Raw genomic sequence first — 57,671 nt, forward strand, 5'->3', positions numbered from 1 at the left:
CTGGTCCCAGAGCAACAAATGCTTCTAGTCCCACCTTCCAAAAACTTACTTGAGGTAGTTTGTCTAGAAGATTAACTACAGCTTTCTTGTCAGAGACATCTAATGGAACAATTATTTGATTAGTAGAGAACATTGGTAAAAGGATAAGATTATTGAATTTTATTAAATGTAAAAGTTGGTTTCATAAAAATCTATTGCTAAAAATTGTTGTTTATACGTAAAACAACGTATAGAAGCATAACAAAATTAACAATGATCTAATATATTATCTTTAATTTGGTTCTTATTAGTATATTTCTCTTATGTAGATATATTTTTTTATAAACGTAACCAAAATGTAGGCAATATTCCTGATCTGTGATACGAATCAATAGTATTTGCTTAGTTTCAACTATGGTTGAGGTATTTCACATTTCTAATGATCGATATTTTTCTATATAGTTATTTTATGATTTATGATAATCATATAAGAGAACTAGCTTGAGAATTATTTTTTTATAAAATTAATATGCATCATGTATCTATTCATACAGCTAACATCCATAAAGCAATAGCTTTTTATCAGATTCTAGGTTTCACTATTCAGACCCGTTTTGTTATAGGCTACACTTTGGCTTGTTGGATGGAAGGATTGGGAGGAAGGATTGAACTAATTGAAATTCCTGAGCCTAAAAAAAAATTAAACATTTTTTATGATAATAGTCATGTTGGTTATTATCATATATCTTTTGATTTAACTCATCATACTTCAGGGCTTTCTGTATGGCTGAGTAAATTAAAAATCAACTTTTCTAAATATGAATATGCTCAAGAAAACCTTGATGATTCTTCGTTCCCTATTATTTTACTTGAACCTAAAGAACAGGTTATTGGCGATAAACTTTATGAAATAGCTTTTATTCAAGATCAAGATGGACTGCCTTTAGAATTTATTCGAATTTTAAAGAATAATATTTAGTTTAACTACTTCTGATGCATTAAAAATATAGTAAAAATCCTATCAAATGATTTTCTGCTTAAACAAAAAATCATTTGATAGGATTTTGAATGATTTTTAGAGTAAGTAAACTAATACAAAAAGAATAATCCAAACTACATCGACAAAATGCCAATAAATCTCTGCTGCTTCAACACCAAAATGAGATTCACTTGTATAGTGCCCTTCTTTAGAAGAACGCCATAAAACTGCTAATATCATAAAAAGTCCGAAGGATACATGCAGCCCATGAAAACCCGTTAAAACATAAAAACAGCTAGCAAATAAATTTGTAGTTAATCCCATCTCCAAGTGGAAATACTCATACATTTGACCTGCTAGGAATACAAAACCCATTAGAGCTGTTACTCCAAACCAAAGTTTTAATCCAGAAACATCGTTCCTTTTGATAGCTGCTTTCCCTTTATGCATAACGAAACTACTAGAAACTAAGATAAGAGTATTAATTCCTGGTAATAGTAGTTCCAGCTCTGGTGTTCCTGTGGGTGGCCAAATAGGCATTATAGTTTTATAAACTATAAATGCACTAAATAATCCTAGAAAGATAGAACTTTCCGCTATTAAAAATAGGACTAGACCGAATAATCTATGATCATGATGAACATGAGTCGTTTCATGAGATTTTTGAATCGCTGAACCTTGCATAACAAATTAAATATTGAAATAATTTAATGAAAAGTATGAACAAAATAGACTATCTTTTATTGGAAAGATAGAAATACGACTTACTTAGAGTTAGAACTCGTTTCAGTAGGGGTATCTCCAAAAACCTTTTCAAAATCAAATTCTTCAGAATTTAAACCGTAATCGTACGGTCCTGCCCATAGGACAGGTTTTCCATCAAAATTTTCAATTGCGGGAGGAGATGATGTTTGCCACTCTAAAGTATATGCTCTCCAAGGATTTCGGCTAACTTTTTCACCACTAGCTAAACTTAGGAATATATTTATAACGAAAGGTAAGGTTGACAGACCAAGTATATAAGCTCCTATAGTAGCAATTTCATTTAAAGGCTGAAATTGAATATCGTATAATGCAATACGACGATTCATTCCTAATAGTCCTAATTCATGCATAGGCATAAATGATACATTCAAGCCTATGAATAATAAAAGAAAATGAGCTTTTCCAAGAAATTCATTGAACATCCTTCCCGTCATTTTTGGGAACCAATGATAGAAGCCTGCAAATAAACCCATAGATGCTCCTCCAAAAAGAACATAATGGAAATGAGCTACTACAAAATAGGTATCATGAACGTGAATGTCAAAAGGTACTGCAGATAACATTACTCCGGTCAAGCCACCTAACGTAAAAATAGTAAGAAAACCAAATCCAAAAAGGAAAGGAGTATTTAAGTTTATTTTGCCTCCCCAAATTGTTGCACACCAGCCAAATACTTTAATGCCTGTAGGAATAGCGATCAACATTGTAGCGGCCATGAAAAACATCCTTAACCATCCAGGTATACCACTAGTAAACATGTGGTGAGCCCAAACAATCAAACCAAGAAAACTAATTCCTAAACTGGAATAAGCAATAGCTCGATAGCCAAAAATAGGTTTTCTTACATGTACAGGTAAAACATCAGAAATAACTCCAAAAAAGGGCAAAATCATAATGTAAACTGCCGGATGTGAATAGAACCAAAACATATGTTGATAAAGTACCGGATCCCCGCCACCTGCAGGGTTAAAAAAGCTGGTTCCAGCAATCAGATCAAAAGATAAAAGAACCAATGCTGCAGCCAACACAGGAGTAGATAATAAAATCAAAGTCGAAGTTGCTAGCATAGACCAACAAAACAATGGCATGCTATGCAGATCCATTTCTTTGATTCGCATTTTTAATATAGTAGTTAGAAAATTTATAGATCCTAAAATTGAAGAAGTTCCTATTAGAAGAACACTTAAGATCCAAATTTCTTCGCCCCATATTCCACTAACTAAGCTTAAAGGTGGATAAGAAGTCCATCCAGCTTGTGCAGCTCCTCCGTCAACAAAAAAGCTTAATAGTAACAAAATACCTCCTGGTGGTGTTAACCAAAAGGCTAATGCATTAAGCGTAGGAAAAGCCATATCTTCAGTCCCTATCATTAAGGGAATTAGATAATTAGCAAAAGCTGCCCCAGCTGGTACGATCCATAAAAAGATCATAATCGTACCATGCATAGTTAAAACTTGGTTGTACAAGAAGGGAGTTATAAAGTCAGGTTCAGGAGTAGCTAATTCTGTTCTAAGAACCTCTGCAAGAGCTCCACCTATGAAATAAAAAAGAAATGATGTAACTAGGTACTGAATTCCAATAACCTTATGGTCTGTACAAAAGGTAAAGTAATCGGTCCATTTCCTTTGTTGATGTTGTGTTTTGGTTGATTCGATGATGGTTGTCATAGAATTTTAATCAATAAATTAAGCTAAGCTTAGATAAAGGATTACAAATAAAATTCCGAGTTAAGATTTTAATCTTAAGAATCCTGATGAGAATAATTATGAGTTAACTCAGCTACAGTATCTTTTTCTGTATCCATATTCTCAATATAAGAAGTTAGGAATTTTTCATTAGAAGAACTATCGTCAACAGTTAAAGTTTTTTCAAGATATGCTTCTTGAACGGGTTGATTGGATTTTATCCATTCTTCATAAGAATCTTGATCTTCAACATGAAGAACAGACTTCATACCCCCATGGTAAGGACCACACAACTCTGCACAAACAATAGGATAATCCCCTTTAAGAGAAGGAATAAAAGAAATAATACTTTGACGTCCTGGAATAGTATCTTGTTTTAAACGCAGCTGAGGTACCCAAAAAGCATGAAGTACATCTTTAGCAGTCATATTAAGTTGAACTGGCTGATTATTAGGAACATGAAGCTCACCAGAAACAATACCTGTTTCTGGATATGTAAATAGCCAAGCATATTGCATGGCTTGAACATTCACTTGTAAAGCCTCTTTCCCAAATGACTTTCCAATCCCCAAGGCTATTTGATCATCGTTATTATCTATTGCTATTTGTTGAGGAGGAACATTTCTACTATTGACGGGATCTAGTCCTCCAAGCTTGTTATAAGTTTGAAAACTGTAAAAAGCAAGGATGAAAACAATCACCGTAGGAATAGCTGTCCATACTATTTCTAAGGCAACATTTCCTTCTATATGAGGCCCATCGCTAGTGTCTCCTTTTTTACGACGAAATTTGATAAGACTATAAACTAAGGCACCTTCTACTATAAGAAAAAGTCCTGTAGCGATAGTCATCATAAAGTTAAATAATTTATCCACTTCTTTTGCATTTTCAGAAGCGGCTACTGGCATCAATCCATGATTCTGACCATACCAGAGGCTGATTAATGTGATAAGAACACCAGCTATAAGGGTGATAATACTACGTTGGATGTTCACGGCTATTAAATAAATTAGACGATTACCTATTTAATAACATTAAAGCTAAGTCTTAAAAAAAAATTAGTTTTTTATAACAGTTTTATTAAATCTTTTTTTTTCTTTAGGATCTAACTAAGTAATGACCCATATGATTTAGGAAGATACAACTAAAAACAAATGCTAAATTTTTTAGACCTGGAGAAATCATAAGATAGAATCAAGAGGTTAAACTTATATTTAATAATTATAAGAAATTTTAGCAATAGCTAATTTAGCTTAAAATATAAATTAATTACTTTGAAATATTTTTTGTTTATTGACTTTATGATTTAGGATATGGAAACCAAACAAGACAGATTGAACTTAATTACTAACGTTACTGGAGAACCTTATCAACCAGTTAGGCTTTATTACAACATATCTAATAAAGAATCAGTTTTAAATATTTTTCGTAAGTTACAATGCCTAGAATTTCATTCTCCAAGTGATCGTTGGTATTGGTTTTATTCCGAAGAAGCAAAAAAAATAAGATTTGAAAAATCTTACAATAAAATTTCTAAAGAAAATGGCAATATTTCTTTGGGATATTTTATTTTTCTTGATAATGAGAAAATGATTTTGGAAGTTCGTTCTTTCGAACGAGTACTAGCAGCAATAAGTTTTTTTAAAACTAGGCTTAATTGGCGTATTGCAGAACCAGTGAAATTACGCCTAGTCAACAAATTATCTAGTTGTTCAGTTGACGAGAATCCGAAGCCTCCTAGTTCTTTTGCCGATTTTTTTGATCAAGATAATAATGTTGTTGTACACGACCCTGAAGGTTTAACAAAAGAAATAGAACTTATAAGCAGTCAATATGCGACTGAAATAGAGAAGAACGAAGCAATAACTAGCTATATGGAAAATAAATCTAAATATCCTCTATCTGAAATTGAAGAAATTCCCGTTAATATTCATGGTCATGGATTATCAATTTTGGAAATGGCATTAAAAATGAGACAAATTGAAGCTTGGGAGCATTGGGAAGGAAATAAAAGTTTTACTCAGTATGATTTAATCCAAAAAATACTAAAACATGTTCCGGAACATACTTCTTGAAAAATGATAAAAAATTAATGTTTCATTATTATTTTGTTTAATACCAAATTGTAAAAATTATAGTTTATGTATATGAATCAACAGAATAATAATCTTATAAAACTAAATATAGTTGATATAAATAACGATGGAGAGGGAGTAGGCAAGTTCGAAGGAAAAACTATTTTTGTCCCTAATACAGTTACTGGAGATGTTGTTTTAGTACAACTAAATTTTATTAAACAAAAATACGCGTACGGAAAAATAAAAAAAATTATTCACTCTTCTCCCTACAGAATTCGTCCAAGTTGCATTGTTGCAGATAAATGTGGTGGTTGCCAGTGGCAACATATATCTCCTGAATATCAGCTTTATATTAAACAAAATAAAATTATTCAATCTCTACAAAGAATAGGCAGATTTAAAGATGTCTTCGTTTTACCAATTTTGTCATCTTCACAAATATTTGGTTATCGAAACAAAGCTACTTATCCTTTAGGCTACTCAAAATTTGGAAATGTAAATGCAGGATATTATCAGCGTTATAGTCATAAACTAATCAACCTTAACCAATGCCCAATACAGGATTCTCGTTTAAACTCTTTTCTGGCTGAGATTAAAGTAGACATAGAAAAGCAAGGATGGAGTATTTACAATGAGAAAACTTATCAAGGACATCTGCGTCATCTAGCTTTGCGTATTGGTCAAAACAGTGGCGAAGTTTTGCTAACTCTCATTAGTACCACTGGTAATATTACGAAAATTAAAGAACAAGCAAAATTGTGGTTAGAAAGATATCCAAACTTAGTTGGAGTTTTAGTCAATAAAAATTCTGAAAAAAATAATAAAATTTTTGGGAATCAAACTTTTAGTATTGTTGGAAAACCTTTCTTAAAAGAAAGGTTTTTCAACATTGATTTTAAATTAAGACCTGATACTTTTTTTCAAGTTAACGCTCAAAGTGCAGAGACATTATTACATTCTTTATTAGATAACCTAATACTAACTGGCAAAGAAAAAATAGTTGATGCTTACTGTGGAATTGGTACCTTCACCTTGCCTCTCGCGAAAAGAATTAGCCACGCTATTGGAATCGAAATTAGTCATGATTCTATCGAACAAGCCAAAGCTAATGCTGAATTAAATAACATAAACAATGTAGAGTTTTATCAAGGTGCAGTGAAAGATATATTGCCCACATTAAATATTTTTCCTGATATTGTTTTACTAGACCCTCCACGAAAAGGTTGCGATGATAGTGTTATAGAAACATTAAGAGAAATTTGTCCCCCTTTGATAATTTATATAAGTTGTCAGCCTTCAACACTAGCTCGTGATTTGAAGAAGATATGTTATCAGAATTTATATAAAATCTTATGGGTCCAGCCAGTTGACTTTTTTCCCTCAGACATCTCATCTAGAGTCAATTGTAGCAATTAGACGTATAATTTAATATGGTGTTACATTAAACAAAATTAGCTAAATAATATTTCTCATTGATAACAATTTATTATTAGATTTATTGCTCGAAAAATTAGTAAAATGAAGTTAGATAAAGTAAGTAACTATTGAGAGAGAATTACAATTAGTTAAAGGTTAGATTCGTAATATATTATTTAAGAGGTAACAGTACATGGTTGCTATTTCCCTACCATCAATAAAGCGATATAGCCGTACGATGACTTTTACATCAACATTATATTTATTTCCAGTTCTTGATTTGTTGTTAACTGAAGTCCCGGATGAATTGAAACCAGAAATAAGGCTAGGTTTGCAAGAAGCACTTGTTAATGCTGCAAAACATGGAAATAAACTGGATCCATCAAAATCTATTATTGTTCAATTTTTTGTTAACGACAACGATGGATATTCGTGGATCATATCTGATCAAGGAGTAGGATTTACCTCTTGTAATAATCATAAAAATCCTACCAAGAAAAAATTTCCTCCTGATGATTCTGAAAATGGTAGAGGTTTTTATGTACTGAATGAAATTTTTGATCATGTCTATTGGGATCAAAAGAGAACTCAGCTAAAATTGTCTAAACAAGTTAAAAAAGTCAAAATAACGATTTTCTCTTTTTTGACGTTATTTCTAAGTAGCTTCAAGTCGAAAATTTATTAACTTAGCTTCAAAAATATACAACTATTAATATAAATAAACAATATGCAATCTATATTGAAGATTAAATTTTTATAATCCAATGTTTATTAATTAATATTTAAGAATAAATTATCTAAAAATCAATCTTAATTCATTATATTCATACGTTACAATAAAATGATATTAAATTTAAAGATAAATAAAACTAGTTAAGTGGCAAAGATATTAGTAACAGGAGCGGCTGGTTTCATTGGATTTCATTTAAGTCAATATCTCTTAAAAAATAATAATACTATTATTGGTATTGATAACTTAAATTCTTATTATGAAATTTCACTTAAAAAAGCGCGTCTCGATCAACTTAAAACTGAAAAAAAATTTACTTTTTGTCTAGTAGACATAGCTGATCAAAAGCATATTTCTCAAATATTTACTGAACATCAATTTGATTATGTAATTCATTTAGCTGCTCAAGCTGGTGTCCGTTATTCTATAGAAAACCCATATACTTATGTAGATAGTAATTTAACTGGTTTTATTAATATTCTAGAAGGATGTCGTCATGGGAATATTAAGCATTTAGTATATGCATCATCCAGTTCTGTATATGGAGCAAATAAAAAAATTCCTTTTTCCATTTCAGATAATGTCGATCACCCCTTAAGCTTATACGCAGCCACAAAAAAGGCTAATGAATTGATGGCATATACATATAGTCATCTATATAATATTCCTACAACAGGGCTACGTTTTTTCACAGTTTATGGTCCTTGGGGAAGACCAGATATGGCGTACTTTTTATTTACAAAATCAATACTGTCAGGTCAACCTATCAATGTTTTCAATCAAGGCAATATGAAGAGAGATTTCACATATATTGAAGACATTGTTGAAGGAATTGCAAAAGTTATAGATAGGATTCCTATGAGTTCTAAAACTAATGGATTAGAATCGCAAGTACCTCATAAACTTTATAATATTGGTAATAATAAACCAGTCAATCTTGAATACTTTATTGAAGTACTAGAAGAATGCTTAGGATGTAAGGCCGTTAAGAACTACTTGCCAATGCAGCCAGGAGACGTACCGATAACTTATGCAGATATAGATGATTTAGAAAAGGATATAGGATTTAAACCTAATACTGACTTAAGAGTGGGTTTAGAAAAATTTGTAAGTTGGTATCAGGAATATTATATGTAAATAATTAATGGTATTTAAAATATTGATAAATAGTTTTAGAAAAATTTTGAATTAATTCTCTACCAGCAGGATCATCATAATCTCTTTCTACAAAAATTGCTCCAATATAACGTCTCCCTGTAGGCATATCAATGATACCTGCATCTGCGATAATAGTACCAATGTCTCCAGTTTTATGAGCAATACTTGCATTTCTTTCTAATCCTTTTGGCAATAAAGTTTTTGTTTTTGTCTCTCTCATAATATTCAAAAAGCGATCACGCGATCTTAAGCTAATTAGATTTCCTTTTTCTATTTTTAACAAGAGTTTAGCTAAATCTTCAGGACTAGTTCTATTTGTACCATCTAAATCTGGCAAAGAATTATTAATAACTGTTTGCCTCATTCCCCACTTTTTAAAACGTTCATTTAGAAACAATTTTCCACCGATTTGTCTTATTAGTAACTCAGTAGCTGTATTATCACTAATAATAATCATTTTTCTGGCGATTTCCAAAGCAGTGAATTGTTTTCCTGTCTCCATATATTGCATATTCCCTGAACCACCAACAATTATCTCTTTATCCATAGTGATCATTTGATCAAGAGATATATCTCCGGCATCAACCTTTTCAAAAAAAGCTACTAAGATAGGAATTTTAATAGTACTAGCTGCAGCTATGGATTTAGTACCATTAAAATTTACATAGGTATTACTATCTAGGTCAAGAAACCATGCTTTAGGCTCAACATTTGGGTATTTTGTATTAATACTTTCTAATTGCTTTTTAAGATTGATCAACTCTCTTGCAGCAAATTTTTTAGTGTCACTATTAAGGAACTTTTCACGAAAAAGTAAATTATTATTGAAATATGTTGTCGAATAAGAAGAGGTTCTATATTTAGAATTTAAAACAGGAAGTATCACACCTGTAGTTATTACAATACCTACCCCTATAATACTAAAGCGTATAGCGTATATAGCAATTTTGCTTAATTCTTTGAAAGAAATTTTTGTAAGTAATTTACGGTATTTTAAATTATTCATAAAAACTTTTTTAGCTTGTAACTTAATAAAATAATTATATTCGTATTCAGTTAAGTCATTAAATTAAAATCTATAAGTTGTTTAATTTAAGTTAAAAATCTTATATATTTAAGAAACTTATATTAAATAATTTAAAATTTTATAAAGAACTAATTTTCAACTCACATAAGCAAAATTTAAGACTTGTATAGATTAATTACTAGTATGATTTTTAAATTTAACATTAGCAATGTAGCCTAATTATAGCGTCGCTTATTAAAAATAAATGAGTTAAGCGTTAACTAAAAATTACTTAGATCAAAAAATAAAATATATTTAATTATTATATTAAAAACACAAACATTAATTGAATAAATATGATTGAAGCCCATATTGAAAATGGGCCCAATTATTAATTGGTTAATTTTAAATTAAAAACTAAACACAAAAATCTTTACTCACATAACCAACTCTTTAATGTGGGTTCCCAACTAATTAACTCTTGTTCATTAAACCAGAGATTTATTTCCCCTTTAGCAGTTTCAATAGCATCAGAACCGTGAATTAAATTACGGCCCACATTTATACCAAAGTCTCCACGAATAGTTCCTGAATCAGCTTCTAATGGATTCGTGGCTCCAATTATTTTTCTGGAAGATGCGACGACCCCTTCACCTTCCCATACCATCGCCACAACAGGAGAAGAGCATATGAATTGAACTAAGTCTTTAAAAAAAGGACGCTCTTTATGAATACCATAATGCTCCTCTGCTAGTTCTTTATTAACTGACATTAATTTTAATCCTAGCAAAGTGAATCCTTTAAGTTCAAAACGACTTATGATTTCGCTGACTAATTTTCTCTGTACACCATCAGGTTTGATCATAATAAATGTACGTTCCATTCAGTTACTCCTTTAAATCAAATAAAAATAATAATTGTTCCTTAAAATTCTATAGTAATATCTAAATATTTAGGTAGTTTTTATATAAATAATAATTTTTTTAAAATTTCATAATTAATTGAATCTGTTAATTTTATTCGATAGTAACCATATCAAAATACTGTATAAATAAAAAACTATTTTGCACATCATTATATAGTCTTTAAAATTGTAAAATCAGTAACTATAAAGCGAGTTTTTGATTTTTCACAAGAAGAGATGAGTACAATTCAATATTGAGAAGATCTAGTCAAAATATTTAATTTTTAAGTGAATCTATAAAATTAAATATCTCTCTCTTCGCATATATGGTGATAATATTTATAATTCTATCAATTATCTAACAATGCTTAAGTCTTTCAAGTTAAATATAGTTATATTTTTTGGATTATGTGGACTAATTGTGAGCGGGATTACTGGTTGCAGTTATAACAATGTTCCTGCGACTGACAAAAAACTAGAATTTTGGACAATGCAATTAGAACCCAAGTTTACTTCATATATTACTAATCTAATTGAAGAATTTGAAGAAAATCATGAAAATGTAACCATTCATTGGACTGATATTCCTTGGGAGGTAATGGAAAATAAAATCTTAACAGCAGTCCTTTCAAATACTACTCCAGATATAGTTAATCTTAATTCTAGCTTCGCTGCAAAATTAGCTAACCGTAATGTCTGGCTAGATTTTAATCAATATATTCCTCAAAAAATTAAGAAAAGTTATCTTCCAAATATTCAAAATTCTAGTAGTATAGATAATTCTATTTTCGGATTACCATGGTATTTAACTACTCAAATTACTTTATATAATAGAAATTTATTTGAAAAATCTGGTTTAACTAGCCCACCAAAAACTTTTAATGACTTAGTAAATGTTGCAATTAAAATAAAAAAAGAAACTGGAAAATATGCTACTTTTTTTACTTTTGTACCTGGAGATTCTGGAGAAGTTTTAGAGTCCTTAATTAAGATGGGAGTTACATTAATTGATGACGAGGGAAAGGCAGGATTTAATACACCTGAAGGGGTAAAAGCTTTTCAGTACTGGGTTTTTTTGTATAAAGAAGGTTTGCTGCCTCCAGAAGTTTTAACACAAGGACATAGACATGCTCTTGATCTATATCAGTCTGGAGAAATCGCATTAATATCAACGGGTGTAGAGTCATTTTCAATGATTCAAAAGAATGCTCCAACTATTGCAGCAATCTCTGGTTCTGCTCCACAGATTACTGGTAGTACTGGAAAGAAAAATGTTGCGGTCATGAATCTATTTATTCCTCAAAGTACTAAAAAAGTAAAAGAAGCAATAAGATTTGCAGAATTTGTAACTAATACTAATAACCAATTAGTCTTTGCAAGGCAGGCTAATGTTTTGCCTTCAACTATAGATGGGATTAAAGCTTATACATCTGAACAAAAAAAATTACAATCTTCGACTCCTTTGTCTGATGCGATTACTATCAGTGCAAATCAACTAAAAAATACAGAAACATTAATACCTATACAAAAAAATATGAATCAATTGCAGAAAATTATTTATGAGCATTTACAATATGCGATGTTAGGAAAAAAATCTGTTAAGCAGTCTTTGTCTGATGCCGCCGAGGATTGGAATAACTTTATTGTCAAATAAACAATAAGAAATCATGGCAGAAAATAATTAATTTCAGCTTGCGAAATAAACAATTATTTTTTTGCTTAATATTGTACACATATGTCAAATATGGATGATTATCATTTATAATGTGATGTTAATAATGGGGCTATAGCTCAGTTGGATAGAGCAAGCGCCTCCTGAAGTTCGGGCATTCTGATTGGAAACATCAGACATGAATGTGGTCAAATTCAAGGAAACCTAAGTTCTTATTGGGATAAGGCAATCTTGAGCCAAGCTCTAAACCCCTTTTTAGAGAAGGTGCAGAGACTGGTTATCAGCATTTAGGGAAAAGTTTTAATTTAAAAAGCTGATAGCATTACGGCCACCACCTAAGGATAAATACTATCTAGGGTGAAGGGATAGTCCAGAGAGTAAGGAAACTTACACAAATCTGAAGCGCTAGGTCGCTGGTTCGAATCCAGCTAGTCCCGCTAATATATTATAAGTTCATAATCTCACATAGCTGAATATGTAACTTATTATTTTTTATTTATTTCGTAAAATTAAAAAAATAACTTAACTTATTTTAGGATCTACTTATAGAATGACTTGTTTGTACAATAGGCCTTACTTTTGTTTATTAAAAATTAGCTTGTTTTCATTTCTATATTTGACAAATTCTGTTTATGCTCAAGGAAAACAGCGTATTTATAATCCTATCCCATTAGAATATCATTCAGAAATGTATGATCGTCTGTCTGACCAAGATATTCCTACAGGAGAAGGGGGTTTTGCTAAAGACTACTGGGTAAAGCTTGATAAAGGAGATCAGGTAGCAGTTGATCTTATGTCTGATGAATTCGATAGTGTTGTATTGTTACTTGGGTCTGATGGGACAACAATAGCAGAAAATGATGACGGTCCTGATGGTAGTACTAATTCTCTTCTATTTTCTCGTATCACAGAAAGTGGTAGATATATTATTCGTGTTCATGCCTTTGGAGAAACAGGAGGAGGAAACTTTAGATTAAAAGTTACGAGGCTACGTCCTGTTAACCACTAAAATACAAAACTAATACACATAATATTAAAGACTCTGTCCACTCTACTACTGCGCCATAGGTGTCTCCTGTATGGCCTTCAAATTGTTTATTAAAAAAATAACTTATTCCAACAGAGATTATTATGCCAGTTATCATAATAATTATGCCTAATATTTCTTGGTGCGAAGTAAATATCATCCAAAGTATATTTATTATTAACAAATTTATGGTCCCAAACAATAAATCGTTAGGGTAGTTTATATATTGTTTATGAAAAAGGCCTTTTCCAGCTTTTTTTAAGTAAGTATAAAAAGTTATTGAAAAAAGTTGTGCCCATCTGCCCCATGCATAAGTAATCATTAAAATCCATAAACGATAACTATCAATAGCACTTAGAGCAACAACCTTTAACAAAATTACCATTATTCCAGCAATTACTCCAAAAGCTCCAACTGAGCTATCTTGCATTGCCATAAGCTTCTTTTGAGGATCGCTTAATGTTATCCCATCAGCACTATCAATAACCCCATCTAAATGTAATCCTCCAGTTATTAAGATACCCAAAAAAACTATCAAAGTACTTCTTATTAAGATGGGAAATCCGATAAATATTAATAAATAGTCTACTAGTCCTAATATTGTTCCAATTAAAAGACCTACAACAGGAGACCAAGCTGCAATAGATTGAAAACTTTTCTCCCAATTATTTGGTAACGGAATAATAGTATAGAAAGTAATTGATCCTAGTAAAGACTTTAACAAGGTACTAGATAGTTATTAAAGAACATTTGATTTATTTTAAGTCTAAAACTTTAAAATAGATAACTTAAGAATAATATTAATTTTAAATTTAAGGAACTATAAAACGCTTCCAGAATTAATTTATTATTAATAATATTATAGGTAAAGTAAGAAAACTTAAGAAAGTAGTTAAAATAATTGTGCGTGCAACTTGGTTTACTTCTCCTCCAAACTCTGCGCTTAAAACAACTGTATTAATTGCTGTTGGCATTGCACTTTGTAAAATCAAAACCTGTAAATCTAAACCTCTAAGGCCAATAATTTTTCCTACACATAGGGCTATAACAGGAGCTGCTATCAATCGGAGACTTGAGGATAATAACTCTAAATTAGTTATTTTAAATGTAGTACTTCTTAATTCCATCCCTAATATGATGAGAGCAATAGGAATAGAGGACCTACCTAAAATATTTAATACTTCATATAAGTTAAAAGGAAGCTCTATTCGTAATACTCTGAGTGTTATTCCTAATAACATTGCCCATATTAATGGCAATTTTAAAATTACTTGTAGACTATTTTTAAGATTAGTCCCAGCTAGAAGAGCTGGCATAATGACGAAAAGTAATACACTTGAGCCTATCATATATATAACAGCTCTTTCTAACCCAGAAGATCCCAATGCAAATTCTATTAAGGGTAGCCCCATATTCCCATTATTGGGATGCAAAGTAGTAGCTATTAAACTTTTATGGATTGTTGTTGAAATCTCAAAATATTTACTAAATAAGCTAACTAGAATGTATAAAACTAAGGCAATTACGAAAACCCCTAACAGAATTTGCAACATGCTATGGTTAGACATGTTAGTAGTATATAAACTATCAGTAACTAGAGCTGGAAATAGAATATAAATAATTAACTTGGATAAAGTCGTCTTATGAAGTTCTAATTTTTTTCCTGCAGTAGCACCAATAATAACAATACAAATAATAGGTAAAATAGCGGACAAAAGAGCAGTCATTGATAAGATATAGGTTGCATAACATTGACTGACTGTACTAAAAAATAGTCCCAATCAAAGAGCATTGTCACTCAACTAGTGCTCTCTAACTTTTTCAAATAGAGACTAAATTAATTTTAAATAAAAATTATATTGCTTAACATTTATAGTCAAGAGGACTTATAGATATATATTTGTAGATCTATTTTTACCTTTCAGAAACTAACAAAAATAAAATCAGCAATATTTTAAAATTCATCCCATCCACTAACCCCAGAAGACATGACATAACTAGTTACTGTAGACTCAAAAAAGTTCGCCTTAGTATGTCCATCTTTTTTAGTATCAGAAAATCTTTCTAAATGACTGTAAGGACTTTTAGTGAATTCTTCCCCGGTATAAAGTGGTTCTAGTCCTATGGATCGTAGTCGAATGTTAGCCAAGTATTTTGTATATTGTTCCGTACTTGACTCAGTGATACCCAATATATTACTGCCCACTATGTGATTAGTCCATCGACATTCATGATTAACAGCTGTGTCAAACATCTCATAAATTTGTTCAGTAGAGTGAGGAAAAACTTTTCTCGCTTCAGGTATAAGCTTTTGATAAAGTCTCACGTGACTTAACTCATCTCTATTAATCATTTTAAAGATGTCTGCTGATCCTGGCATTAACATTCTAGAAGCTAAATTATAGAAATAAATGAATCCATTGTAAAAGTACAATCCTTCCAGTAAAAAATCCGCCATTAGCGCTGTAAAGTAATTTTCTGCGGTGGGATCATCAATGTATTTTTGATATATTTTTGCAATAAATTCACATCTACTTCTTAAGACTTTATCTTCACGCCAAAATTCATATACTTGGTTTCTTCTGTCTGGAGGAACAATTGTCTCTATTATGTATTGATAACTTTGATTGTGCATACCTTCTTGAGATATCTGTTCAGCCATACATAAGCTTACTTCTGGAGCTGTAATACTATTTTTGAGATGAGGAATATTACAAGTTTGAATGGAATCTAAAAAAGTCAGATATGACAATATGCCGTCATAGGCATAGCGTTCATCTTCCGTTAAATTAGAATAATCTGTTACATCTTGAGTTATATCCAGTTTTTGAGGAATCCAAAAATTTTCCCTCATTTGTTGATATAAACCAACTGCCCAGGAATAACGTACATCATTTAACTGCATTAAATTAGTAGTATTGCCAAACCAGATAGCTCTATTTTCAATAGCATCGTCTCCATCCGGATTAAAGATAGGATTAGTTGACATCACTGTTCGTTTATCTATAACCATTTTCATTACATAATAAGTTCTTATAAAGTAATTATATATGATTTAAATATCCACCATTTAACTTCTAGTACTGACTTTTTAAGTATTGAGTTATATTCACTTGAAATATACTAATAAAATGGTTTTTCTAGATATAAATAGAATAATTAGAATATAAAGTATATTTTTCATATTATTTCTTTTTAATAGAAACGAGATAATATTTTTTTCGCAGATCAAAATAGTTATCATATCAAGTTAACTAATATGTCTAAATATATTAGTTAACTTAATTAGAATATTTTAAAGAAAAATTATTCGATAGTAATAAAACAATCATTTATGACTGTTTTATTACTTCTCAAAGATTTTATATTTCTTCTAAGATAGATATGATTAGATCTCCCTTCCAAAAAATATTTATGTAGTAATTTAGTGTTCTATATTTTTTTCAAAATATAGAACACTAAATATTATGATGTCGAGTAAGATTTCTTTATGTTTTTTATTTAAGGCTTTAACTATACTGTAGCTAATATCCATCTTTCTTTTCTTCAGTAGATAGTTCATACTTATAAGTTTTCCTTTCCCTTTATAGTGATGTAGAGATTATTTTTTATGAGATAAGAAAATGTGATTAACATCTTCTCATTGTTTCAAAAATTTCAAATAGTTATTACACCAAATAGAACAATCTACTAAGATGTTATCAGCACTTTTCAATAAGAAATATGATATTTTTTCTAAAATTTTTCAATTAGATTGAAAGATAAATAATTTTTGGTGAAGGATGAGGTAATTTAGAACTCTTAAATCTTTTTGAACTTCATCTATCTTAAAATTTTATTTACAATAAAGATCAAATATTACTTTGTTGCTTTTTTGAATTAGTGAAATTTATTTTCAAAAGAGTATTTATTCAAAATTCTTTAATATAATTTTTTAAACATGTGGTTATTAGTACTTATTTTAGGCACAATTACATACTATCTAATAAAACGAACGGTCGCTCCTATTACGGACACTCCTGTATGGATTGTTTGGTTGATAATGATGGGACCAGCCTTGATATGGACAATTTGGTATGAAATAGTGGGAGGAGATAAGCCCATACCTACTTTACTAATAGTGATACCTTTAATAGTTTGTTTGATTTTATATTTATATGTTATCAAAATAGGTAAAGTTAAAACATTACCCAAGCAAGAAGCCCAAAATTTAGTTTCTCCTCATGAAACTGGGAAAAATATAAATGATACTCCAGCAATACTTCCCATTACAGCTATTGAAGAAAAAGCTCTAAGAGAGTGCTTTCCTTGGAGAATTTATCATCTACAAGACATAAACTATCGCCCTCAAACTATTTTGTGTCATGGCAAATTAAAAACTCTTCCAGAAAAAGCCTATAATTTCGTAAAAAATAATATTGAAAAAATATTTGGTGATCGTTTTTTAGTACTTTTTCAAGAAGGTTTAAAAGGAAATCACTTTTTTGCTTTAGTTCCGAACCCTCATTCTAAAAAAGAAATAGAAAAATCTTTGAAAAAGCCAATATTAGCTTTTGGACTATTATTGCTGACTTTATTAACAACAACAATGGTTGGTACCTTTCAAATAGTTAATATTGAGCAAGAATTTGTAGGTAATAATCTTGTCATATTTCTTGAAGGACTACCTTATAGCTTAGGTCTAATATCTATTTTAGGAGTTCATGAATTTAGTCATTATTTAACGACTGTTCGCTATAAAGTTGCTGCAACCTTTCCTTATTTTATTCCTATTCCTTTTTTCCTAGGAACTTTCGGAGCATTTATCCAAATAAAATCTCCGATACCACATCGTAAAGCTTTATTTGATATAGCTATTTCTGGCCCTTTAGGCGGATTCTTAATCACTCTTCCATTATTAGTCTGGGGAATATCGTTATCAGATGTTGTTCCATTGCCAATAGAAGAAAATATTTCCCTTCTAAATACTAAAGCTTTAGATCCAAGATTTTCAATGCTATTTACTATGTTGGTTAAATTAGTTTTAGGAAGCCATTTTATAGCAGGAAAAGTTATTTCCCTTCATCCTCTAGCCGTAGCAGGATACGTTGGGCTCATAGTAACAGCACTAAACTTAATTCCTGTAGGACAATTAGATGGTGGTCATATTGTTCATGCTATGTTTGGACAAAGAATTGCCATTATGATTGGTCAATTAACTAGAATTTTAATGTTAATCTTAGCTATGAACAGGCCAGAGTTTTTGATTTGGGCGATCCTATTATTTTTAATGCCTATTTTTGATCAACCTGCTTTAAATGATGTAACTGAATTAGATAACACAAGAGATTTTATCGGTTTGTGTACCTTAACATTATTATTATTAATTTTATTACCAGTACCTAGCTTTATAACTCATTGGTTACAAATTTAAGGCTAATAGTATGCAAAAAATTGAATAATTTCGTTGAGAAAAAATTCTATCAATTTTCAATAGCGATTTTTGTAAAAATTAAAATTTCGTCTTTAAGATCTACAAAGATTGTATCTTCTCCTACGAATTCCCCTTTAAGAAGTAGTTTAGCAATAGGGGTTTCCAAATATTTTTGAATCGCTCTTTTTAGAGGTCTAGCTCCATAAACAGGATCATAGCCAACATTAACGATAAAGTCTAAGGCAGAATCTGATAATTGAATATATATATTTTGTTCTTCTAGACGATTACTTAACAGTTGAGTTTGCAGCTTAACAATGTCTCTTAATTGAGACCTTTGTAATCCATGAAAAATTATCATTTCATCAATGCGATTAAGGAATTCAGGACGAAAATTATTTTGTACAGTTTTGACAACACGCGAGTACATTTCACTATAACGAGAATCATCATCCACAACATCTAATATATATTGTGAACCTATATTGCTAGTCATAATAATAATAGTATTTTTAAAGTTTACGGTACGTCCTTGAGAATCGGTTAATCTACCATCATCAAGAATTTGTAACATAATATTAAAAATATCAGCATGAGCTTTTTCTATCTCATCAAAAAGAATTACAGCATATGGATGACGACGAATAGCTTCACTTAATTGTCCTCCCTCATCGTAACCAACATACCCTGGGGGTGCTCCAATCAAGCGAGATATAGTATGCCTCTCCATATATTCAGACATATCAATACGTACTATCGATTCCTCAGTATCGAATAAACTTTTTGCAAGTGCTTTTGCCAATTCAGTTTTTCCAACTCCTGTAGGTCCAAGAAAAAGAAAACTAGCAATAGGGCGTTTTGGGTCTGCAAGGCCAGCTCTTGATCTTTGAATAGAGTCTGCAACAGCAGTTACAGCTTCTTCTTGCCCCACTATCTTTTCATGAAGGTCATCTTCTAAATTTAATAATTTTTCTTTTTCCGATTGTACTAGTTTGTTAAGAGGAATTCCTGTCCATCGAGATATGATTTCAGCTATATCTGATGGTACTACTTCTTCCCTAAGTAAAATTTTATTTTGATTGTTTACAGTTTTATCTTCTAATTCTTTTATTTGCTTCTGTAACGTTGACAATTTGCCATATCTTAACTCAGCAGCTTTGTTGAGATCGTAATCCCTTTCAGATTGTTGAATCTCTAAGTTAACTTGATCAATAGTTTTTTTTAATTTTAGTATTTGATCGATTAGTGTCTTTTCTGTTTGCCATCGTGAATTAAGATCAAATTGTTCTTGCTTTAAATCAGAAATCTCTTTCTCTAAAATTTTTAATCTTTCGCAAGACAGATGATCTTCCTCCTTATTTAAAGACAGGCGTTCCATCTCTAGTTGAAGAATTTTACGATCAATTTCATCTAACTTTTCTGGCTTAGAAGTAATTTCTATTTTAAGTTTAGCAGCAGATTCATCTATTAGATCGATAGCCTTATCGGGCAAAAAACGATCACTAATATAGCGATCAGACAATACTGCTGCAGCTACTAATGCTGTATCTGCTATCTTTACTCCATGATGAACTTCATAGCGTTCTTTTAATCCACGTAAAATAGAAATTGTATCAATTACGTTAGGCTCGTCTATTATGACTGATTGAAAACGTCGTTCTAAAGCAGCATCTTTTTCAATATATTTTCGATATTCATTAAGTGTCGTTGCTCCGATACATCTGAGTTCGCCTCTTGCTAGCATAGGTTTAAGTAGATTTCCAGCATCCATCGCTCCCTGAGTAGCGCCTGCTCCAACTACGGTATGTATTTCATCAATAAACAAAATAATGCTACCTTGAGAATCGATAACTTCTTTTAAGACTGCTTTTAATCGTTCTTCAAATTCTCCTCGATATTTTGCACCTGCAATTAAAGACCCCATGTCTAAAACAATAAGTTTCCTATCTCGTAAAGATTCAGGGACATCTCTATTAATTATTCTTTGAGCCAAACCCTCAACGATAGCTGTTTTTCCTACTCCAGGTTCTCCAATTAAAACAGGATTATTTTTAGTCCTGCGAGACAAAATTTGGATAGTACGACGAATTTCATCGTCTCTTCCAATAACTGGATCGAGTTTTCCTTCCTCAGCTAACTTTGTTAAATCTCTTCCATATTTTGTTAATGCTTCATAATTAACTTCTGGATTTTGATCGATCACTTTTTTTTCCCCTCTAATTTCTTTTATAACTTTTTCTAAATGTTCTTTGGATAGGTTGATTTGCTTAAATAAGTCTATTCCGAAACGATTATCGTAAATATATGCCAAAAGTATGTGTTCTATAGAAATATAATTATCTTGAAATTCTTGTCGAAAGTTTTCACTTTTATCAAAAAGTTTGTCTAAACTGTATCCTAGATAAACAGATTCTATAGAATTGGATACTTTCGGTTGATTAGAAATAAATTTTTCAGTAATATCTTGTACTTTGTTTATATCAACATTTGCCTTATTAAATACTCTTATAGATAATTCATCTTTCTTTATAAGAAATTTCATCAAATGCTCAGTTTCAATTTGTTGATGTTTGTTTTCTTTTGCAATTTTTGGAGTTTCAACGATTGCTTCCCATACTTTTAATGTAAACTTGTTAGGATCAGTAGGTTGCATTTTTCAAGGTACATTGATTAACTTATATTTTTTATAATATCTTAATTGAAAAAATAACGAAGGACGGATCTCCTCACTATTTAGGGTTTATTTGTTAATATATGAAACATGAAAAAAATTAATATAACTATCTATAGTTATATATTTTATACAGTAGAAGCTATACAGATATACATAAAATTTTTATCAAAGTATGACTAGCATACTCTTGCAAGTCACAATCAACTGGGATTCTTCACAAAGTCATCAAACAGTATGGATAGAAAATAACTTATTATATTGGTTTTAAATATTAAAGTTTTATCTATATTTGGAAAATTAATATTTTGGCAAAAATTATTTTCCCCGCTTGTATGCTGTGATTAAATATATAAAAATCTTAAAGAATAAAAACTATATTTTTTAGGATTGTAGTAAAGTCTTTTAACTGTTTGAAATATTCATTAAAGTATTTTGTATTGTTAAAAGAAGCATAATATATCTCGCATTAAAATATTTTATGGAAGCTTGTTTTCCTGCTAATTATTATTTATTAACTATGAAATTGTTAGGGGTAAAACTTTATCTATAAGATTATTTTTTACTTTATCATCACACAGATAATAAGTATTAAATCAATATAATTTTTAATAACCTGAAACAATCAATATACATTTATGGTCAACTTATACAAATAATTACAAAGTTCACAAAATCATGTAGTATTGTTAAGGAAGTAAATCGGAACAATTAGGAACTTTTATTTAGAGCATACATTAAGTTTCCTGTAATATAAACCTTCAAAGTTCCTAGCATTAACGGAAGCACTGAGGCTTCATATTAATATCTCGATAAAACAATAACTATAGCTAATATTTCGCTATCGTAAATTCTACCTAACATACTATTATCAATTACTCTTCATTTCGTGATACCATCCCCGAATTAAACTACTATTACGTAAAAATCGTATTATGAAGCTAACTAAAAGTAATCTTGATCCTGTCCGTTCATACCTAAGAGAGATTGGTCGTGTCCCTTTACTAACTCATGAGGAAGAGATTCTTTATGCAAAACGTGTACAAAGATTTGTAGATTTAGAAAAATATCGTGAACTTTTCACTAAAGAAACAGGAAAAGAACCAACAGAGACCCAATGGGCTCAAGCAGCAAGAATATCAAGAAGAGAACTGCATTCTGCGATAGCCTCAGGTGAAGCTGCCAAGCGTAAAATGGTTGAAGCAAATCTTCGTTTAGTTGTATCAGTCGCGAAAAAATATCTCAAACGAAATTTAGATCTATTAGATCTTATTCAAGAAGGAACTATTGGCATGCAGAGGGGAGTTGAAAAATTTGATCCTACAAAAGGATATCGTTTTTCGACTTATGCTTATTGGTGGATTCGCCAAGCAATTACTCGTGCAATTGCTGAAAAAAGCCGTACTATACGTCTTCCTATACATATCACTGAAAAACTTAATAAAATTAAAAAAGCGCAACGAGAACTTTCGCAAGCGAGAGGAAGAGATGCAACTATTGCTGAATTAGCTGAAGAATTGGATCTTACTCCTAAACAAGTTAGAGAATATTTAGAAAGGGCTCGTCAACCATTATCATTAGATTTAAGAGTAGGAGATAATCAAGATACAGAACTGGGAGATCTTTTAGAAGATGATGGTCCCTCACCCGAAGATTTTGCCACTCATTCTTCTCTACAATTTGATCTAGAAATACTTATGGAAGATCTAACAACTCAGCAAAAAGAAGTTATTGCTTTGAGATTTGGATTAACTGATGGGCAACCTTTAACATTAGCTAAAATTGGTTGTCGCCTAAATATCAGTCGTGAAAGAGTTAGGCAAATTGAGAGAGAAGCTCTTTCTAAACTTAGAAAACGTAAGGCAAATATTCAAGAATATTTAGCTAGTTAAGCTACAAAAATATTCTTAAGTAAAATATGAAGATTACGGTTTTACTATCTTAAATTTACGGTTTTACTGGTTTAGATATTTTTCAAAACTTGTTATTCTAAGATGAAGTAATATTTATAATATGAAATATTAATCTAGAGACAATGTGAGGTAAATGATGAGTAAGGAATTAGATCGCTCTCAAGATTTTTTTAGTAGTGAAAACGAGACTGGAGACGCTTTATGGAAATATGTTCAATCTCTTAGTTCAGAAACTATTTCTCAACTATCTAAACCTGACTCTATAGAAGTTTTTCAGGTTATGGAGCAAAATGTCATTGGTTTACTAGGTAGTCTTCCCTCTGAACATTTTAATGTAACCATTAGTACAAGTAGAGATCACTTAGGAAAGTTATTAGCCTCAGCAATGATGAGTGGCTACTTTTTACGGAATGCAGAACAAAGACTAAATCTTGAGCAATCTTTACAAGCAATTGATAATAATTTACAAAATGATAATCAATCTCATATCTAATTTATAAAAAACTTTAAAAAAATTAAATCCAACTCTATAAATATTATTTTATAGAATTTCTGATATGTAAGTTGAGATAATAGCTTTATTTTATTCATTCTAATAAGAATCAAAACGTGCTTAGCTCAATAATTTAGAATCACAATTACTCAAAACCATGTTATTTTGAAGCATGGTTAGTATAGCTACAATGATTAAACAAATTTTACTGTATCATTGATATAATTAAGTAGTTTTAAAATAATAGAAGCCTTAAGTAAAGTAAATTTCAAAAATATTATATGCAAAATTGATCTCATATATAGCTTGTTTTTAGCTCAATATGTCAATTAACTATAAATGAATTTGAGAGATATTTAATACAATTAGACGCTCACTAAAGCTTTACAGTAACTAATTTTTATTTTTATTCTATGGATGATTCTAATTGGGTAGATAGCGATGAATTGATTCAACATTCATCATCTTCTAAGTCGAAAGTTTTATATTCACAACCTAAATCTTTTAAATTTCAACAGACCTTGGCTATGGTAGAAACTGCTTTTTTAGCAAGTGCAAGTAGCTTGATTTGGTTAATTAATACTTATGTCCCTTTGGGTATAGTATTGCGAGTTTTTTTCCCTATTCCGATCGCAATCTTGTGTCTAAGATGGGGAAGTCGCTCAGCTTGGATGGGATGGTTAGTATCTGGACTACTATTGACAGTTTTAATGGGTCCTATTCAAAGTATTCTTTTTATAACTAATTATGGTTTACTAAGTATACAATTGGGAGCATTTTGGCGTAAAAATATCAGCTGGGAATTTTCAATATTTATAGGCGCTATAATCTCTATTTTTAGTTTTTTCTTCAAATTTTGGTTATTTTCAATTTTGACAGGAGAAGATTTATGGCAATATTCTATTAATCAAATGACTAGTCTTGCTGAATGGTTATTTTTAAAATTCGGAACTTTAATACAACCAAGCTTTTTATTAGTTCAATTATTTACATGCTTATTAATATTTATCAATAGTATCATCTATTTATTTGCTGTACATGTAGTAGCATTAATGGTGTTGGATAAATTAGGCAATCCTATTACACGCCCACCAAAGTGGGTTCAAATAATTTTAGATTATTAATATATCCAATACATATAGGTTAATTGATAAATTTTTTCAGACCCTGATCTCAAAGGTCAATATTATCAGATTGTTCAATAACACCTTTTTCAGTTGTGTAAACTAATTTACTATCACTAACTTCATGTTTCCCTTGATTTAAAAACTGAGCTACATAACGCAGTTTATGTTTTATTACTTCGTTTTCCCTATTAAAAACAGATGACCTTTCTTTTCTTTTAGAGTTTCTTATATTAATCTTAGTATTTCTTGATTGGATAACAAAATAGCGAATTAAAGGTAATCCTAGAAATAAGGATGCATAACTAAATAAAAACCAATAAAAGGAGTTTATAAAGCCAATAAAACCATCAAGCTCTAAAATAATATTTTGATCTTTTAACAATGAACCTAATACTAAAACTAATATAAAGTTAATTACACCTAAACTAACAACCGAAACTTTTTGACTACTACTGATACGAGTGAAGTTGTATAGTTTTTCCTCAAAATTTGTATTAACGTGCTTTTCAGGCAAGCTTTCAGTAAATGTTTGTAATTCAGGAAAACTATATATTAATTCACCTTTTGATGTAACATTTGGGATACCAGCGAATCTTTTAAGCACTGGTAAAACATAATCTTCATTATCTTCATTGTATTTGTTAATACCATCAAGATAAGGTGCTAATTGCTCTGCAATCACAACTCCTTTATTGTTATAAATAACTCTACTAATTATTTCCCAACGAATTTCTTCTAAATTTAAGTTTGGATTTCCATCTCCAAAAAGAAAAGAAAAAACTGCTTCTAGAAAAGTAATTTTTTCGGATGTCGTATCTTCCTTATATTTAGAAGAGGAAAAAGAATTATAACTACGAGTAGGGTAAAAAATCCAAAATAAATCACCAAAGTTAGGTAAGAAAAAAAAGCTTATTCCTCTACTTTGATTGGAGTATCTATTATTTTCTTCTCTATCAGATTGTAGACTTGTAATAATAATAACTATGGCAGCAAGTACTACTAGAATTGAAGAAATTAAAATAACTCCGAAAGAAATTCTAATTAAATAAAACAAAACCGCCCAAACTTTTATCCAAATTACGTTTAACCTTGAAATTAAATTTTTTTTAAAAAAAATAGTACGAAGGTTTTTGGAAAAAATATAAATAATTGTTCCTGATTCAGTTACTTGTAAATTACCGAATGTGTCTGATGCTAAGCTAAGTAATTCTTTTTGTACTACAGAAGGACTAATCCCAGAATATGAAGCTACATCTCCAACAGTAACGCGATAGTCTAGTTTTTCAACAGAATCAATAATTTTTAACTGAAGAGCCATATGATAAATACCTTATTACAAATCCTATCTCTCAATTACTAGTTATATGATGAAGAAGTTTTTAATTTATGAATATAAACTACTGTCTTACTATATTATATATAGAATTTATATTATTAACAGTAAACTAGTATTTTAGTTTTTATTAAAAAAACACTAAAAGTTTTCATAGTATACTTTATTGTCTTATTAGACATAGCGTACTAAAGTTGCATTGAAAGATTAGGCATAAAAATTATATAAAATTTATTTTAAGATAATACTTTTTAAAAATTACTTTTATTTTTTCAATTATTTAATAAATCATATCATTTAAAATTTTGGTAATTAATTAGTCTTAAAAACTTATACAAGAAATTAATTTATACTTCTTTTTATTACTATAAAATTGATATGTACTTGATTTTTGAGATAATTATTCATGAAATCGCTTGAAGCAGAAGTTCATAAATCTCTAAAAGAATTTTTAAAACAATGTCGAAAACCTTTTGGAGAAAGTCACTTAACAATGGCTAGACTAATTTCACATATTTTATGTCTTCAACGTTCTGCGATTATTCAAACTAATAGTTCTATTTCTTATTATGGTTTAAGCTACTTGTTCCCATCTTTATTATTTAACAGGCCAATTTTACTAGTTGCACCTTTAAGTATTCAACATAATTTTAAAAGACGAGAAATACCTTATTTACGGCAATGGTTAAAGCAACACAATATTATTTTTAATGAGACATGTGAGAAACGGCTAAATAACTTTCATGGATTACTTATTGTTTCCCCACACATCTGGTTACATAGTTATTTTAAAGAGCAAAAATACTTACTTTCCAACACTTTAACTTTAATTGATAGAGCTGATCACTTAGAAAAATGGACAAGAAATTACTTGACAGTTACTATTACTCCTAGAAGTTGGAAAAACCTAGAAGATAATTATTTGTATTTTAGTACTTTAATTTATAAAGTAAAATCTTTCCTTAAATATTCTATTTCTAATTATTCTGATAATCCTTATCAACAATATCTATTAGGTTTAGAAGAAAAGAAAAGTCTACTAACTCTCTGTAAAAGTATTCCTCAGGATAGTTTTTTAAATCTTGTTGAGGAGAAAATTTTAGATGATAACTACTTTTTATGGGCATCGATAAGTCGTCAAAAACGTACTTTTTTGATTCATCTAAGTCCTCTTGATCTCTTTTCTACTTTATCTCCATTACTTCATAGCTTTAACACTATTTTTATTGGAGAAATTCTAGATTATAATAAATCTGCTCTTATATACAGGAAAAATGTTGGTATTAGGGAAAAACTTTTGTGTTTAAAACTTTCTCAAAATCAACTAAGTAAAATAGTCAATCTATATATCTACGATCGTCTACCAATGCCTAATACTTCAAGGTTTCAAGAAACTTTAATACTACACATAAAAAAGATCGTTCATGGTAGTTATAGTCAATTAAAACCTATCTTAATTATTATTGATGATATTCCCCTTAAAAAGAAAGTTGCAGTTTCTCTAACTTCAGAATTTGGATCAAAAATAAAAATAGAAAAGATCAAAATTGAAAATAACTATATATTAATTAGTAGTTGGAAATTTTGGAAAAATAATCAAGATAAATTACCACCACCCAAATTATTAATTATTGCAACTTTACCATTTCCATCTTTAGAAAATCCTCTAGTTTCTTCAAAAGTGAATTACTATAAAAAACAATATAAAGATTGGTTTTATTCATATCTCTTACCAACTGCGTTGCAAGAAATGCAACGTTCACTTATTTCACTTAGAGCATCTAAAGGAACGATTACCCTATTAGATAATAGAATTAATTATCGTAGCTATGGAAAAAGGTTCCTAGCCGCTCTTCAACCTTATGTTAAGATCAGCTATATAAAATAAAGATAATTAAATATATTAACCTTTTATTTATATCGCGCTATTAGGAGATAACTGCTTGTCATATATCTTAAGAACTCTTGCATATAGATCAAAAGAAAACTGGATAATAAGTCATAATTCCGAAAAATTTCATCAGATTACTAAAATCTATATAGATAGGTTCATATCAATAAAAAAAAACCAGAATAATCCTAGAATTATCTTAATTCAGAATCAAAACAATCACCTTAATTTTTTATCTGCGTTCTTAGCAGCAAATATCACACAATGCCATGTTTTTTTATGTAGTAAGAAAAATGGCAGGATAATGAATGGGTAGAAGTTCTAAATTTAATAAAACCACACTTTATACTAGGAAACAATCATTTAACTGATGACAATTTTAATTGTTCATATTATAAACATGAAATTAATAATGTTAGTTTGCCTAAGAGTAGTTTAATTATGATTCCAACAGGTGGAACATCAGGAAAGATACGTTTCACAATCCATACATGGGATACTTTGTCTTCTTCAGTATGGGGCTTTTCAAAATTTTTTGGACTAAAAGAAGTTAATACCTTTTGTGTATTACCTCTTTATCATGTTAGCGGCTTAATGCAGTTTATTCGTTCTTTTCTAGTTGGTGGACAAATTGTTATATATTCCTACAATACATTAAAAAGTAATTTTATTCCTTCAATTAAAAGAGAAAAAACTTTTATTTCACTAGTTCCTACGCAATTTAAATTTTTGCTAACAAATAATCTTCACTTCTTGCGTAAATTTGCAACTATATTATTAGGAGGAGGACCTTCTTGGAGTTACCTATTAGAAGAAGCTCGAAAGCATGGCCTAAATTTATCATTAACTTATGGTATGACTGAGACAGCATCTCAAGTTGTCACTTTAAAATCTAGAGATTTTTTAAAAGGTAATAATAGTATTGGTCGAGTTTTGCCTCATGCAATAGTGAACATAAATAAAAAAGAAAAAGTAATTCAAATTAATTCGAATTCATTATTTTATGGATATTATCCTAGTTATTCTCGGCAACAAAATTTTATTACTGATGATCTAGGATATTTTGATAATAAAAAATACTTATATCTAACTGGAAGAAATAGTCAAAAAATAATTACAGGTGGAGAGAATGTTTTTCCGTTAGAGATTGAAAATGCGATTTTAGAAACTAATTTGGTTAAAGACGTTTGTGTACTAGGCATTGATGACAACTCATGGGGAGAATCAATAGTAGCTATTTATGTCCCTAAAAAGGATGATACTAGCACTGAAGCTATCAAATATTTAATCAAGCTAAATTTGATAAATTTGAGTGCTTACAAACGACCTAAACATTGGATAAGAACTAAATGTCTATCATACAATGAACAAGGTAAATTGAATTATCAAGAACTCAGAAAAATGGCTCAAAAATTTATTTTAAACAAAATAATGCAGGGACTATGAGAATAGTTCCCTGCATTAACTTATGCACTAACAATTTTAACTGAGATTAAAATTAATAAAGTGTTTCTTCTTGATGAGTCATGATAACACAGTCAGATGTAGGATAAGCAACACAAGTAAGAACAAACCCTGCTTCTATTTGATCATCATCTAGGAAGGATTGATCAGATTGATCGACACTTCCTGAAAGTAATTTACCAGCGCAAGTAGAACAAGCGCCTGCTCGACAAGAGAAAGGTATTTCTAAACCTTCTTCTTCAGCTACATCTAGGATATACTCATCTTCTGGAACTTCCAGAGTAGAATTAATTCCTTCTTCTTCGTTAGTCAAAGTTACTTTATAAGTTGCCATGATTGTCTCCTCTTCTCAAGTGAAGAATATTTTATCTTGACAATAAAATTCATATATTTGAATTTTACTGATAAATATCTACTACCTTTGATACTAAGGGAAAAAACTCTTAAGCATAAGGAGGGATTAGTAATCAGATTCTTAAACAGACTTCAAATAAGTTTTACTTATGTTTCTTTCCATTACATAAAAATATAAGAGGCAATTTAACCCTATTTTTTAAATTTTTCTAAAAAGTAAAAACTATTTTGATAACTTGAGTCTATCTACATCTTACATCAAGGATATAGACAAACTCAGGGTATTGATTTTTAATCTTTTTTAAGTTGATAGTAAACACCCCAAATAGCCATAGCACGTAAATAATGAGATGCTCTAAAAGTCCCTACTGGTGTAATTGCTTCAGGAGTTCTAAACTGTAGTCCATTCGCATATATTTGTTCAACTACAACTTTTGTTAACTCTAAAGCCTGATTCTTCATTCCCATTTGTATTAAAAAAGCTGCTAATCCGAAATTTATTCCTACCCAAACTTCTTGAGGATGAGTAGAATTAGGATTTTCTGGTGTACCATCAGACCTTACTCCGTTGGCAGCTCCATATTGTCCATCATAAAAGTTTAAAAAACAGGCTTCGTAAATTTTTGACAAAGCTGATATTGTACAAGAAGTATCCACTACATCAGGCAAATTTAATAGGCGTGCATAAAATTGGCCACAAAGCTGATCCGTCATAATTGTATCAGAACCACTTTTGCTATCTAATTGATAATATTCTCCGTTCCATAAAGTCTCATGATAAATTAAGCGAGATTTCTTTAACCAATCATCATATTTGGTAAGATTTTCTTGTATGAAAGCTAAAGAATTTTGCAAATCTGGATGGGAATTGTTTTCACTATTTTTCAGTAAAATCTTTCCTATGCCAATAGCAGCCTCCAAAGCAGTAATCCATAAGGCACCACAATATGAACTAATTCCATGTAACTGCCAATCATCAAAAGTTTGGTCAGGCGCTCCTGAGTTTTCTGGAATACCATCGTCATCTAGGTCAAACTTTTTCAAGTAATCTAATGTTTCAACTATAGCTGGCCAACATTCCTGTAAAAAATTGATATCTTGAGAATCTGTCAACAAAAAATCTCTATAGACTTGTAAAACAAAATCACTACCTAAATCTTTCCACAAATTACAATCTTGATAGCTAGTATAGTTTGTTTCTTCCCAAGGGTGTTCGTTCGGTGCACCTAAATCATGAGGAACTGCGCCTTTAACTTTCCTAGGGGCAAGAGATCTGTCATAACCAATAAGTCTTAGAGTATGATCACTTTTAGAAATTGATTCTGCGAATGTTTTGATAACTGCTTTCTCTAGAGACGGCCATAATGCTAATAATCCGAATGATCCATACAATCTAACATCTAAACTTTCATACCAACGATAATCTATACATTCTAGAACTCCAAATTTACCAACTGGATAAGATTTAGAAGATGTTGTCCAAAGAGTCCCGCCGTCAGTTAATAGATACAGCTCGTTAAACAGAGCCATTTTAAACCAGTCTGGTAAATCTTTATCATTTAAGATGGGTAATTGATATTCAAGAATTTGCTCTCGCCATATATTTAAAGACTTTAGTCCAGTTTCTGCTATCATCCATGCATTTTTACCATTAATACCAAAGAAATCAGTGTACCGTCTATGATATTGATTACCAAGGGAAAATTCTGTAATAGGTAAATCCCAAGCTAGAGTAAAAGGTATTTTTTTAACTTCTCCGGGTTTAATAACAAATTTAACCGCCATAGCAGCAGCTATTTGTTCATCTGGCTTAGCTATGGTCTCATCTAATGTATTTGGTAATGTTCCACTTGCGGAGAAATGATCCCAAACTTCAGAGCCATTACCAGAAGGATTCCATTTACCTAAATAGGAAAATTCTAGATCTGGATCATGAGCAGTAGCGAAACATATTTGGCCTTCGCCTTCACTTATAGAATCATTTACGCGTAAACGATCTAAGATAAAACCAAATTGAGAACTACTTTGTTTCCACTTGTTAAAATTTCCTTGACTAAAACCTAATTGCGGCGAATATTCGTATTCAGGACTACCATCATCTCTAACTTCAATTTTGGGAGTCTTGATCGAATTTGTAAACCAACCTATCATATTTTGCCAAGTTAGCATAATGCTTAAAGTAATAGGCTGATCCGTAGGATTAGATACTGTCCATTCAAAAATACCTATAGGATAGCTAGTCTCTTGATAATTATCAGGAATAATAGGTGAGAACTGTTCACAAACTATTTTTGCTTCAAATATTCCTTCATATTGATACCAACTACGAGGATACAATGCATAATAAGTTCCTTTATTCTTTGGATACCAATTCCATTTAGATAAAGTCTTATCTTCTGGCTCTTTCGTTGATAATGCATAAGCTTTAGTTTTTCCATCTTTTAATTCTTCAAAAATACTAAATTGACAAGATGAAATAGTTTTAAAAACATGCTCTCCACCATCTAAATGCCATAAATTAAAATCTCCGGCAGAAGAACGACCAATGCAACCTGCTCCAAAGCCTCCAATTGGCATTCCATGCCAAGGGCCATCATCTAGATTGCTAGGATATCTTACAGTGTATGGATTGCCCCAACCCTTCCCAATAGAACGTTGCCAGCTACAGGAAGGGATATCGGTACCAAAAGATGAGTTCTTCATAGATTTATATGATAAAAGTAAGTATTAAACTAGGATTATTTTTAAAATTCTAAATTTTTTTGATATTTAATTAACATAGATTATAAAGCTTATAATTTGTGCTAATCATAAAAAAATACTATAGATATAGTAGGCGAAAATAGTCATTGATTAGATAAATTAAATAATGAAATCGCCATAAATAATTAAATTTATTTATTAATAACTTACATAACAAAACTATTTTTACTTGAGAATTTTGAATAGCTATGAGGTGAGTCACTTTCGTCATATATTTCTCCTACCAATTCCTCTAGAATATCTTCTAAAGTTACTAATCCCACCGTTCCACCATACTCATCAACCACTATGGCAATGTGAAATCTTTTTTGTAACATTTCCTTTAATAGACTAGGGGCTCTTTTCGTTTCAGGAACATAGACTGGATTATCCATCGCTTCCGTTACTTTTACATCTCTAGAAGAAGAGTTTAAAATTTGTAAAGCTTTTTTCAAGTGCACAATCCCTACAATATGATCTTTAGATTCTCCTTGAATAGGAATTCTAGAATAGCCTGTTTCCAAAGACAAATTGATTAATTGTTGCAAGTTTTCTTGATGAGAAATAGTTGTCATTTCCAAACGAGGCTTAACAACATCTTTTGCCATCAATTGATCTAACATCAAAGCTTTATTAAGTAGTTGATGTTTATATAAGTCTAATTTACCTTTCCCTTCTAAGATTTCTATCATTACTTGAAGATCATTTAAAGACTCTCCTGATGGTGCGCTTTTTTCTGATGTACCATGAAAAGCCTGTATTGTTTTCTGAGTTATTTTTTCGAAAATTTGTACAATTCCTAAAAAAGATAATAACTGAGATAATAAAAATATTGGGCGAATACACCAGCGAAAGAAAGCCCTAGGATTTAAAATAGCTAGAGATTTTGGTGTGATTTCCCCAAAAATTAAGACTATTGTTGTAACCATTGCAGTGGCAATTCCTAGGCCGGCACTACCTAGCCACATTGCAAATAAATTACTTGTTAAGATTGCTAAAAAGTTATTAACTAAGTTATTACCAATTAATAAGCTTGTAATAAAGCGTCTACGATTTTTTAGAGCTAAACGATATAAGGTAGAAGAATCCCCTTGCTTTTCGATCAATCCTCGTAACTTTAGATTATCGAATGCTGTAATTGCAGTTTCAGAGCCTGAAAAAAAAGCAGACAACAATAACATTAAAAAAATGACAGTTAGGTCTAACCAAACCTCTCCTAGTAGAGGACCTGGTTTGACTAAAGTAAGAAGATTAATATTCTGGTTTAACAAAATTATAATATTTCTAGAGAAGTCCTCAAAAAACTAATGTATAACGTAAGCGTTATTCATTGCCCAAACAATTAATGCGCCAATAAAACCAAACACGAGGAAAGCCGAAATAGCAACTAGAACAGGATTATCAGCTCCTTCAAACTTCATAGAGCCACGATTTAAATCTGACATATAGATTAACCTTCTAAAAACTAATGTTAACTAAATTAGCACGTATTAACAATATAAGTTAACTGTACTCTAACTATTAAAAAGATCGCACAGTACTTACATTTATATGTATTTCCTGCTTACGTATATTACAATATAAATATGAAATAATGAAAATTTAATTATTCAATTAATAGTAAAAATATTATATTTAACCTATCAATATCCATTGTTAGTAGTACTTTAAATCAAAAGTATCTTTGATTTAAAGTGCTACTAGAAAATAACTTACTCTTCTTCTTCTTCAGCTTCTTCATCTTTTGGATATACAAAGCTATTGGAACGGCCAGAAAGAACCGATTTTCCGAGAGATAGTGCTTTAGCAGCCTGTAAAGCCGCTGTACGTTTCCAGTGTGCTTTACGATGGTCTCGTTTTGAATTAGAAGTCTTTTTCTTAGGAACTGCCATTAGATTTGATTATAAATTAGTAAATAGCTTACTTATTGTACTGTACATCAAAGTTTATTAGCTAGCTTGATAATCAATTAATTAAAAAATTTCTTCCATAGATAAATAAACAAACAAATTAAAAAATATTTAGCTAGCTTTAATGACAAGAGCTTAATGAGAAAATTAAAATTTCAGAAATACTATTCAATAATTTTCTCTCTAAATCCTATTAAATAATGTTTAGACAGCTGAGAAATTAATTTTTAAATTAGCCTAGATACAAAATAGTTGAAAAAATATAATAATATTTTATTTGATGCATACATGTATTTACCTGATTGAATACTTAGATGATTTATATGGTTTTAACAAAGATTTTGCTTCATAAAAATAAAGAGTTTCAACGGTCACTCCTCCCCGTTTCATATCAACTTTCCCAATTTCTTTCATCTCTTTAAAAAAATCGCGAAATTCATTAGTCAAGCCAGGCATTTCATGAAACCGCTTCAATGTAATATAAAGAGCATCCTTCCCTACTAATTGATTCATATTTGTCCAAAAAGTAAAACCTCTTCTGTCGTAACTAAAACAAGTTACAGGAATAGATTTCAAAGGTCTTAAAGCAAGGTCAATTAAACCACTTAAATAATAAGCATTTGTAAATATAAAATCAGAATTTTGTAAAGCTTCTAGCAGCATAGGTGAATCAGAGACTTCTTCTTTAAGTTGCTTTACATTAATAAGTTCTGTAGAAGGATCGGTCTTAGTATTTAAAAATCCTCCTAAAATTGCATATCTACTTCCTTGTAACAAAAACCCTGTATTGATATGAGCTAATATTAATAGTAATAAACAACTAATTAAAACTATATTGATTTTTAACCATTTTTCTATTGTCTTTTTTGAGTTATCCTGCCATTTTTCTACATAAAAACCTAATAATAGTATCAAACTCCAAAATCCAGGCATTGGCCAGGTTGCTAAAATTTGTTCTTTGCCTCCCAAAATATTTAAACCTAGTATTAATGGTAAAGACATCCAAAGTATAAACAACTTCTTCCTTGATAAATACTTTTCATCTTCTGTTCTAATTTTATTATTTATAGATGTAGATATTTCTGTAAATACTGTTTTTATAGTTACCCACCATAAAGGAATACCAATTGTGGGAAATAATAAACCAATATTAGTTAAAAAAGCATTAAAAATTTTTAAAACACTATAGGGTTTAGAAACATTGGGAACAGATGAAAACCGATCAAAAAGTTGAAATCTCAAAGATACCCAATCATGCTGATAATTCCAAAATATTAAAGGAAATAATACTGTAACAAAGGAAGCAAATCCAAGTAGACACCAACTTGATAGTACAGCACGACGATAAATTCGATTACTTAAACAAAATGTAAATAAACAAAAACCTAATACAAAGCCATGATATTTACTTAAGCAAGTTAATCCAATTAAAACTCCGAGAATACTTAAGCGGTATGTAGGACGATAGTTTATATTTTTCTTAGGAAACAATTCACAAGTAGCACAGTATATAGATGCAGACCAAAAAAAGATAAGAGGACTATCAGGTAATGTTATTACTCCAAAGCCGATTTGAAAAATTGGAATAATCGAAGCAAGAATTAATGTTATTTTGGCTGTTTTTTGATTGAATAACCTTAAACTAATTAAATATAGTAAAAATAAACTTCCTGTATATAAAAGTAATGTTCCAATTCGAAGAGTAAATGGGGAAGTAATACCTGTGAACCAGATACCGAAACCAGTTGTTAAGGATACGAATAGAGGATGATCAAAAAAACTCCAATCTAAATTTTGAGTATAGAGATAATAATACCCTTCGTCATAACCAGGAAATAACCAAAAAGCAATGATTGCACGAAAAAATAGTCCGAAAAGTAAAATATAAAAAATTGATAATTGATTGTCTGAAAAAATATTCTTTTTATACAAAATATAAATTAGTAAATATTTTATTAACTATATAAAGTAGTAAGTGTAGCATTCTTTATATTGATTCTGTAAATATTTATCGTTTAAAAATTTTTATAAATTTAATTGTTTATGCTCTGAGTTTTTAAAGCTTTATAAAATCGTTATGCACAAATAGTAAATTAACTGAAATAGTTTAATTTGTTGTATGTTAATTTCTGATATTTAGAATACTTTTTACGAATGAAGACATAAATCCACAATCCCCGTAAAATGGTGTTTTTAGGTGATCTCTTAAGGCTGAATCACTATTTCATTATAAAAAATATTTTAATATTTTAGATTTTAGTAATGTTTTCCAGTACGATGGAATAAATATATCTATTCAGTTATAAGGAAAATATCATGATTGAACCCCTACTTATGGGAATTGTATTAGGACTTATTCCGATTACTTTGTCTGGATTGTTTGTCTCTGCATATTTGCAATATAAACGTAGTAACCAACTTAACTTGGATTAAGTTTTTATGTGATTTATCAGACCCTATTATTAATAATAGGGTCTGATAAATCAATTCTAATCATGTTCTTTTGATTAAGTTCAAGCTAAATATATAAATACATGTCTATGAAAAACACTTTCCAAACTTCAAATTCTCAATCTTTAGAATTTTTACCTAAAATCGGACTACTAACAATGTTTCGATTAGGCTTATTTCAAATGGGTTTAGGAATTATGTCTTTGCTGACTTTAGGTGTAATAAACCGAGTTATGATTGACGAGTTGAAAGTTATCCCTTGGGTTGCAGCTGTAGCAATTGCTATGTATCAATTTGTAAGTCCTGCAAAAGTTTGGTTCGGACAAATGTCAGATTCAAGACCAATAAGAGGATACCATAGAACAATTTATATATGGTTTGGAGCAATTTTTTTTACAAGTCTTTCTTATGTGGCACTTCAAGTAGCTTGGGAGCTTGGTCAAAGTATACAAGATAATGGTTGGGGCTGGACAAGTGATATATGGGCTATCTTGTTGGGATTGGTGTTTGCCTTCTATGGACTAGCTCTTAGTATGAGTTCAACCCCTTTCGCCGCATTATTAGTAGATGTTTCTGATGATGATAATAGATCTCAATTAATAGGGATAGTATGGTCAATGTTAATGGTGGGTATCGTAATTGGAGCTATTATAAGTTCACAATTGTTAAACACTCCTGAAGTTTGTGGACCTGCTTTAATGGCATATGATCCAACTCAAAGCTCTAAGGTAGTAAATATAGATATTTTACGAAGTACTGTTAATCCTGTTTTTATTATTATGCCAATAATCGTCTTTGGCTTATGTTTAATAGGTACATGGGGAGTAGAATCAAGCTATTCTAGATTTTCTGTACGTTCAAACCATAGTAAAAGAGAAGATCAAATTACTCTGAAGGAATCTTTAAAAGTTTTAACATCAAGCCGCCAAACCTTTGTATTTTTCAGTTTTATACTTATACTAACCCTTAGCTTATTTATGCAAGACACCGTCATGGAGCCATATGGGGGAGAAGTATTTGGGATGTGTATTTCTGAAACAACGAAGTTGAATGCTTTCTTCGGAATTGGTACTCTCCTTGGCATTGGATCGACAGGTTTTTTAATGTTGCCAAAATTAGGTAAAAAACAAACTACTAAGATAGGCTGTATATTTTCAATAGTATGTTTTACTCTCATTATCGCTGCGGGTATTATAAGAGATGAAAACTTATTAAAATTCGGGCTACTAGTTCTAGGATTAGCATCGGGGATTATTACAGCAGGAGCAACTAGTTTGATGTTGGATCTTACAGTTGCAGAAACTGCAGGTACTTTTATAGGAGCTTGGGGACTTTCTCAGGCAATGGCTAGAGGTTTCTCCACTGTGTTAGGTGGTGTCGTTCTACATATTGGAAAGTCAATATTTTCGGTCCCAGTTTTTTCTTATAGCCTTGTATTTTTAATGCAAGGTATTGGGATGTTATTTGCCATTAATATTCTAAAGCATGTTAGTGTCAAAGAGTTCAAAAATGACGCAAAATCAGCAATCTCCGTTGTTATGGAAGGAGAAATAGAAGGCTGATCTATTACTTGATTCCAAAATTTTACGTCTAGTGAAAGAACAAAAAAATTACCCTATTTCTATTTAAATAGTAAGTATTATAGAAATCTTCTTTTCATTATTTATCCTCCCATACCCAAGCTTTCTACTAACAAAGAATTTAGAGGCATTAATATTAATAACATTATTGATATTGAGATCAAAGCCAATATTGCACGAATATTATTCGGTTCTGTTAATTCATTAAGACTAGGTTTTTCAGTATCTCTTTGTAAAAACAAGATGAACATAATCCAATATAAAGGTATGGGGTTAGTAGGATTAAGTATAGTTACAATTCCTAATATAATTAAAGTAATAATAGTAGATTTTCTTACAGTCTCTCTCCCATAAATAGATTGAAGAATTCTTCCTCCATCTAGTTGACCTGCAGGCATTAAATTTAATGCAGTAATTATTAACCCTAACCATCCAATAATAAATAAAGGATTAATATCAATTATTGAATTTTTTAATTGATCACCCAAAATAAATTTCGCTAAGACACTAATTAAGATTGATTTTTGGAATGATTGAGTAGTCATTTGAAGTAGACTACCGGGATGAGAAAATATCAACCCGCATACCAATAAAACTATAGAGATGATTCCACTAAAAGCTGGCCCAGCAAAAGATATATCAAACAGAGTTTTTCTGTTTGGTATTAAGGATTCGAAGCGAGTAATTGCACCAAAAGAGCCAATTTCCCAAATTGGCAAAAAGAAAGGCCAGCTTAGTTTAATATTGTAAAAACTAGCTACTAAAAGATGACCGATTTCATGAAAGGCTATTATTATCCATAATGCCAAAGTTATTGGAATTACTTCATGAAATCGATTCCAATTATCAAAAAGATCAAAACCAAGTAAAATACTAGTTTTTTCTAAACTAGTAACAACAGTTGCTAAAAAAAGAACTATGGCTAAGTTTTTCTGTAAAGTAGTCATTGCTTTATGATTATTCGTATTAGGCAGTACTATGACTACTGGCTTACCTTCGTTCCCCTCTACTAAGAATAAACAATATTTTTCATCAAAATGTGTTCGTAATTTACTAGAAAGAAGTTTATATGTTGCATCGGGATCTCCCCTCAAGTTTCCTCTAAATATTATGCCTTCTTCGTATGGAATGCTTTCTGTTGAAAAAAAGGTATCAATGCTAAATATATTCTTCATGATTAGTAGATCTTGACTAATAATTAAAGAGCCATTTGCATTTTTGTTACTGTCTAATTTTACCTGTAATAAATCATCTTCCTTTAATTTTTCCTCTTGTTTTCTTTTAATTAATTGGCTTATGTATATATATGATAAAGAAGAAGGTAATAGTATTAAGAAAATATTTATTAAACTGAGTTCAATTTCAAAGAATAGAAAAGCAAAAATAATGATCCAAGGAGATATTAGACTTATTAATCTTAGCCGAGAAAAAAACTTTATTCCTTTAGAAAAATTAGTTTGATTATTTATTAAAAAGAAAATTCCTATTGTTATCGTAAGGGAAAAAAAGATTAACGCCTTTTCAGATAAAGTGAGCATAGTTTTAGTTTTTCTATAATTATCTTAGTAAAAATAAGGAAAGTAATACAGTTAATCTTTCTATTTATTTTTTAATTTATCATAATGATTAAGAGCAGATTTAAGATTCCCTTGGTGAACATCTAAAAGAGATTGACCATCTCTTGGATTGATATCTGTCCAGTAATTTAAGAGTGCTAATTTTACTTTCTTATTATTATGCTCTAGTAATAAAATTGCTTTATGACGGTTTAAGTTAGTTAGATCTTGTAAGATTCGCAATGCACGATCATAAAGTTTTGAATTTGTTACTGCAACATCAATCATTCGATTTCTGTAAACTTTTCCTAATTTTACCATTACTCCAGTTGATATGATATTCAAAGCCATTTTAGTCGCAGTCCCTGCTTTTAAGCGAGTTGATCCTGCTAATATTTCAGGACCAGTTAGCAATCGGATATCAATATCAACATCTATTGAAACTTGTTCTATTGGTACACAGGCAATAGCAACTGTATGCGCAAATCTTTGTTTTGAAGCACTTAAAGCTCCGTGAACAAAAGGAGTTGTCCCACCAGCACTAATTCCCACAACTATATCTTTACTTGTTATTCCCCGCTTTATAATTTCTTTTTCTCCTTCCTGAAAACTATCTTCTAAATTTTCTGAACTTTTTATTAATGCAGAATCTCCACCTGCCATAATACCTTGTACTAATGTTGGGCTAGTGCAAAAAGTTGGAGGACACTCTACTGCATCCAAAACCCCCAATCTTCCGCTTGTGCCTGCTCCAATGTAGAATAACTTTCCCCCATTTTTTAGTGCTTGGCTTATAACATCAATGGATTTAGCTAATTCTAATCTTGCCTTATTAATAGATTTAATTGTATTAGTATCTTCTTCATTAAAAAGATCCACTAATTCTATAGAGGTTAATTGATCTAAATTTTCACTTTTGGGATTAATTTGCTCAGTTAGGAGATTTCCCCTTTCTTTTATATTTTCCATATGGTTTATAATAACCCTTCTAGTTTATTACGCATCATGTCCATTTCTTCAGTAGACATTTGCACTTCATCAGTAACAATTTTTAAATCTTCCTCATTCTTCCATGAAAACTTCTCTACGTTTTTTTCAGGTGGAATAGCAAGTTCCTCATTGGAAATAATTTCCCAATCATAATCAGCTTGTTTGCAAAATTCTTTTATCTCATCTGAATCAAAAGATTCAATTGTTGGTACTGGAAAATCTTGAGCCTCTAAAAGTAAAGAATAGCGCATAGCATCATCCTCAGATTCAAACATTAGTATCTTATTGCGATCACCTATTTGTACTGTATGAATAGCCTCATTTTCAGTACGTATATTAAAAAGCAAGGCATACACTTTACTCATCATTTTTCCCCAATTATGTAGTAATAATACTATTTAAATGTTTTTAACTGAAGTTAGTCATTTTTAACTGAAATTAGTTATGTGATATGTAGATGTTAATAACAATATAAATTAATTTATACATAATAGCTTTTTGTCCTACAAACTAATTTAATTTTGCTGCAATCTCCATTAAATTAGTTATTTTTAAACATATACCTGAATAATTATAAAATAATTATGTAATTGTAAACTTTGAACAGATTTAATAAGTTACTGTTAGTATAGTAATAAGTAAGGTACATGGGCAGAGAGAACGTTTTAGATAGCCATCAAGTGTGGTGTGAGGTAGTTGAAGTCCTGTAAACTGAATAGTTTATTTAGGGCAAACTAAGCAAAAATAGCAGTTTGTTTTTAAGCACTGCTCCTTACACTTTTTGGAGATCAAAATGGTTAATATTTCAACAAAGTTCATTGCTTTCGGTACATTGGTTACTGTTGGTGTATTTAGTTCAGTTTCCGAAGTACAAGCTCAGCATTTCAAGTATCCAGAAACCAGAATGATTGGTGAAGGATCTTCTTCTACAGTTGAATGGAGTAGCAATCCTGGTCCTCGTGCTTTTGAACGTAAAATTCAAAAAGTAGCTTTTGAATGTATTCCCCAAGCTGATGGATCATATATTACTGAAGAAAAGGTAGTAGAGATTACATTTAATCCTGCTAAATATCCTGTGTATGCAGAAAATGATCTTTCCTCTCAGTATGTTGCTTTTGGAGAGCTAACTGGAATGCCTATGATTCAATGGACAGAAAATCGTCCCTCTAATCATAAGGATGGACTGTACACTGCTGAAAGCAGATGTCAAGCTGTCAGTTCACGCTTAACGAATCTTGCTTATTCTTTTGGTGCAACCACACCTGTTGAAGTTGCTCAGGAATTCAATAGCAGAATGGCTGTTGGTAAAGTTAATGGAGAACGAGTGATCTTCATTTCTAATAAACCCCAAAAAGCTGCTACTGAAAATGTAGTTTTTACACTAAAACCTCAAAACGGAAGTACATTTGCTGCTTCACAGAGAGCTTTGGCTCAATTTCAAAATTCCATATCAGGAAGTATTGGTGGTTCAGGTAACCCCAATGAATTACCTCCTATCGTAGAGTAATTCTTTGAAGGAAAATAATTAAATATCACTTTCCTTTTTATCATCTAGAGAGTTTTTATTATGTAAACTCTCTAGATTTTAGTATTTAATAAACAATATAGTGTAAAAAATTAAAAAAGTATTCTCAAATAATATTAATTAATTATAAATGTGATGTTTTATGGATAAGCCTACATTAGAATGATTTTTAATTAATATTATTTATATAGAAAAATCTTTATGAAAATTTTTGTGCCTAATAAGTTAAATTCTCCTTTTCGATGGATTTTAATCACAATAACAGGAGGAATTATTTTTATTGGAGGATTAACCTACAAAATTACTAAAACTTCTACTTTAAAAAATAATCTTAATAACATATCCAGTACTGCGCAAAGAGAAAATCTGATTATTAATATAAAAGCTAATGGTGTATTGGAACCTGTAGAAAGTATTGATATAGGTCCTAAATATCCAGGGAGATTAGTTCAATTAGTTACTAAACAAGGAGAAAAAGTTAAGCAAGGACAGATTCTAGCATTCATGGAACGTGCAGAAATCAGAACTGAAGGGAAAATAGCTGACGCCAAATATAATCAATCTTTGGCTGAAATGGAAGCAGCTAGAATACGTATTCCTAGTGAAATTCAGCAAGCACAAGCTCAATTTATTAAAGCAGAAGCTAGATTAGAAGAAATTAAAACTAAATTAGAGCAAGCTAGTAAAAGAAGTCCGAAAAAAATTGAGGAACTAAAAAAAGAGTTGGTTTTGTCTCAGTCTAATTTGCAATTAGCAACTTCAAAAATGAAACGAGGCGAAGAACTATTGCAAGAAGGTATTGTAAATCAAAATGATTTTGACAAGCTGGTGAATGATTACCACAAAGCCACAACAATTTTTTTAAAGAATAAAACATTTTTAAAACAAATTACCAATTCACAAAATTTAGAAATTAATCAGTTAAGACAAAAAGTTTTACAATCTAAAGCAGAAGTTACTGAAGCAAAAATCATTGTTGACGAGCGTAAAAAAATCGCTAAAAATGAGTTTTCTCGTCTAGAATCTTTGATTAATCTATCTAAAGCTCAATTAGAACAAGTTGTAATTAAGTTTGAAGATACTGCCATTCGATCTCCTTATGATGGTCTTGTGGTAAAACAGTATGCTAAACCAGGTGAATTTATTAACCCGATTTCAGCTTCTCTAAACTCAGTTATTTCTTTGGCAAAAGGGTTAAAAGTAATTGCAGAGATTCCAGAAATTGATATTAATAAAGTACAAGAGAATCAGCTTGTAACTATTACCTCTGATGTTTATCCTGGAGAATTATTTCAGGGCAAAGTTACTAGGATTTTTTCAAAACACATACCAGCAGATAATGTAAAGGTATTTAAAGTTTCAATTCAATTAATTACTGGACAAAATAAATTATCTCCTGAAACAGGATTAAAAATAGCTTTCTTAGAAAAAAGAATACCTAATGCTTTAACTATCCCAAATAATACAATCATAACTAAAGAGGGAAAAGTAGGTGTTTTACTTATAAACGAGTTTAACAAGCCTGAATTTCAGTCAGTTGTTTTAGGTAAGATTTTAAACAATAAAACTCAAATACTTTCTGGATTGAATCCAGAAGATATATTATTGGTAAATTCTTTCAAGCAAGTCAATAATATCTAGACAATAATGATTATCTTTTTTCTAAAATGTATAAGATAAATCTAAAAATCCTTTACACCCACCAAGTTAGGTTCGGAAAACTACACTATCCTAGATCCCCTAAATCCCGTCACCATATGTATAAGTAATTGATATTAAAGAAGACTTATTTTTAATAGTTTCAGTTAAATATCAGCTTTGAATAAAATTTATAGAAATTAAGGAGTCAAAATATGGGAAAAGTTGTTGGAATCGATTTAGGAACTACTAATTCTTGTGTAGCAGTAATGGAAGGCGGAAAACCAACTGTTATCGCTAATGCAGAAGGATTTCGTACCACTCCATCTGTTGTTGCTTATACAAAAGCCGGTGATCGTTTAGTAGGTCAAATTGCTAAACGTCAAGCAGTAATGAATCCAGAAAATACATTTTACTCGGTTAAACGCTTCATAGGTCGGAAACATGATGAAGTAGGTTCAGGCTCTAGCGACATATCATATGACATTGTAAAAGATGGAAATGGTAATGTTAAATTAGAATGTTCTGCTCAAGGCAAACAATTCTCTGCTGAAGAAATATCGGCTCAAGTTTTACGTAAATTAGTTGACGATGCAAGTAAGTACCTTGGAGAAAAAGTAACTGAAGCAGTAATTACTGTTCCTGCTTATTTTAATGATTCCCAGCGGCAAGCAACAAAAGACGCAGGAAAAATTGCTGGCATTGAAGTCAAACGTATTATCAATGAACCTACAGCTGCATCTCTAGCTTATGGCTTAGATAAGAAAAGTAATGAAACTATTTTAGTTTTTGATTTAGGTGGTGGAACTTTTGATGTATCTGTTCTAGAAGTAGGAGATGGTGTTTTTGAAGTACTATCTACCTCTGGTGATACTCATTTGGGAGGAGATGATTTTGACAAAAAAATTGTTGATCATTTAGCTAGTACATTTCAAAAGAATGAAGGTATTGATCTTCGTAAAGATAAACAAGCTCTACAACGATTAACAGAAGCAGCAGAAAAAGCTAAGATCGAGTTATCTGGAGTTACTCAAAGTGAGATTAATCTTCCTTTCATCACAGCTACTCAGGAAGGCCCAAAACATCTTGACATGACTTTAACAAGAGCACAATTCGAAGAATTTTGCTCTGATCTTATAGATCGTTCTCGTACTCCTGTAGAGAAAGCAATGAAAGATGCAAAACTAACTAAAGAAGATATTCATGAAGTAGTTTTAGTTGGAGGTTCTACACGTATTCCTGCAGTACAAGAACTGGTTAAAAAAATATTAGGGAAAGATCCTAACAAAGGAGTTAACCCTGATGAAGTCGTAGCTATGGGAGCTGCTATTCAAGGAGGAGTTCTAGCAGGGGAAGTTAAAGATATTTTACTTCTTGATGTTACTCCACTTTCACTTGGAGTAGAAACTTTAGGTGGTGTTATGACAAAAATTATTCCTCGGAATACTACTATTCCAACAAAAAAATCCGAGGTTTTTTCCACTGCAGTTGATAGTCAAAGTAATGTAGAAATTCATGTACTCCAAGGAGAACGTGAAATGGCCAAGGATAATAAAGATTTAGGTCTGTTTCGCTTAGATGGTATTCCTCCAGCACCTCGTGGCGTTCCTCAAATTGAAGTAACTTTCGATATTGATGCGAATGGTATCCTTAACGTAACAGCTAAAGATAAAGGAACTGGTAAAGAACAGTCTATTAGTATTACTGGAGCTTCCACTTTACCGGATAAAGAAGTTGATAGAATGGTAAAAGAGGCTGAAGAAAATGCAAATGAAGATAAAGAACGTAGAGAAAAAATTGATCGCAAAAACCAGGCCGATTCATTAGTTTATCAAGCAGATAAGCAACTTAAAGAGCTAGAAGATAAAGTATCAACTGATGATAAATCTAAAGCTGAAGATTTAATTAAACAGTTAAAAGAAGCGATTGCTGAAGATAATGATGATAATATAAAGTCATTAACTGAAGAATTACAACAACTTCTTTACAGTATTGGTACTAGTGTTTATCAACAATCAGAGTCAAATACAGATACTCCAGATTCTGATGATGCTTCTAACCCAAGTTCAGAGGATGATGCTTCTGGTACTAATGATGATGTAATAGATGCTGAGTTCTCAGAGTCTAAATAGTTCTAAAATATTTGCAACTGTGAACTAATAAAAATTTACGATCAACTTGGTAAATTTCTGATAATTTTATTCTTTAACCAATTTTAAATTATATCTTTGGTTAAAGAGTAAAATTAATATCGGTTTATTCAGTAGGCGAAAGAATTGCTAATTGCCAATATTATGCATACTGAAGATATAAGATATGTATAAATTAATCCTAAATCATGTCTTTTTTTTTAGAAAAAACATCTCTTATACTATTTTTTACTTTCTAAAATTATTTTTTTACCAGTAATTATTGACTTTTTTAAAAAAAAGTCTTAACTTTAACAAGTTGTTAAAGGTATGAATATATGACGATTGAATCACCTATTCCAGTTATTGTTAATGGTGCTGGAGGAAAAATGGGGCGTGAAGTAATTAAACATGTTTCCCTGTCTAAGGATATGGTATTGATAGGTGCTGTAGATAAGAATTCTAATTATCTTGGAAAAGATATTGGGGAATTAGTTGGAATTGGAAACTTGGAAATTCCTGTTATTAATGATTTAGAAAGTATGTTGATAACAGCTACGCAAGAAAAAGTACCAGGAGTCATAGTTGACTTTACTCATCCAAGTAATGTGTACAACAATATAAGAACAGCAATTGCTTATGGAGTACGCCCTGTCGTTGGAACTACAGGGGGATTAACAGAAGAACAACTAAAAGATTTAGAAGAGTTTTCAGATAAAGCAAGTACTGGATGTCTAGTTATTCCCAACTTTTCTATAGGGATAGTATTACTTCAAAAAGCTGCTATACAAGCTTCAAAGTACTTTGATGATGTTGAAATAGTTGAATCCCATCATAATCACAAAGTAGATGCTCCAAGCGGTACAGCAATTCAAACAGCTCAAATGTTATCCAATTCTGGAAAAATTTATAATACTTCTTCTAAAGAAGAGACAGAAACTACAGGATCTTCTAGAGGCTGTTTAGCATCTAATAACGTTAATATACATAGTATTCGTTTGCCTGGTTTAATTGCTCATCAAGAAGTGATTTTTGGTTCTGAAGGACAAGTTTATACTCTTCGTCATGATACTAGTAATCGTACATGTTATATGCCTGGAGTCTTACTTGCTATAAGACAAGTAACTCAACTGAAGCATCTAGTTTATGGATTAGACAAAATTCTCTAAGTAAAATTAATATTTAATAACTATACTTTTGCTTATAAAGCATGAAAACTTAATTCTTATTATGTAAAGAATTGTGTTTTAGTCCAGACAAAATAATATCTTTCTCGACTTTACTTAACCCTTTCCCTTGAATTAATACTTTAAAACGGCCTAATCCTCCAGGATCTATCAACTGACGTAGGCTATCTCTTCTGGCTAATACATCTGATAATTTATATTTATTGGAAGATAACTCAGCTAAACGTTCACCCAGGCCTAAATTAATAAAAAACAATTCTTGTTGAGTTAATCCAATTAGTTCCAAACCTAATAGATTACCTTGTATCTCCATAGCTGAAAAATCTACGTGAGCAGTTATATCCTGAGATCCAAGATTAATATAAGGATTGCAATGATAACGATGTTGATAGTAACAACTTAAAGTACCTTGGTACCTTTGCGGATGATAATATTTAGAAGCAATATGCCCATAATCGATTGTAACTAAATATCCTTTCTTAATTTTATGCGATACAGTCTCTAGCCAATTTAAAGCTTTTAAGTTGACTTCTGTTCTATAGTTTTCTGGATAATGTTGACTAGTTAAATCTATATTAATTAATTGAAAATATTCCAGCAATTGAGAGGTCGATAGTTCTTGGATAGTTTCTTCAATATTACCTTCTCTGACAGTAACATATACCTCTTTAAGCTCTTTATCTTGAACAATAATTTGATGTACCGGAAAAGCGTCTATTAGTTCATTACTGAAAATACATCCAACTACTGAATTATTAGAGATATCTTCCCACGAGCTCCACTTTATTTTACTGAAATGTTTTAAATGTTCTTTTTGTTTTTTGATTAATGCTTCGGATTCTTCAATAATAATATAGTCAAGTATTTGATAGAATTCAGGATATTTTTTTTCCAGATATTTGAGTATGTCAGAAGCCAAGACAGCATAACCAGCGCCTACTTCAATCAAAGTAAATTTATTAGAACAACCTAAAGTTTCAGCCATCTCTTTAAATTGTTCTGCTAATAATTCTCCAAAATCAGGACCTAATGAAGAAGATGTGAAGAAATCTCCTTCCGATCCAATATTTACGTTTCCAGAGCCATAGTATCCCTGTTGTGAATCATATAAGACTAGATTCATATAATCGAAAAAAGTAATGCACTTATTAGTGGTTGATTGAACTTTATCATTAACAATGTCTAATATACTTCGCATACTCTTAAAATCATGAAAAATATTATTTTTTGTAGCTAATATCATTATGATACTAATACTAAATCGTTGTTTGAATACTTAAGTTAAGATATATCTTTTTAAGTTTTATTGAATTAGGCAACATCTTTAATATGAGATTTGCTCTTTAATTTAAAAAAAATTAAATGATTAATCTAAAAACAATCGATGGTATGATGCAACTTAACAGATAAAAGACATAACTTATTTATCTTTTTTATGTAAAATTTTAAGATCTAAGTAGAGAATTTACTATGCTTATTAAAGAGTTACAACCTATCGCAAAAGAATTTATTCAACAACCTCTTGCTTTTACTGGTGGATTCGTTTCTAGTATGCTCAAATTAAAAATAACAGATGATCCTTTGAAAAAATGGTTACAAAAGCAAGGATTGAATTCTTGTAAGTTTCACGACGATCTTGACGAAAAAAGATCAGGACCTCAGAATATATCAATTGATTAGCATTGGTATCGAAACATTTTTTATTGCAGAAGCTTTATCTTGTTTATTTAAATAATTCATCACCATAAAAAATGATTGATTTATGATCTAATCAATTAAGATATTAACAATGTGTTGTTGAAAATTTTGAATAATTAGCACAATGTATTAAAAATCTTCTTGGAATCTTTAAAGAGTTGCCAAAATGTAAGTGTAAATAGGAAGCATGAATATTATAATTACACCATCCTTCTGTATAACTTGAAACTTGTCCATACCAGCTCGAAAGTTTAAAAAGAGGATAAGAAGATCTAATGGTTAACGTAGAATGGTGAAATTCATGACCCCAAACAGTTTCACCTGGCTTAAATATAAATCCTGAATTATATGCTATCGCCTGTCTATAGCCTAAAGTTAAATGACGCTCCATTTTTGCAGTAGTTGGCAATATTCCTGTCATTGGCCAAGAATCTCCTTCTAAAGTAATAATATTTTTACAGAGATACATGAGACCTCCACATTCTGCATATAGCGGTATACCTTTAGAAATGGCTAATTTTAAAGATTTTATGGCTCTTTTATTGCTTGATAATGATTGAGTAAACATTTCTGGAAATCCTCCTCCTATATAAATTCCAACAATATCTTTTGGTAGAATTTCATTTTTTAGAGGACTCCAGTAAATTAATTCAGCGCCTAAATCCTCTAACAAATCTAAGTTGTCAGCGTAATAAAAGTTAAATGCTTTATCATTTGCAACTGCTATTTTAAGGCGAGTAGAGGAACTTACAGGAAGTTGATAAGGTAATACATCGTTATTGTGGTAACTAGTTTGAACTTTTGATTTCTTAACTAAAAAATCCCAATCAAGACAGCTTTGAGCTAAGTAGGCTAGTTTCTCAAAAAGTATTTCAAGATTATTTAGTTCATCAACAGGAATTAATCCAAGGTGACGATGTGGAATTGTTAAATTATCTTGATAGTAAATACACCCCAGTATTAAAACCTTAGTAGATTGTAAAGATTCTTTTAATAATGCCAAATGGCGTTGGCTTTTGACCTGGTTTAAAATTACTCCTAAGATATTTATATTAGGATCTAGGAAACGGTAACCATATACAATTGCAGCTATAGATATTGAAAGACGACTACAATCAATAACAAGAACTATTGGAATATTTAACAACAACCCTACATGAGCAGTACTAGAGTAATGCAACATACTTTCATCTTTAGTATTGTTATTAACTTTACTTAATGGAACTCCATCAAATAAACCCATAACTCCTTCTATAAGTGCATAATCAGCTCCTTGACAATTCTTGTGAAAACAATATTTAACATAATCTTCAGAAGTCATTAAAGGATCTAAATTACGACAATTTCTCCCAGTAATGTAAGTATGAAACATAGGATCTATATAGTCTGGGCCAACCTTAAAAGGTTGAACTTTTACTTTTTTTTGACGTAAAAACGACAATAAAGCAAGAGTTATAGTTGTCTTACCAGTCCCACTACGATCACCTGCAATTATTAAAGCCATTACATTTACCTGTAATTTTAATAAAATTAATTTTTGGGAAAATTCTTTCCTATTTGAATATTTTATTTTTCAAAATAGTTCTGTTATGTTTTTTATTCATGTGTTGAATTTCTTAACAGAAAAGATATTTTATTGATTTAAGCACTGAGAACAAAAATTTATAATATCAGATATTTGTTCTGTAGATTTAGGATAATTTATACTAGGACGTTGGATAATAATCAGAGATGTTCCCAGTATTTTAGAAACTTTTTTCTTTATATCTTCTCCACCTTGTTTCCCTGAAGCTTTTGTGACCACTATATCAATTTTCCATTGCTCCCATATGGCTTTTTCTAATTCTAAATTTATAGGAGGACGTAGACTAATAATATGTTTTTCTTTAAACCCTGCAGCTAAAGCTATTTCAAGAGAGCTCAATCTGGGTAGAATTCGTGTAAATAGGAGAGATTTTTCGTGCCATAATTTAAACATGGGTAAAAATTTACAACCTATCGTAAGTAGAACTCTTTTATTAGTTAAATATTCTTTTTCGATTAAAGTCTCTAAGCTATCTAAATAAGTTATCTGAGAATCTATAGGAAGAGAAGATCTTTGATAATTTATATATGGTATTCCAGAAGATTGAGCTATACTTATTGCCTGTTGCGAAATATTTTCAGCGAATGGATGTGATGCATCAATAATTCCTTTAATTTTTTCTTGGTAGCAAAAGTTCCGGATATCTTTTGTGCTAAGTCTACCTATTCTTAGGTTGATTTTGGGGGCTTCTTTATATAAATCAATAGCTTGTGAAGTCGTCGCTGTAGCTATACAAGGAAAAAAATTATTAGTGATGATTTTTGCTATTTTAGCACTATCTCCTGTCCCTCCGATTAACCAAAGTTTTCCATTAGTTTTCATAAATTAAGCTAAGAACACAATATTTCTATGATATTTTATTTAAAAATAAATTTAGTTGTTATAACTTTATCTAAATACTCAGCTAGGATAGCGCTTAATATATCTAATTATTAACTAAACGTACGCTTAATAGTGATTTAGTTATTGATATTGAAAAAATTCATTTATATACATTTATCGCATAAAAACATTATTAAAGTAACTATAGATTGATATAAAGTTATAAAAAATTTAAGATTATTTAAGTTTTATTTTTTTGTGAGCAAACTTTAAGAAGAGCGGTTATGATTACAAACATAGCATGTTAAATTGTTCAAAATTTAAGTAAATTTATCAATGGTTAATCTCTTCAAATTGTTCCTTAACTTCAATGTTATTTTATATTTACTAGGTACTTCTTCTGTTTATGCTCAATCTCTAAGGCAATATAAGAATATCAATTTAAAACAATTCCAAGAGTGCATAAAGCCTCCAGGATCTAATGGTTCTGAGCAAGGATGGGCAGATTATTACGGAGAAAATAATGGGAAAATAGAATTAAAAGTAAAGAACCAACCTATGATCTCCGATGGAACTGTTGCTGCTAAGCTAAACTATGAATTTAAACCATTGAAAAAAACTTTAACTTTAGAGATACTAGAAAAAACTAAATTTATGTTCGGCATGGTTGAAGCTTCAGACCAGCAAATTTGGGAAGGTTTTGATGGTTTAGTAGAAGAATGTCAAAAATATGATTAAAAGTTTTTTAAAGGTTTATTTCAAGCTTTTTTACTAAACTTTTTTTATCTTACATATTCTATAGGCACACCATTGCTCTTTTTGAGAGTAGTTAGTTACAGTCCATCCATGTTTTTCTAATATATTCACAACACTCTCTGATTGACTTAATAAAATTCCACTCAGGATCATCCACGTATTGGGTTGTGCTAACTTGGAGAGCTTTTGGAAATTTATCAATTATTGTCTCAGCTAAAATATTACAAATAATTCCGCCAAACTTGTTAGGCATTAATTCTGATAATTTATCAATACTCTGTTGATAAATTGTTAAAATATTTGGATTAATCTGGTTGATATGTTGATTTTTCTGTGCTACGCTCACCGCCAAAGAATCTATATCAATAGCGTGTACTTTGTTTGCTCCTAGTAAAGCAGCGGCGATCGCTAAAACACCTGAACCTGTACCAATATCTAAAATTGATATGTTTTCTAAATGATTAGCTAAGCACATTTCTAAGAAATTCAAAGATAATTGCGTAGTAGGATGAGTACCTGTACCAAATACTGTTCCTGGATCAAGTCGTAAAATTAATTTTTCTGTACTTCTAGGGATAGTTAACCAAGCAGGATAAATGAGAAAATGCTGGCCTATCTCAGTAGGTTGCCAATATTTTTTCCATCTATTACTCCAGTCCTCATCATTAATTAGTTTCCAGCAAGCAAGTGGCTTAGGTAGATACAGATTTAAAGCATCTTGATGTAACCAAAAGAATAAAGTAGAAATTTCTAAAGATTGATATTTTAACTTCGGGATATAAGCTTGGATCGTATAAAACTTTCCCCTGAATTCTCTTGATGCACCCAAGCATCCGAACTGCTCTAGACGCCAGCATATTGAATCCTCTAAATTAGGATGGCATAAGATTGTAATTTCCCACCAATTAGTTGACATAAAGCTAAAATAGTTGCGATCATTGACAAAAAATTCAGCAAATATTTTTACTAAATCTATAAATTTAAAAAATAATACTCAAAGTTTAATTGTGTAAGCGTCTCTAATACCTGTCACTTTCATAATTTCTAACAATAAGCTATCAGGCAAAGGATCGTCTAGACTAACAGCCATTACTGCATCTCCTCGCACAATTTTACGTCCTACCTGCATGCTAGCAATATTAACGTTAAAACTACCTAATAATGAACCAATTTTTCCAATGATTCCTGGCATATCACGATGAATAGTAAATAACATATGATTGCTAGGAGGAACATTAATAGGGAATAGATCCACATTAGTAATACGAATTTCGCCATCACTCAACAATGTTCCTGTAACTGAATGTTCTCCCAAAGAACCTTGTACAGATATATGTAAAGAAGCAGCATAATCACAAATTGAAGCATCACGAGTTTCTATAATACGAATTCCTCTTTCTTTAGCTTCAATAGCAGCATTAACATAATTCACACGTTCTCTTAAAGCTTGCGAGAGAAGACCTTTAATTGATGCGATAACAATAGGTTGACTTTGCATAGCAGCCAATTCTCCTTGCAAACGAACAGTTAATTTTTCAATCCTTCCTCCTGCTAATTGTCCAGCTAGATTACCTAATGTTTCAGCCAATTCTAAATAAGGACGTATCTTTTCCACTAAATCAGGAACAAGACCTGGAATATTAACTGCAGTTCTAGCTGAAAGGCCAAGCAAGACATCCCTAATCTGTTCAGCGACATCAACTGCAACATTAATCTGGGCTTCAGTAGTGGATGCCCCTAAGTGAGGAGTCAAGATAACATTATCTAAGTTTTTAAGTTTCGAATTACTTAATGGTTCTTTCTCAAACACATCTAGAGCAGCTCCGGCAATTTTTTTGTTGATAATCGCTTCAGCCAAAGCATCTTCATCAATTATCCCTCCTCTTGCACAATTAATAATACGAGCAGTAGATTTCATTTTAGACAAAGCTTTTTTGTTTATAATATGAGCCGTTTCAGGAGTTTTTGGAATATGTAAAGTAATATAGTCAGATTCTGAAAAAAGTAGTTCGAGTTCAACTAAAACACATCCTAATTGATCAGCTCTTTCATTGGAAATAAAAGGATCATAGGCGAGTAATTTCATTCCCATGGACTTAGCAATGTTGGCTACGTGCGAACCTATCTTTCCAAGCCCAATGATTCCTAAGGTTTTTTTATAGACTTCTGCACCAATAAAAGATTTACGATCCCATCTATGTTCTTTTATGGATTGATTTGCTTGAGGAATATGCCGTGACAAAGATAACATCATCGCTAAGGTATGCTCTGCAGCCGCTATGGTATTACCTTCTGGTGAATTTACTACTACAATGCCTTGACGAGTAGCAGAAGGAATATCGATATTGTCGACTCCTACCCCTGCTCTTCCAATTATTTTTAATTGACTGCCGGCAGTAATAACTTCTTTTGTAACATAAGTACCTGAGCGTATCATTAAAGCATTATATTCAGGAATAATTTTAATTAGCTCATCCAATGGCAATCCTATCTTTATATCTACTTGGGCTACTTGAGAGAGAATATCAATGCCGATTGGATCAATAGGATCTGAAACAAGAACTTTTGTCATAGGGATTCCTCCTCTTAGAGCTAATAGTATATTTGCTCAACTGTGTGATTTTAGTAAATTATTGTAACTGCTAACAAAATATTTATTGGCAAATCGCTTAAAGTTATTACTGTTTTATTCAAAATTTTCATTCATTCTAGTAAAGTTGTATAAGATAAAGTTTGTATGGTTCAACTATCGAAAATTTAAAAACTTCTACAAATTTTTTATAATTAATCTAAATATACATTGTCGATATCACTACTAAATATGATATTACAAAAACTTTATTGTATAAAAATAAATACAAATTTTTTAAAATCTTAATAGTAAATTTTTTGTCGATATCATATCTAGTGAAAAAATTAATATGCGTGATAGTATTTTATTCATTAATGTTTACTTTAAAAAATATATAATTGATTGATGAGTATAAGTAAATTATCAATAGGCTATTATTATAAATGTTAAATCCTTTCTCAATAGTTAATATAAATTATGGAGGTTAAATTGAAATTATGAATATCCCAGACATTATGGAGAAGGGTGGGATCGCCATGTGGCCTCTACTTCTTTTATCAATATTAGCTTTAAGTACAATTATTGAACGTTCATTTTTTTGGATTCGATTTTTATCTAAAGAAAAGCAAATTACCAAAATTATCCTCAAAACTGCCTCCTACGACTGGGATGCAATTTTAAAAACTTCCCAAAACCACAGTAAACATCCTATCTGTAACTTTCTTTACACTCCTTTAAAGTTAAAAGATCCAGATCCTGAAGTTTTTCATTTAGCTTTAGAATCATCAGCAGACGATGAGTTGGCATTGATGAGGCAAGGAGATAAGCTTCTAGAAGGAGTTATTGCCTTATCTCCTTTATTGGGATTATTAGGCACTGTCTTAGGATTAATTGGTTCCTTAGGAAATATTCAAATTAGTGACTTAGGCACTTCTTCTACAAGAGGTGTAACTCTTGGAATTGGTGAAGCACTGATTTCTACTGCTGCTGGGTTGATTATTGCTATTACTAGCCTAACTTTTTATCGAATTTTTCAATCACTTTGGTTTAATAAAGTTCGAGTTTTTATAAAAATAAGTAGTGAATTGGATTTAATTTACCAGCAACATTGGCTCAAAATTAATTCTAGTGATTCTAAAAATTTGAATGAGAATTACAATGAATAACAAAAACCGTCTAATTAAAAAATACAATAGTCGAGTTAACTCTCATTCGTTAAAGTCAAAGTTATCTTCTTCTCAAGAACAAGAAGTTCGCATTGATATATTACCTATGATAGATGTGATCTTTTGCATTTTAACTTTTTTTATTTTGGGAATAGTTGGTCTTTCTCGACAACAATCTATCAATTTAGATTTACCTCAAGCTAGTTCAGCCAAACCCCAAGTACAAAAAATGATGACAGTTAATTTAAACAGCTCTAATAAACTTTATATTGATACAAAACCAGTCACACATAATCAATTATTTAATTCTATTAAAAATTATCGAGAATTAAACCCTGAAGGATTAGTAGTGCTACGTGCATCTAAAAAATCAAGCTATAATCAAGTTGTACAGGTTTTAGATATTCTAAAAGAAGTAGGAGAAGATAATGTTGCTTTAGCTACTTCTTTTAAAGAAAAAGAAATATTTATGAATAAAGATAAATCTTTACCTAATACTAATTTTTCTAACCCAATAAAAAATGTAAGATAAAATCTTTAACTATTGTTTCTTTAGACATCTTACTTAATATATTTGATATATTTGTATTTTTTTATAAAAGAAACATATCTAATGCTTTTATTTATATTGAAGAGTATTGAATAAGAAGTAAATTCTATTCAGAAAAGCCTAAGTTATTCTTCGATCGCAATCTTTGGTAATAGTTCGTCCATAGTCAGCTTTATTAACATACATTATTGAGATATTGAAACTAAAATTATTAAGACTGAATGATTTTAGACTCTTAATTAAATTAGGAATGTAGTTTTCCCTTTGAATAAAAAACTTTTATGCCCACTCGTCGTTCTTTCCTCAATATAATTGAACTTTTAGCCATAGGACAACTGGCATCAGGGTGTAAGAAATCAGATGCTGATTTAAAAATTTCTCTATTAAAAGGTTCAGTTCCTCCTCAATCATTAAAGCTTTTTAACCAGTATTTTTCATCTAATACATCTTTTGATTTTCACTCTAGAGCACAATTGATAGAGTTATTTAATTTATTAGAGTACTGGAAAAGCCAACAAAAAAAATATACTAATGATAGCTGGCCTAGGGTTTCTATGCTACCTTCACAAAAGAGTGATATTAGCGATTTAGTCACGTTAGGTGATTCTTGGTTAACTCAAGCTATCCAAAAAGACTTAATTCAACCTATAACTATTTCTAGTTGGCATAATTGGCATAAATTACCATCCTATTGGCAAAATTTAGTAATAAGAGATCAAAATGGAATTCCTAATAAGAATGGGTTTGTCTGGGGAG

Annotated in this window: 47 protein-coding genes and 2 pseudogenes (2 of these 49 only partly in view); 24 read left to right on the forward strand and 25 right to left on the reverse strand. The window is 30.6% G+C overall.

Annotated elements, in window-relative coordinates; genetic code table 11:
• On the reverse strand, window positions 1–133 hold the 5' portion of the coding sequence (gene pyrF, locus UCYN_RS05780) for an orotidine-5'-phosphate decarboxylase (RefSeq protein WP_012954581.1). It extends 566 nt beyond the left edge of the window; 133 of the gene's 699 nt are visible here — the first part of the coding sequence; the start codon lies at window positions 131–133; the stop codon falls past the left edge of the window.
• A gap of 375 nt (window positions 134–508) precedes the next feature.
• Here pyrF and UCYN_RS05785 point away from each other — a divergent pair, with 375 nt between their 5' ends.
• Window positions 509–958, forward strand: a complete 450-nt coding sequence (locus UCYN_RS05785; RefSeq protein WP_012954582.1) for a VOC family protein — start codon at window positions 509–511, stop codon at window positions 956–958.
• A gap of 96 nt (window positions 959–1,054) precedes the next feature.
• On the opposite strand, the gene UCYN_RS05790 is transcribed toward UCYN_RS05785, so the two are convergent.
• The 3 genes from UCYN_RS05790 to coxB form a co-directional block, all read right to left on the reverse strand.
• Entirely contained in the window at window positions 1,055–1,642 is a 588-nt protein-coding gene (locus UCYN_RS05790) for a cytochrome c oxidase subunit 3 (protein WP_012954583.1), read from the reverse strand.
• An 80-nt stretch (window positions 1,643–1,722) separates the two neighbouring features.
• On the reverse strand, window positions 1,723–3,390 hold the full coding sequence (ctaD, locus tag UCYN_RS05795) for a cytochrome c oxidase subunit I (RefSeq protein ID WP_012954584.1): 1,668 nt from the start codon (window positions 3,388–3,390) through the stop codon (window positions 1,723–1,725).
• Window positions 3,391–3,464: 74 nt separating this feature from the next.
• A complete protein-coding gene (coxB, locus tag UCYN_RS05800) occupies window positions 3,465–4,403 on the reverse strand; it encodes a cytochrome c oxidase subunit II (RefSeq protein ID WP_041487788.1) in 939 nt (312 codons plus the stop codon).
• Between the two features lie 318 nt (window positions 4,404–4,721).
• On the opposite strand from coxB, the gene UCYN_RS05805 reads away from it, so the two are divergent.
• The 4 genes and pseudogenes from UCYN_RS05805 to UCYN_RS05820 all read left to right on the forward strand — a co-directional run bounded on the left by UCYN_RS05805 (window position 4,722) and on the right by UCYN_RS05820 (window position 8,769).
• Entirely contained in the window at window positions 4,722–5,483 is a 762-nt protein-coding gene (locus tag UCYN_RS05805; protein ID WP_012954586.1) for a hypothetical protein, read from the forward strand.
• A gap of 72 nt (window positions 5,484–5,555) precedes the next feature.
• A pseudogene (rlmD, locus tag UCYN_RS05810) lies at window positions 5,556–6,915 on the forward strand (23S rRNA (uracil(1939)-C(5))-methyltransferase RlmD).
• Window positions 6,916–7,140: 225 nt separating this feature from the next.
• Window positions 7,141–7,587 (forward strand): ATP-binding protein, encoded by a 447-nt coding sequence (locus UCYN_RS05815; RefSeq protein WP_012954588.1) that lies wholly within the window; start codon window positions 7,141–7,143, stop codon window positions 7,585–7,587.
• A gap of 192 nt (window positions 7,588–7,779) precedes the next feature.
• Entirely contained in the window at window positions 7,780–8,769 is a 990-nt protein-coding gene (locus UCYN_RS05820) for an NAD-dependent epimerase (RefSeq protein WP_012954589.1), read from the forward strand.
• A gap of 4 nt (window positions 8,770–8,773) precedes the next feature.
• Here the strand turns inward: UCYN_RS05820 and UCYN_RS05825 are convergent, their stop codons facing one another.
• Together UCYN_RS05825 and ndk are read right to left on the reverse strand one after the other, a co-directional pair.
• Window positions 8,774–9,796, reverse strand: a complete 1,023-nt coding sequence (locus UCYN_RS05825; RefSeq protein ID WP_012954590.1) for a serine hydrolase — start codon at window positions 9,794–9,796, stop codon at window positions 8,774–8,776.
• Window positions 9,797–10,229: 433 nt separating this feature from the next.
• Window positions 10,230–10,679: a nucleoside-diphosphate kinase gene (gene ndk, locus UCYN_RS05830; RefSeq protein ID WP_012954591.1), complete on the reverse strand. Its 450-nt coding sequence runs from the start codon at window positions 10,677–10,679 to the stop codon at window positions 10,230–10,232.
• 385 nt (window positions 10,680–11,064) lie between these two features.
• On the opposite strand from ndk, the gene UCYN_RS05835 reads away from it, so the two are divergent.
• Both UCYN_RS05835 and UCYN_RS05840 read left to right on the forward strand, forming a co-directional pair.
• Entirely contained in the window at window positions 11,065–12,354 is a 1,290-nt protein-coding gene (locus tag UCYN_RS05835; protein ID WP_012954592.1) for an ABC transporter substrate-binding protein, read from the forward strand.
• 568 nt (window positions 12,355–12,922) lie between these two features.
• Window positions 12,923–13,381, forward strand: a complete 459-nt coding sequence (locus UCYN_RS05840) for a PPC domain-containing protein (RefSeq protein WP_041487789.1) — start codon at window positions 12,923–12,925, stop codon at window positions 13,379–13,381.
• On the opposite strand, the gene cobS is transcribed toward UCYN_RS05840, so the two are convergent.
• From cobS to UCYN_RS05855, 3 genes are all read right to left on the reverse strand, one after another.
• Window positions 13,371–14,123 carry an adenosylcobinamide-GDP ribazoletransferase gene (cobS, locus tag UCYN_RS05845; RefSeq protein WP_012954594.1) on the reverse strand — a complete coding sequence of 251 codons (753 nt, stop codon included), beginning with the start codon at window positions 14,121–14,123 and terminating at the stop codon, window positions 13,371–13,373. The two genes, UCYN_RS05840 and cobS, sit on opposite strands and share 11 nt — an antisense overlap.
• 115 nt (window positions 14,124–14,238) lie before the next feature.
• On the reverse strand, window positions 14,239–15,126 hold the full coding sequence (locus UCYN_RS05850; protein WP_012954595.1) for an AEC family transporter: 888 nt from the start codon (window positions 15,124–15,126) through the stop codon (window positions 14,239–14,241).
• Window positions 15,127–15,353: 227 nt separating this feature from the next.
• A complete protein-coding gene (locus UCYN_RS05855; protein ID WP_148207787.1) occupies window positions 15,354–16,388 on the reverse strand; it encodes a ribonucleotide-diphosphate reductase subunit beta in 1,035 nt (344 codons plus the stop codon).
• Window positions 16,389–17,339: 951 nt separating this feature from the next.
• Between UCYN_RS05855 and UCYN_RS05860 the strand changes: the two genes are divergently transcribed.
• Window positions 17,340–18,812, forward strand: coding sequence for a site-2 protease family protein (locus UCYN_RS05860; protein WP_012954597.1), 1,473 nt, complete (start codon window positions 17,340–17,342; stop codon window positions 18,810–18,812).
• Window positions 18,813–18,861: 49 nt separating this feature from the next.
• Here the strand turns inward: UCYN_RS05860 and clpB are convergent, their stop codons facing one another.
• Complete coding sequence (gene clpB, locus UCYN_RS05865) at window positions 18,862–21,465, reverse strand: ATP-dependent chaperone ClpB (protein WP_012954598.1); 2,604 nt, start codon at window positions 21,463–21,465, stop codon at window positions 18,862–18,864.
• A 953-nt stretch (window positions 21,466–22,418) separates the two neighbouring features.
• Here clpB and UCYN_RS05870 point away from each other — a divergent pair.
• The 3 genes from UCYN_RS05870 (at window position 22,419) to UCYN_RS05880 (ending at window position 25,013) form a co-directional block, all read left to right on the forward strand.
• Entirely contained in the window at window positions 22,419–23,375 is a 957-nt protein-coding gene (locus UCYN_RS05870) for an RNA polymerase sigma factor, RpoD/SigA family (RefSeq protein ID WP_012954599.1), read from the forward strand.
• A 157-nt stretch (window positions 23,376–23,532) separates the two neighbouring features.
• Window positions 23,533–23,889: a DUF760 domain-containing protein gene (locus tag UCYN_RS05875; RefSeq protein WP_012954600.1), complete on the forward strand. Its 357-nt coding sequence runs from the start codon at window positions 23,533–23,535 to the stop codon at window positions 23,887–23,889.
• Between the two features lie 413 nt (window positions 23,890–24,302).
• Window positions 24,303–25,013: a DUF2232 domain-containing protein gene (locus UCYN_RS05880; protein ID WP_012954601.1), complete on the forward strand. Its 711-nt coding sequence runs from the start codon at window positions 24,303–24,305 to the stop codon at window positions 25,011–25,013.
• Between the two features lie 49 nt (window positions 25,014–25,062).
• On the opposite strand, the gene UCYN_RS05885 is transcribed toward UCYN_RS05880, so the two are convergent.
• Window positions 25,063–26,334, reverse strand: a complete 1,272-nt coding sequence (locus UCYN_RS05885; RefSeq protein ID WP_012954602.1) for a hypothetical protein — start codon at window positions 26,332–26,334, stop codon at window positions 25,063–25,065.
• A gap of 421 nt (window positions 26,335–26,755) precedes the next feature.
• Here UCYN_RS05885 and UCYN_RS05890 point away from each other — a divergent pair, with 421 nt between their 5' ends.
• Together UCYN_RS05890 and UCYN_RS05895 are read left to right on the forward strand one after the other, a co-directional pair.
• A complete protein-coding gene (locus UCYN_RS05890; protein ID WP_012954603.1) occupies window positions 26,756–28,237 on the forward strand; it encodes a helicase C-terminal domain-containing protein in 1,482 nt (493 codons plus the stop codon).
• Window positions 28,238–28,681: 444 nt separating this feature from the next.
• On the forward strand, window positions 28,682–29,686 hold the full coding sequence (locus UCYN_RS05895; protein ID WP_012954604.1) for an AMP-binding protein: 1,005 nt from the start codon (window positions 28,682–28,684) through the stop codon (window positions 29,684–29,686).
• 52 nt (window positions 29,687–29,738) lie between these two features.
• On the opposite strand, the gene UCYN_RS05900 is transcribed toward UCYN_RS05895, so the two are convergent.
• The 6 genes from UCYN_RS05900 to UCYN_RS05925 all read right to left on the reverse strand — a co-directional run bounded on the left by UCYN_RS05900 (window position 29,739) and on the right by UCYN_RS05925 (window position 36,642).
• On the reverse strand, window positions 29,739–30,038 hold the full coding sequence (locus tag UCYN_RS05900; protein ID WP_012954605.1) for a ferredoxin: 300 nt from the start codon (window positions 30,036–30,038) through the stop codon (window positions 29,739–29,741).
• A gap of 311 nt (window positions 30,039–30,349) precedes the next feature.
• Entirely contained in the window at window positions 30,350–32,761 is a 2,412-nt protein-coding gene (locus tag UCYN_RS05905; RefSeq protein WP_012954606.1) for a GH116 family glycosyl hydrolase, read from the reverse strand.
• Window positions 32,762–32,967: 206 nt separating this feature from the next.
• Window positions 32,968–33,981, reverse strand: coding sequence for a hemolysin family protein (locus tag UCYN_RS05910; protein WP_049765584.1), 1,014 nt, complete (start codon window positions 33,979–33,981; stop codon window positions 32,968–32,970).
• Between the two features lie 123 nt (window positions 33,982–34,104).
• Window positions 34,105–34,245, reverse strand: a complete 141-nt coding sequence (locus tag UCYN_RS06215) for a hypothetical protein (RefSeq protein WP_012954608.1) — start codon at window positions 34,243–34,245, stop codon at window positions 34,105–34,107.
• Window positions 34,246–34,512: 267 nt separating this feature from the next.
• Window positions 34,513–34,692: a 50S ribosomal protein L32 gene (rpmF, locus tag UCYN_RS05920; protein ID WP_012954609.1), complete on the reverse strand. Its 180-nt coding sequence runs from the start codon at window positions 34,690–34,692 to the stop codon at window positions 34,513–34,515.
• 312 nt (window positions 34,693–35,004) lie between these two features.
• Window positions 35,005–36,642 (reverse strand): ArnT family glycosyltransferase, encoded by a 1,638-nt coding sequence (locus tag UCYN_RS05925; RefSeq protein WP_012954610.1) that lies wholly within the window; start codon window positions 36,640–36,642, stop codon window positions 35,005–35,007.
• 384 nt (window positions 36,643–37,026) lie between these two features.
• Between UCYN_RS05925 and petG the strand changes: the two genes are divergently transcribed.
• Together petG and UCYN_RS05930 are read left to right on the forward strand one after the other, a co-directional pair.
• Entirely contained in the window at window positions 37,027–37,143 is a 117-nt protein-coding gene (gene petG, locus UCYN_RS06160) for a cytochrome b6-f complex subunit V (protein WP_071813731.1), read from the forward strand.
• Between the two features lie 101 nt (window positions 37,144–37,244).
• Window positions 37,245–38,723 (forward strand): BCD family MFS transporter, encoded by a 1,479-nt coding sequence (locus tag UCYN_RS05930; RefSeq protein WP_012954611.1) that lies wholly within the window; start codon window positions 37,245–37,247, stop codon window positions 38,721–38,723.
• A 101-nt stretch (window positions 38,724–38,824) separates the two neighbouring features.
• Here the strand turns inward: UCYN_RS05930 and UCYN_RS05935 are convergent, their stop codons facing one another.
• From UCYN_RS05935 to UCYN_RS05945, 3 genes are read right to left on the reverse strand one after another with little or no spacing between them, the layout of a single operon-like run.
• On the reverse strand, window positions 38,825–40,279 hold the full coding sequence (locus UCYN_RS05935; protein WP_012954612.1) for a site-2 protease family protein: 1,455 nt from the start codon (window positions 40,277–40,279) through the stop codon (window positions 38,825–38,827).
• 60 nt (window positions 40,280–40,339) lie between these two features.
• On the reverse strand, window positions 40,340–41,266 hold the full coding sequence (gene murQ, locus UCYN_RS05940) for an N-acetylmuramic acid 6-phosphate etherase (protein WP_012954613.1): 927 nt from the start codon (window positions 41,264–41,266) through the stop codon (window positions 40,340–40,342).
• Window positions 41,267–41,271: 5 nt separating this feature from the next.
• Window positions 41,272–41,652 carry a DUF3110 domain-containing protein gene (locus tag UCYN_RS05945; RefSeq protein ID WP_041487790.1) on the reverse strand — a complete coding sequence of 127 codons (381 nt, stop codon included), beginning with the start codon at window positions 41,650–41,652 and terminating at the stop codon, window positions 41,272–41,274.
• A 428-nt stretch (window positions 41,653–42,080) separates the two neighbouring features.
• Between UCYN_RS05945 and UCYN_RS05950 the strand changes: the two genes are divergently transcribed.
• From UCYN_RS05950 to dapB, 4 genes are all read left to right on the forward strand, one after another.
• Window positions 42,081–42,794, forward strand: a complete 714-nt coding sequence (locus tag UCYN_RS05950) for a COP23 domain-containing protein (RefSeq protein ID WP_012954615.1) — start codon at window positions 42,081–42,083, stop codon at window positions 42,792–42,794.
• Between the two features lie 219 nt (window positions 42,795–43,013).
• Window positions 43,014–44,453 carry an efflux RND transporter periplasmic adaptor subunit gene (locus tag UCYN_RS05955; protein ID WP_012954616.1) on the forward strand — a complete coding sequence of 480 codons (1,440 nt, stop codon included), beginning with the start codon at window positions 43,014–43,016 and terminating at the stop codon, window positions 44,451–44,453.
• Between the two features lie 212 nt (window positions 44,454–44,665).
• Window positions 44,666–46,582, forward strand: a complete 1,917-nt coding sequence (dnaK, locus tag UCYN_RS05960) for a molecular chaperone DnaK (RefSeq protein ID WP_012954617.1) — start codon at window positions 44,666–44,668, stop codon at window positions 46,580–46,582.
• A gap of 335 nt (window positions 46,583–46,917) precedes the next feature.
• On the forward strand, window positions 46,918–47,748 hold the full coding sequence (gene dapB / locus UCYN_RS05965; protein ID WP_012954618.1) for a 4-hydroxy-tetrahydrodipicolinate reductase: 831 nt from the start codon (window positions 46,918–46,920) through the stop codon (window positions 47,746–47,748).
• A gap of 49 nt (window positions 47,749–47,797) precedes the next feature.
• Here dapB and UCYN_RS05970 read toward each other — a convergent pair whose 3' ends face one another.
• A complete protein-coding gene (locus UCYN_RS05970; protein WP_201763746.1) occupies window positions 47,798–48,964 on the reverse strand; it encodes a class I SAM-dependent methyltransferase in 1,167 nt (388 codons plus the stop codon).
• A gap of 272 nt (window positions 48,965–49,236) precedes the next feature.
• Between UCYN_RS05970 and UCYN_RS05975 the strand changes: the two genes are divergently transcribed.
• Window positions 49,237–49,446, forward strand: coding sequence for a ssl0294 family protein (locus UCYN_RS05975; RefSeq protein ID WP_012954620.1), 210 nt, complete (start codon window positions 49,237–49,239; stop codon window positions 49,444–49,446).
• Between the two features lie 103 nt (window positions 49,447–49,549).
• Here the strand turns inward: UCYN_RS05975 and UCYN_RS05980 are convergent, their stop codons facing one another.
• Window positions 49,550–50,968 carry a cobyrinic acid a,c-diamide synthase CobB gene (locus UCYN_RS05980; RefSeq protein WP_012954621.1) on the reverse strand — a complete coding sequence of 473 codons (1,419 nt, stop codon included), beginning with the start codon at window positions 50,966–50,968 and terminating at the stop codon, window positions 49,550–49,552.
• A gap of 129 nt (window positions 50,969–51,097) precedes the next feature.
• A complete protein-coding gene (locus UCYN_RS05985; RefSeq protein ID WP_012954622.1) occupies window positions 51,098–51,871 on the reverse strand; it encodes a cobalt-precorrin-6A reductase in 774 nt (257 codons plus the stop codon).
• Window positions 51,872–52,207: 336 nt separating this feature from the next.
• On the opposite strand from UCYN_RS05985, the gene UCYN_RS05990 reads away from it, so the two are divergent.
• The gene (locus tag UCYN_RS05990; RefSeq protein ID WP_012954623.1) at window positions 52,208–52,609 is read left to right on the forward strand and encodes a hypothetical protein; all 402 of its coding nucleotides are present in this window, start codon (window positions 52,208–52,210) and stop codon (window positions 52,607–52,609) included.
• 33 nt (window positions 52,610–52,642) lie between these two features.
• Here the strand turns inward: UCYN_RS05990 and prmA are convergent.
• Window positions 52,643–53,543: pseudogene (gene prmA / locus UCYN_RS05995) on the reverse strand (50S ribosomal protein L11 methyltransferase).
• A 78-nt stretch (window positions 53,544–53,621) separates the two neighbouring features.
• Entirely contained in the window at window positions 53,622–55,199 is a 1,578-nt protein-coding gene (gene serA, locus UCYN_RS06000; RefSeq protein WP_012954625.1) for a phosphoglycerate dehydrogenase, read from the reverse strand.
• Window positions 55,200–55,696: 497 nt separating this feature from the next.
• On the opposite strand from serA, the gene UCYN_RS06005 reads away from it, so the two are divergent.
• From UCYN_RS06005 to UCYN_RS06015, 3 genes are all read left to right on the forward strand, one after another.
• Entirely contained in the window at window positions 55,697–56,365 is a 669-nt protein-coding gene (locus UCYN_RS06005) for a MotA/TolQ/ExbB proton channel family protein (RefSeq protein ID WP_012954626.1), read from the forward strand.
• Window positions 56,358–56,897, forward strand: coding sequence for an ExbD/TolR family protein (locus UCYN_RS06010; protein ID WP_081440575.1), 540 nt, complete (start codon window positions 56,358–56,360; stop codon window positions 56,895–56,897). Before UCYN_RS06005 ends, UCYN_RS06010 begins: the two co-directional genes overlap by 8 nt.
• Before the next feature lie 299 nt (window positions 56,898–57,196).
• Window positions 57,197–57,671, forward strand: partial view of an extracellular solute-binding protein gene (locus tag UCYN_RS06015; protein WP_012954628.1) — the beginning only. 683 nt of this gene lie beyond the right edge of the window; only the first 475 of its 1,158 coding nucleotides appear in the window; the start codon lies at window positions 57,197–57,199; the stop codon falls past the right edge of the window.

The organism is Candidatus Atelocyanobacterium thalassa isolate ALOHA, from assembly GCF_000025125.1.
GTDB lineage: Bacteria > Cyanobacteriota > Cyanobacteriia > Cyanobacteriales > Microcystaceae > Atelocyanobacterium > Atelocyanobacterium thalassae.

Coding starts and splice junctions, on each gene's coding strand:
- UCYN_RS05785 (WP_012954582.1), top strand. CDS start 509: ATGCATCATGTATCTATTCATACAGCTAACATCCATAAAGCAATAGCT.
- UCYN_RS05790 (WP_012954583.1), bottom strand. CDS start 1,642: ATGCAAGGTTCAGCGATTCAAAAATCTCATGAAACGACTCATGTTCAT.
- ctaD (WP_012954584.1), bottom strand. CDS start 3,390: ATGACAACCATCATCGAATCAACCAAAACACAACATCAACAAAGGAAA.
- UCYN_RS05805 (WP_012954586.1), top strand. CDS start 4,722: ATGGAAACCAAACAAGACAGATTGAACTTAATTACTAACGTTACTGGA.
- UCYN_RS05815 (WP_012954588.1), top strand. CDS start 7,141: ATGACTTTTACATCAACATTATATTTATTTCCAGTTCTTGATTTGTTG.
- UCYN_RS05825 (WP_012954590.1), bottom strand. CDS start 9,796: ATGAATAATTTAAAATACCGTAAATTACTTACAAAAATTTCTTTCAAA.
- ndk (WP_012954591.1), bottom strand. CDS start 10,679: ATGGAACGTACATTTATTATGATCAAACCTGATGGTGTACAGAGAAAA.
- UCYN_RS05835 (WP_012954592.1), top strand. CDS start 11,065: ATGCTTAAGTCTTTCAAGTTAAATATAGTTATATTTTTTGGATTATGT.
- UCYN_RS05840 (WP_041487789.1), top strand. CDS start 12,923: ATGACTTGTTTGTACAATAGGCCTTACTTTTGTTTATTAAAAATTAGC.
- UCYN_RS05850 (WP_012954595.1), bottom strand. CDS start 15,126: ATGACTGCTCTTTTGTCCGCTATTTTACCTATTATTTGTATTGTTATT.
- UCYN_RS05855 (WP_148207787.1), bottom strand. CDS start 16,388: ATGTCAACTAATCCTATCTTTAATCCGGATGGAGACGATGCTATTGAA.
- UCYN_RS05860 (WP_012954597.1), top strand. CDS start 17,340: ATGTGGTTATTAGTACTTATTTTAGGCACAATTACATACTATCTAATA.
- clpB (WP_012954598.1), bottom strand. CDS start 21,465: ATGCAACCTACTGATCCTAACAAGTTTACATTAAAAGTATGGGAAGCA.
- UCYN_RS05870 (WP_012954599.1), top strand. CDS start 22,419: ATGAAGCTAACTAAAAGTAATCTTGATCCTGTCCGTTCATACCTAAGA.
- UCYN_RS05875 (WP_012954600.1), top strand. CDS start 23,533: ATGAGTAAGGAATTAGATCGCTCTCAAGATTTTTTTAGTAGTGAAAAC.
- UCYN_RS05880 (WP_012954601.1), top strand. CDS start 24,303: ATGGATGATTCTAATTGGGTAGATAGCGATGAATTGATTCAACATTCA.
- UCYN_RS05885 (WP_012954602.1), bottom strand. CDS start 26,334: ATGGCTCTTCAGTTAAAAATTATTGATTCTGTTGAAAAACTAGACTAT.
- UCYN_RS05890 (WP_012954603.1), top strand. CDS start 26,756: ATGAAATCGCTTGAAGCAGAAGTTCATAAATCTCTAAAAGAATTTTTA.
- UCYN_RS05895 (WP_012954604.1), top strand. CDS start 28,682: ATGATTCCAACAGGTGGAACATCAGGAAAGATACGTTTCACAATCCAT.
- UCYN_RS05900 (WP_012954605.1), bottom strand. CDS start 30,038: ATGGCAACTTATAAAGTAACTTTGACTAACGAAGAAGAAGGAATTAAT.
- UCYN_RS05905 (WP_012954606.1), bottom strand. CDS start 32,761: ATGAAGAACTCATCTTTTGGTACCGATATCCCTTCCTGTAGCTGGCAA.
- UCYN_RS05910 (WP_049765584.1), bottom strand. CDS start 33,981: ATGTTATTGTTGTCTGCTTTTTTTTCAGGCTCTGAAACTGCAATTACA.
- UCYN_RS06215 (WP_012954608.1), bottom strand. CDS start 34,245: ATGTCAGATTTAAATCGTGGCTCTATGAAGTTTGAAGGAGCTGATAAT.
- rpmF (WP_012954609.1), bottom strand. CDS start 34,692: ATGGCAGTTCCTAAGAAAAAGACTTCTAATTCAAAACGAGACCATCGT.
- petG (WP_071813731.1), top strand. CDS start 37,027: ATGATTGAACCCCTACTTATGGGAATTGTATTAGGACTTATTCCGATT.
- UCYN_RS05930 (WP_012954611.1), top strand. CDS start 37,245: ATGTCTATGAAAAACACTTTCCAAACTTCAAATTCTCAATCTTTAGAA.
- UCYN_RS05935 (WP_012954612.1), bottom strand. CDS start 40,279: ATGCTCACTTTATCTGAAAAGGCGTTAATCTTTTTTTCCCTTACGATA.
- murQ (WP_012954613.1), bottom strand. CDS start 41,266: ATGGAAAATATAAAAGAAAGGGGAAATCTCCTAACTGAGCAAATTAAT.
- UCYN_RS05945 (WP_041487790.1), bottom strand. CDS start 41,652: ATGAGTAAAGTGTATGCCTTGCTTTTTAATATACGTACTGAAAATGAG.
- UCYN_RS05950 (WP_012954615.1), top strand. CDS start 42,081: ATGGTTAATATTTCAACAAAGTTCATTGCTTTCGGTACATTGGTTACT.
- UCYN_RS05955 (WP_012954616.1), top strand. CDS start 43,014: ATGAAAATTTTTGTGCCTAATAAGTTAAATTCTCCTTTTCGATGGATT.
- dnaK (WP_012954617.1), top strand. CDS start 44,666: ATGGGAAAAGTTGTTGGAATCGATTTAGGAACTACTAATTCTTGTGTA.
- dapB (WP_012954618.1), top strand. CDS start 46,918: ATGACGATTGAATCACCTATTCCAGTTATTGTTAATGGTGCTGGAGGA.
- UCYN_RS05970 (WP_201763746.1), bottom strand. CDS start 48,964: ATGCGAAGTATATTAGACATTGTTAATGATAAAGTTCAATCAACCACT.
- UCYN_RS05975 (WP_012954620.1), top strand. CDS start 49,237: ATGCTTATTAAAGAGTTACAACCTATCGCAAAAGAATTTATTCAACAA.
- UCYN_RS05980 (WP_012954621.1), bottom strand. CDS start 50,968: ATGGCTTTAATAATTGCAGGTGATCGTAGTGGGACTGGTAAGACAACT.
- UCYN_RS05985 (WP_012954622.1), bottom strand. CDS start 51,871: ATGAAAACTAATGGAAAACTTTGGTTAATCGGAGGGACAGGAGATAGT.
- UCYN_RS05990 (WP_012954623.1), top strand. CDS start 52,208: ATGGTTAATCTCTTCAAATTGTTCCTTAACTTCAATGTTATTTTATAT.
- serA (WP_012954625.1), bottom strand. CDS start 55,199: ATGACAAAAGTTCTTGTTTCAGATCCTATTGATCCAATCGGCATTGAT.
- UCYN_RS06005 (WP_012954626.1), top strand. CDS start 55,697: ATGAATATCCCAGACATTATGGAGAAGGGTGGGATCGCCATGTGGCCT.
- UCYN_RS06010 (WP_081440575.1), top strand. CDS start 56,358: ATGAATAACAAAAACCGTCTAATTAAAAAATACAATAGTCGAGTTAAC.